Raw genomic sequence first — 56730 nt, forward strand, 5'->3', positions numbered from 1 at the left:
ACGGTGGTGCCGGCGAACGAGGTGCCGGTGGAGACGGCGGCGTAGACGTCCGCGTCGGCGTTGCAGGTGAACGTCACGATGTCGTCGCGGCCGTCACCGTTGATGTCCCCGACCCGGGGCTGTTCCGATCCGACGGCGAACAGGTCGTGCCACGTCTGCGGGGCCCCGAACGAACTGCCCGACGACAGGGCGACGATCACGTCCGACGCCGTGGCCGGCCCCTGCGTGAAGGTGATGATGTCGTCCCGGCCGTCCCCGTTGACATCGCCGAGGGCCGGGAACTCGCCGAACGGGCTGAAGTACTCGTGCCATTTCAGGCCGGGTCCGAACGAGGTGCCGGTGGAGAGGGCGACGTACACGTCGCCGGCGGGATTGTGGGTGAACGCGACGATGTCGTCCCGGCCGTCGCCGTTGACGTCGCCGACCGCGCCGATCTCCGCCCCCGGCGCGAACCAGTCGTGCCACTTCAGGCCGCCGCCGAACGAGGTGCCGGTGGACAGCGCGACATAGACGTCGCCGGTGTTGCTGTGGGCGAAGGTGACGATGTCGTCCCTGCCGTCGCCGTTGACGTCGCCGCTCGAGGCGGTCTCCCCACCGATGGAGAAGAAGTCGTTCCACTTCACGGAGGTGCCGGCGAAGGAGACACCGGTGGAGGCGCCGACGTAGACGTCGGCGAGAGTGTTCTGGGTGAAGGTGACGATGTCGTCGCGACCGTCGCCCGTGACGTCGGTGGCGGAACCGCCGGTGATGGCGTGGGTACGGGCCGCCTCGTCGAGCTGGGCCCGGGCGACGGCGGCCACCTGGTCGTACCGGTCGGGGAAGCCCGACCGTTGCACACACTGGGCGACCTGACCCGCGCTGTACCCCGGGTTGTTGCGGTCGCAGACGATCGCCCTGGTCACGTACTGGGTGCTGGCGTAGACCGGATCCATGATCTGCTCCGGCGTGCCCCACCCGTAGTCCCAGCGCTGCTGGAACACCCCGAGCGACGACTTGTCGCCACACGGCAGGTTGTTCATGTGCGACTCGACCCAGCCCGCCTCGAAGGCGGACAGCGTCACCTTGTCGTTGGCGTTGTGGGCGCGCGCGACCCGGTAGACCACCAGGGTCACGGCGGGGTCGCGGTAGGCGGGGATGGACGGGCAGGCCAGGGTGCCGATCGGTTCGGCGTGGGCCGGCGCCGCCGCGACCGTCGCCACGGCCGCGCCGAGGGCGACCAACAGGGCCAGGAGAGTACGTCTCACGGTGCTCCTCGCGAGGTCGGGGGGTCAGCTTGCTGGCTTCGCGTAGCTGTCACCGGCGCGGATATCGATTGCTGAGTGTGGCATCAGGACGACGACTTCTGTCAATGTCCGCTGAAGATTTTCTTCACAGTGCTGCCAGGAGTGGGCAGCCATTGACATCGACGGTCGTCGCAGGTTTACTCGCCGGTAATCGATGTCCAGCCGCTCTCCAGCAGGGGACCCCCATGGGTATGCGTCGCCGCACGTTCATCGGTCGCCTCGCCGCGGTCGGCGCCGCCAGCGCCCTCGGCAGCGCCGGAGCCGTCCTGACGGCGGCCGGACCGGCACAGGCAGCGGCGTGGAAGAAGCGGCTGACCGGCGCGGACCTCGACACCAACAGCCGGTGGCGGGTCGCCGGCACCGACCTGGGCATCCCCTACGTGCTGGAGAACGGGTCGATCGGCTACCTCTTCGGTGACACCTTCAACACGCCGTGGCCCGAGGGCCCACCGCTGCCGAACGACTGGCGGTCACCGGTCATGTTGCGCTCCGCCATCCACCCGGGCGCGCCGGGCGGAGTGGTCTTCGACAGCGCGGCACGAGTCGCGGGCAACGGTCGTGCCCCGGAGCTGATGCACAACGGCCACCACGGCATCGGCATCGACGGCCTTCCGGAGGTGACCGTCATCCCCAACGACGGCATCAGCTTCCCCGAGACCGGCCGGCAGCTCATCTCGTACATGAGCATCGAGAACTGGAACTCCGCCGGCCCCGCGGGGCCGCACTGGAGGTCGCGCTACGCGGGGCTGGCCTACTCCGACAACGGCAACGACTTCGTTCGTACGCCGCTGAAGTGGTGGAACAGCCCGGACAACCGGGACCCGTTCCAAATGTGGACCATGCAGAGGGCTGGCGATCACGTCTACGTCTTCTCCGTACGAGCAGGCCGCCAGAACGGCCCGATGATGCTGCGTCGCGTCCGGTGGGACCGCCTCTTCTACCCGGAATCGTATGAGGGGTGGGGCTGGAACGGCGCGAACTGGGGTTGGGGACGGCCCTGCACCGCCATCCTCACCGGCCGCTTCGGCGAGCCGTCCGTACGCCGCCTGGCTGACGGCACCTGGGTGATGTCGTACCTGAACTGCCAGAACGGGTGTGTGGTCACCCGGACCGCGTCCGGGCCGGACCAGGCGTGGACGGCGGAGAAGATCCAGGTGACGAGTTGGCAGGAGCCCGGCCTCTACGGTGGATTCATCCACCCCTGGTCCAGCCGCGACGCCAACGACCTGCACCTGATGGTGTCGAAGTGGACCCGCACACCGGACGGCCGCAGCACCGCCTACCACGTCAGCCAGTTCGTCGGCTCGGTGTAATCGCGCCGGCGATCGGGCCAGCGTCACCTGCTGTCGCGGGTGTCGTTTCCCGGTTATGAGGGAAATGCGGCGACCTGTTCTTTTCACCGCCCATCGTGGTCGGCGCGATCGGGTCCGTCCCTGTTCGACCGGCTGCGGCGTCCTGGCCGGCCATGACCGACACGGCGTTCACCTTCGGGTTTCCGACGCACCGATGCGACCTCCCCAGCTGGGCTGACTCGGGCAAGGACCGGCTCGCAACTTGCATCCGGCTCGGATTGACCCGTCCGTTGCACCACGCAATTATGACGTCCAATAAATAGACGTCGACCAATCTTGACTTGTGCAGCTGGTCAGCGCACCGTGAAGAGCAAGAGGCAGATGAGCGCCATTATCGGCCCGGCTGAAGCGGTTCGTTGAATGGGGGCGCTGCCGATTTCACGCCGCGCGCAACAGGAGGCGTCACATGCGGTTGAATCCGTTCACCGGAGCCTATCTCACCGATCCGGCCAGCGTGTGGCGACGCATTCTCGACGATCCCGCCGGGGTGCACCACGCCGAAGATCTGGGCCTGTGGTTGATCAGCAGGCACGAGCACGTCCGGCGCGCTCTCGCCGATGCCGGGACGTTCGCCAACGCCCTCACCCTCGCTCCGGTCTACGAGGTCTGCCCGGAGGCGATGAGCGTGATCATGCAGATCGACGCGCCGCCCACCACCGCCGCCGCGGATCCACCCGTACACCCCCGCACCCGCCGGGCCCTTCGCGCGACCTTCGCGAACACCCCCGACCGGGTCGAGGCCGATTACGGCCAGATCGTGCGTCGCCGCGTCGACCAGCTGGTGTCCCGGCTCGTCGCGCGCCAGGGCGAACAGGTCGATCTGATCCGGGAGTTCGCCACCGAGCTTCCCCTGCTGGTCGTCCTGGACATCCTCGGGGTGCCCGACGCCGACATCGCACGGATCCGGCGCTGGGCGGACGGCCAGATCGCCCTCATCTGGGGGCAGCCCGACCCTGAGGAACAGGTACGCCTGGCGCGGGGTCTGCTGGAGTTCTGGCACTACTGCCAGGAACTGGTCCGCCAGCGGGCCGACAGTGGACACCTCGGCGACGACTTCATCAGCCGGTCCCTGATGTACCGCGACGACGATGACGCCGTGCTGACGGAGAACGAGGTGGCGAGCCTCGCGTTCAACCTCCTGGTCGCCGGCCACGAGACCACCGCCGGGCTGCTCGCCCACGCCCTCGACCAGGCGCTGTCCAGCCCGCAGCGGTGGCGGGCGATCGCCGCCGACCCGCGGTCCGTCCCCGCGTTCGTGGCCGAGACACTGCGGTTCGCGCCCGCCATCGACGGCTGGCTCCGGGTGACCCGCAGAGAGGTCACCCTGGGGGAGGTCACCATCCCGGCGGGGGCACGCTGCCTGCTGCTGATCGGCGCCGCGAACCGGGACCCCGCGGTGTTCGCCCACCCGGACCGGTTCGACCCGCACCGCTCGGACGGCAGAGATCACCTGTCCTTCGGCCACGGACCACATTTCTGCATCGGCGCGGCATTGGCGCGACTGGAGGCCGGGGTCGCACTCAGCCGACTCGCGGCCGCCATTCCTGGCCTACGGCTAACACCGGAGCAACGTCGTTCCTACAAACCCAATGTTGCATTTCGCGCACACCACACACTGGTCGCAACAATCGATATCGTCGGGCCGGCCGACGACCCGACGGTGCTGGGTGCGACGGGCGCCGGGATGCACGTCGCCTGACCAGGACGGCGATCCGTCCGCATGCGAGCGGGGTTGACCTGCGGACGGATCGGGTATGGGGCGATCGGGCCCACCCCGCGCGGCGGCGTCCCGGAGCGAGTCCGTCGCACCCTGGTCGCGCTTTCCTCGACGATCCATGTCGGCCAACGTCTTCACACCCATACCATCCTGGGTTAAGAATTGCCCCCTATGAATGTTCGACCCGTCGGCTAATCTCGATCGGACGCCCACTGTCGATTTGCTGGTGCCATGAAGGTGAGCGCATGGAACACACGTCCCCGTCGAGCGCTGCTCACTCCGCCGCCAGTGCGCGGTTCCGATGGGAGCTCCGCAGCTGCCGGGTCAGACGGGGCCTGACGCAGCGTGCGCTGGCGGATCTGGTGCGGTTCAGCCGGGAGACGGTCGCGGCGGTGGAGTCGGGTCGCCGCTTCGGCAGTCACGAGTTCGCGGTCCGCTGCGACGACGTCCTCGACACCGGCGGCCGACTGGCGGCGCTGTGGCCACAGGTCGCGGCCGAGCAACTGGCGGCCGATGGCCGCCGCGGCCCCCGCTCCCCGGACCCGGTGCGACCGGATCCACCGGTGCCGCACCAGCGTGGTCGGCGCGACGCGCGCGACCCGGGCGCGGTGGTGGACGCCATCGACGAGTTGCGTGAGCTGATCGGCCAGGTGCTCAACGGCCAGCCCGACCCGGACGACGGTGCGCGGCCCCGGACGGCCGGCCCCCACGACGACCAGCGCTGACCCTCGCGACCCCGGGTCGCCCCCGGCGCGTCACCGGCCGCTGACTCTGGGTACAGATGCTGGTACGGGCAGTTTGTACCACGGTCAGGTCTGGTCTCCGGCCGCGCGTTCCGGCCGAATGGGACTTGCATTCAGCAAGGTGCGTATAGACCGTCATCGACGAGTCGTGGGAGTCAATCTTGGCGTCGAGCACGAGGTCCCACGCGGCCCGACCCTACCCGACCCGGCGACGCGGTTGGAAGATTGCGGGGCGGATGCGCCTCATCGTCGCGGCGCCCTTGGTCGCCGTGATCGGGTTCGCCGGCCTGGCACTGACCGAGAGCGCGCGTCAGACGACCCGCGCCAGCGACCTGGAGGTGCTGGCGCGTCTCGGCGCCGAGGCCGGCGACCTGGCCTACCGGCTGCAACGCGAGCGCATCGCCGCCGCCGACCTGCTCACCTACGCCGCCACCGAACAGCAGGACGCCTTCGGCACGGAGATGGCCGCCACCGACGACGCCGTCGCTCGCTACCGCCGCCAGCGCGACCGGGTGCCCGCCGACGCCGATGCCAACCGGGCCCTCCTGCGCCGCATCGACGCCGCCCTGGACGGCCTCGCTCCGCTGCGGACCCAGGTGCGCACGGCGGCGCACGCCTCGGTGTCGGCGATGACCTTCAGCTACCGCATCGCGATCGCCGACCTGATCAATTTCCGGGAGAACGTCTCGCACGGAGTGGTCAACGCTCAGCTCGCCGACGGTATCCGGGCCTCGGCAGCACTGTCGAAGACGGCTGAGGCGATCGGCCAGCAGCAGGTCGCCGTGCTCCGCGCGGCCGCGGCCGGCGAGCTGACGCCCGCCATGCAGCAGGACATCACCGCCGCCCGGACCAGTTACACCGAATCCAGCCTGTCCTTCCTCGCCCTGGCGCCACCCGACTGGAGCCTCTGGTGGGACCAGGTCGGCACCGGCAAGGAGGCGCTCGTCCTGCAACGGATGCAGGACGAGGTGTCCCGAGCTCAGCCGGGGGCGCGACTGCAACTAGCGACCGACTCCTGGGTGTCCACGACGCAGGACCGCGCCGCCCGCCTGTCCGAGCTGCGGGGCCGGGTCGACGACGCGGTGCTCGACGACGTCCGGGCCGCGCACACCGACCAGCGCCGCCGGGCGGTGGCCGAGGCTGTCGGCGTCCTCCTGGCGCTGCTGCTGACCGCGTTGGTGACCTGGGCGGTCGCCCGGCAGATCACCCGGCGGCTGCGTCGCCTGCGCGACGCGGCCAACGCCGTCGCGTTCGAACAGCTCCCGGCCGTGGTGGCCCGGCTCCAGCAGCCCGGCAGCGCCGCCGTCGACCCGCACGAGCTGGCCCGCCAGCAGTCCAGCGCCGCCCTCGAACCATCCAGCGACGACGAGATCGGCGAGCTGGGCCAGGCGTTCAGCGCCGTGCACCGGGCCGCGGTGCGGACCGCCGCCGAACAGGCGGTCATGCGCGCCAACACCGCCGACATCTTCATCCACCTGAGCCGCCGTGAGCAGCGGCTGGTCGACGCCGTCCTGGCCCAGGTGGACCTGGTCGAGCGGGACGAGACCGACCCCGACCGCCTCCACCAGCTCTACACACTGGACAACCTGGCCACCCGGATGGGACGGATCAACGCCAGCCTGCTGGTGCTCGGCGGCGTCGGCGTGGGCCGGGTACGCCAGCACGACGTGCCGCTGCAACAGGTGCTCCAGGCGGCGCTGTCCCAGATCGAGCACTACGCGCGGATCCGGCTCGGCATGGTCGACGGGGACGTCGCCGTGGCGGCCAAGTCCGTCGACGAGGTCGTGCACCTGCTCGCCGAACTCATGGACAACGCGACGACGTACTCGCCGCCGGGGAGCGAGGCATGGGTCACCGGCCGGAGCCTCGGGGACCGGGTCATCGTCCAGATCAGCGACGAGGGCGTGGGGTTGTCCCCGCACCGGCTGCAACAGCTCAACGAACTACTGGCCCGGCCGCCGGCCATCGACGTCGCCGCCGTACGGGCGATGGGCCTGGTCGTCGTGGGCCAGCTCGCGGCCCGGCTGGGGGCGAGCGTCCAACTGCGACGCGGCCCCCGACGCGGCACCCTCGCCGAGGCGACCCTGCCCGCGGCGATGATCCGGTCTCTGCCACCGGAGGAGTACCTGCTCGCACCCGGCCGGTTGTCCCGCCGGGCGGCCCGTACGACCAACCCTCCACCGCCGTACCAGCCGCGTCCGCAGCCCACCGCCGGGCACCCGCCGGTCGAGCGGACCCTGCCGGCGGCGCCGGTGTTCCGACCCGCCCCCGCGCCCACGAGCCGGGGTGAGGCGCCGACCGAGGAGCTGCTCATCTTCGAACAGGTCAACCACTGGTTCCACACCGACGTCGTCGACGGGCACGACGGCCGGGAGTGGTCCAGCCCGGCCGACGACGCCTGGCGTACCGCCGCCGAGGCACACACTCCCGAGGTCGCCACGACCACGACGTCCGGCCTGCCCAAACGACAGCCGCAACGGCATCTCGTGCCCGGTGGCGTGACCGTGCCCCAGCAGCAGCAACGGTCGGAATACCGCGACCCGGCCCAGGTGGCCACGGCGATGGCCGCGTACGCACGCGGAGTGGCGACCCGACGACGTACCCCGATCAACCTCGGCAACAAATGACGCGACAGGAGAGCACGTGAGCGACCAACAGGACCTCGGCTGGCTGCTGGACAACTTCGCCGCGCGCGCGACCGAGGTCAGCCATGCGATCGCCATCTCCAGCGACGGTCTGATGGTGGCCGCCACCCGCGACCTGCCGCCGGACCGCGCCGACCAGCTCGCCGCGACGGGCAGCGGGCTGGTCAGCCTGCTGCGGGGCGCGGCGGCCTTCTTCGACGCCGGCGCGGTGATCTCCAACGTCACACAGCTCGAAGGCGGGTTCATGTTCTCGATGGCCTTCAACGACGGCGCCTCGCTGCTGGTGCTCGCCGCGCCGGAGTGTGACGTCGGCAAGGTCTCGTACGAGATGACCGAGCTGGCCAACCGGATCGGGGACGCGCTGACCCCCGCGGCCCGAGCCGCCCTGGCCCGCAGCCGCTGACACCCGGCGCCCCCACGCCGGACATTCCCCTCCCTTCCCCTGGAGAAGACATGTCTCTCACCACCCCTCGGCGCAGCCGTGCCGTCACCGCCTCGTTGCTCGCGCTCGTGCTGTCCGTCGGCACGGCCTGCGGCGACGACGGGCCCGGCACGAGTGCCAGCGGCTCGATAAAGATCGGCCTGCTCGCGTCGCTGTCCGGGACGTACCAGGCCGTCGGTAAGGAGATCCGCGACGGCTTCGAGCTCTACCTGGCCACCCACGACGGCAAACTCGGCGGCCGTCAGGTCGACCTCGTCGTCGCCGACGAGGGCAACGGCGCCGCGACCGCGGTGCCGGCGGCGACCAAACTGCTCAAGCAGGACCGCGTGGTCGCGCTCACCGGCATCGTCGGTGGCGGCTCGGTCGCCGGTGTCTACCCCCTGCTCAACGAGACCAAGGTGCCGCTCGTCGGCTCCAACGGCCGGCCCGAGCTCAAGGAGGTCTCCCGGGTCTGGCACACCTCGTACCTCTCCGACGAGCCCGGGGCGGCGATCGCCCAGCACGTCCGGGACAACGTGAAGGGCTCCGTGTACGCGATCGGCCCGGACTACCAGGGCGGGTGGGACGAGCTGCGTGGTTTCACCGACGCGTTCGACAAGGCCGGCGGGAAGCTCGCCAACCCGGACGGCAAGACCACGTTCACGCCGTTCCCGGCCACGACGAACTTCACCCCGTACTTCGCCCGGATCAAGGCCTCCGGCGCCGCCGCCGTCTACACCTTCTACGCCGGCAGCGCCGCGGTGGACTTCGTGAAGCAGTACGCGCAGTCCGAGATCAAGGACGTCCCGCTGTACGCGGCCGGGTTCCTCACCGAGGGCGGTGTGCTCAACGCGCAGGGCGAAGCCGCCCGGGACATCTACTCGGTGCTCAACTACTCGCCCGACCTCGACAACGCCGAGAACCGCGCCTTCGTGGCGGCGTGGAAGGCGAAGCACGACGGCTCCCCCACGACGTACGCGTTGGCCTCCTACGACGCGGCGGCGGTGCTGGACCGGGCCATCGGGGCCGCCGGGAACGACCCGACGCCGGAGGCCATCAACAAGGCCATCGGTCAGCTCGGTCAGATCGCCAGCCCGCGCGGCACCTGGCAGTTCTCCACCACCACGCACTCCCCGGTGCAGAAGTGGTACCTGCGGCAGGTCCGCCAGGACGGTCGGGCACTGTCCAACACCGTCGTGGGTGACCTCGCGACCATCGGCCGGTGATCGCGGTGGCGGCCGGCACGAACCGGATCGACCCGTACCTGATCCCTGCGCTGGACGGGGTCGCCTACGGGCTGCTCGTCTTCGTCGCGGCGTCGGGTCTGGTCTTCTGTTTCGGCGTCGCCAACATCCTCAACCTGGCGCACGGCATGCTCTACGCGATCGGCGGGTACACCGCCGCCGCCCTGCTCGACGGCGGTTGGGCGAGCCTGGCGTTGGCGCTGGGGGTCGGTGTGCTGGCCGCCGCCGCGGCGGGTGTGCTGCTGGCCGGCCTGCTCACACCCGTGGCCACCGGCAACCACCTCACCCAGGCGCTGTTGACCTTCGGGGTGGCACTGGCCGGCGGCAGCCTGCTCGTCGCCGGCTTCGGGCCGGACGATCCGCAGGTCCAGGTGCCCGCCGCCCTGGACGGGTCGGTTGTCGTCGCCGGCCACCGTTACGCCGCGTACCGGCTGGTCTTCATCGTCGTCGCCGCGGTGATCGCCGCCGGGCTCTACCTCGCGGTGCGACGGACCCGGGCCGGGATGCTGATCCGGGCCGCCGTCGACGACGCGGAGATGGTCGCCTGCATGGGGGTCAGTCCCGCGCGGATCCGGGCCGGTGTGCTCGCCGCCGCCGGCGCGCTGGCCGGCGCCGCCGGGGTCCTGGGCGCGCCCATCATCGGCCCCGGTACGGACACCGCCGACACGGTGCTGTTGCTGTCCCTGGTGGTCGTCGTCCTCGGTGGCCTCGGGTCGATGGCGGGCACGCTGCTCGCCGCGCTCGCGATCGGGGAGATCCAGACCCTGGGCGTGGCGCTGCTGCCGTCCGCCGCGCCGTTTCTGCTGTTCGCGGCCATGGCAGCCGTCCTCGCCGTGCGAGCGCGTGGCTTCGCCACCAGCCGGAGGGTGACATGAGGGACGAGCTGATCCGCCGGGCGCGTGGCGCCGTCGCGGCGCTCGTGCTGGCCGGCCTGGTCGTGGCGCCCTGGGTGGTCGACGACTACACCGCGGCGATCCTCGCCCGGACGCTGGCGCTGGGCCTGGTCGGGGTGAGCGTGGCGCTGCTCACCGGCGTCGCCGGCATGCCCACCCTCGGCCAGACCGCACCGTACGCGGCCGGCGCCTACGCCTGCGCGGTGCTCGGCAGCCAGATCTCCGACGTCGGCGTCGTGCAGGTCGCCGTCGCGGCGGGCGCCGGGGCGGTGCTGGCCGCGGTGACCGTGCCGCTCGTCGTCCCCGCCCGAGGGGTGATCGTCCTGATGATCACTCTGGCCATCGGCGAACTCGTCGTGACCGTCCTCGGCCGCTGGCGGTCGGTGACCGGTGGCACGGACGGGTTGGCCGGCATCACCCCGGTCCGCCCGTTCTGGGGGCTGCCGGTGCTCGCCACCGACCAGGCGCGCTACCTGTACACGCTGGTCGTCGTCGCGACGCTGGTCGGCGCGGTGCTGTTGCTGCTGCGTACCCGGTTCGGGCTGCTGCTGCGTGCCGGCCGGGACGACGAGACCCGGCTGCGGGCCAGTGGGCACCGGGTGCCGCTGCACCTGTCCGGCGCGCACATCACCGCGGGGGCGATAGCCGGTGCCGCCGGCTCACTGCTGGTCGTCGCCCAGCAGTACATCTCGCCCGCCGATTTCGGCTTCGACACCTCCGCGCTGCTGCTGCTCGGTGTCGTCATCGGCGGTACGGCCTCGGTTGGTGGCGCCCTGGTGGGCGCGGCGCTCGTCATCGCCGTCCGGGACTGGCTGTTCGGGGTGCTGCCCGGTCACGCGCCGCTGGTGCTGGGCGCGCTGTTCGTGGCGACGGTCTACCTGCTGCCCACCGGCGTCAACCGGGTCCGGGGCCCTCGCGGCAGGCTGCGCCCGCCGGCCGCCCCGCCGAGCCGGCCCGACGCGCCGGCGGCCCGCGACCACGTGACGGTGCCGGAGCTACGCGCATGACCTGCCTGCTCAGCGCCCAGGACGTCAGCGTTCGCTACGGCTCGCTGGCCGCGCTCGCCGGCGTCGACCTGTGCGTCCACGACGGTCAGCGGCACGCACTCATCGGCCCCAACGGCGCCGGCAAGACGACCCTGCTCAACGTGATCGGCGGGTCGACGAAGCCGCACCGCGGCACCGTGCGCTTCAACGGACGGGACGTCAGCCGGCTCGGCCCGGCGGCGCGGGCCCGCCGCGGCATCAACCGGATACACCAACGGCCCGCGGTCTTTGCGACGCTCACCGCGACCGACAACGTCGTGGTCGCCGCGCTGCCCCGGGTCACCCGGCGCCGCGGGTGGTGGCCCGGCGGACGTCGACGTGCCGCCCAGCACCGGGCGGGCCCGCTGCTGGACCAGATGGGCCTGACCGACGTCGCGGCGGTGCCCGCCGGCCACCTCGCACACGGGCAACGACGTCAGTTGGAGATCGCCATGGCCCTTGCCGGTCGTCCCCGCCTGCTGCTGCTCGACGAACCGGCGGCCGGGCTGTCCGCCACCGAGGTCGGCCGGCTGGCCGAGCTGCTCCGGGCGCTGCCCAGGGAGGTCGCCGTGTTGCTGGTCGAACACCGGCTGGACCTGGTGTACGCCCTGTCCGACACGGTCACCGTGCTGCGCGACGGCCGGACGTTGGCCGCCGGGGCGCCGGACGAGATCCGTACCTCGCCGCTGGTGCGGCAGGCCTACGCCGACGGGATGTCCTGATGCTGTGTGTGGAGCGTCTCTGCGCCGGCTACGCCGGCGGAATCGTGCTGCACGAGGTGAGCCTGCGGGTGCCTCCGGGCGGCATCCAGGCCGTGGTCGGTCGCAACGGCGCGGGCAAGAGCACCCTCGTGCACACGATCGCCGGCCTCGTTCGAGCCTCCAGCGGTCGCATCGAGATCGGCGGCGTGCGGGTGGCCGGCCGGCAACCCCACCGCATCGCCCAGTCCGGGGTCGGTCTCGTCCCGCAGGGCCGACGGGTCTTCTCCCGGTTGACTGTGGCCGAGCACCTCGTCCTGGCGGCCGCGCCGTGGCGGGCCGCGACTCCCGGCGGTGAGGGCTGGACGGTGGCGCGGATCCTTGAGCTGCTGCCCCGGCTGGCGGTGCGGCTGCGGCACCGCGGCTGCGAGCTGTCCGGCGGCGAGCAGCAGATGCTGGCGATAGCCCGAGCGCTGCTCGGTCAACCACGGGTGCTGCTGCTCGACGAACCGTGTGAGGGGCTCGCCCCCGACCTGGCCGCGCGGGTGCGTGAGCTGATCAGCGGCCTGGCCGCCGACGGGTTGACCGTGCTGCTCGTCGAGCAGCAGCTCCAGCACGCGATCGAGATCGCGGACCGGGTGGCGGTGCTGGAGTACGGCCAGGTGGTCTACGACCGACCGACGGCCGAGGCCCGCGCCGACCCGGCCCCGCTGGCCGCGATGTTGAGCGTCGCCGCCGTTCCGCCGTCCCCGGCCACCCGACCGACCCCTCGGCTCTGGGCCGACACCCCATAGGTCACCCGACCCCTCTCGGAGAGGTAGACACCGATGGCAACCGCCACCACCGATGGTGCGTACACCTTTGACAACGGCGCACCGGACGCCGTCCCACAGATGCAGGCGCTGGAGTCGTTCCTGGATCCCATCACGATGCGTCGCCTGGCCCGCCCGGTGCTGCGCCTGGGTACGCGGTGCTGGGAGGTCGGAGCCGGTGGGGGTTCGATGGCCCGGCGCATCGCCCGAGCGGTCGGCGAGGACGGTCAGGTGCTGGCCACGGACATCGACCCCACGCACCTGGTGGCCGACGGCAACCTGCGCGTACGCCAGCACGACGTCCGCACCGAACCGCCACCCGGGGACGCGTTCGACCTGATCCACGCGCGGCTGGTGCTGCTGCACCTGCCCGATCGGCGACGGGTCCTGCGCACGCTCGCCGGCGCGCTGGCTCCCGGCGGGTGGCTGGTGGTCGAGGAGTTCGACTGCACCGCGCCACTGCGGGTGCTGACCGCACCGAGCGACGACGCGGCGAAGCTCTTCGCGCAGGTGATGGACACCATGATGGGCGTCCTTCAGGAGCACGGCGCCGACCTGGGGTGGGCGCAGGACGTGCACACCGAGATGGCCCTCGCCGGTCTGACCGACCTCGACACCATCACCCACTCGCAGAGCTGGGTGGGCGGTTCGACCGGAACGTCGCTCTACGAGACGAACTCCCGGCAGTTGGAGCCGGACCTGCTCGCGGCGGGGCTGTCGCCCAACCAACTGAACGCGTTCCGACGGCTGGTCCGCGACCCCGCGTTCGCCGTCATGTCGTACCACTTCGTCTCCACGCGAGGGCGTCTACCGGGCTGAGAGGCCGGTGGACCACCGCGCGGAGAACGGTCGCGCCGTCCGTACCCTTCCCGCCCCAGCACGCCCCCCGCTGAGCCGGACAGCACTATGGAGGCGCCGACCGAACCGGCCGGGCTCCCCGCCAGGGAGCCCGGCCGGACCGCGTCTCAGTGGTGGCGGCCCTCCCACACCCGGTAGGTGCGCAGGTTCGGGTCCGCCTTGATCTGCGCCTCGGTGTACTTGATCGTGTCCCAGCCCTTGCCGGAGTAGAGCGCGGTCTGGTCGGCGTACCAGGGTGAGTTCGGGTTGGTCGACTGGGAGTAGGTCAGGATCTGCCGCCCGGACGGTCCGTTGCGGCCCAGCTCGACGGCCATCACGAACGACGATCCGTGCACCACCTTCGGGTAGCCGACGCCCGGCACCCGGTTGTTGATGATCATGTTGAAGATGCCGGCCTCGGCGCGTCCACCGTGGATCGGGATCCGCCGGTCGCCGCGCGGCTCGGTCTGGATGTCGCCCAGACGGGCGTCGAGCGGAATGCCGGCGAGGCGCTGCACGGCGTCGGCGAGCGCGGTGCGCACGGCGGGGTTGGCGGTGTCGAGCCGGCGGGGCGTGCGCACCGGGTCGGTTGCGGCGAAGGTGTCGGCGAAGCGCAGCCCGTTGGCCAGGACGAACTCGGTGAACAGGTGCGCGCCGCGGCTGCCCAGGTCGGCGTGCAGGTCCCAGCGGGCCAGCGCGGTGCAGGCGGCCCGCAGGTCGACCGTCGCGCCGTTCGAGGCGGTGGCGGTGGGCTGGGCGGTGCAGAGCGCGACCAGGTCGTCGCGAACCAGTTCACCGCCGTACACCCGGTTGCCGAAGACCGTCCGCCACAGCCGGTCGGCGGTGAACCCGCGCCCCGGCAGCCCGTCGGTGCCGGCCAGGCGCTGCTGCACCTGGTCGAGGCCGAGACGGGTACGCAGGCTGCGCGGGGTGCGTTCGTCGCCGAGGATCCGCGCGTAGCCCTCCAGCGGGGCCTGCGGGTTCGCCAGCCAGTAGCTGTCGTTGGAGTTGGTGACGTAGTCGGTGCGGAAGCGCACCGGCAGGTTCGCCGGGCCGAGGATGCCGGGCACGGCGGCGTCCCGGTCGGCGCCGAGCGCGCAGGCCGACCGGGAACCGTCCAGGACGGCCTGGCCGCTGCTGGCGTAGAGCGGCTGGAACGGCGCCGGGATGCAGGCGGCGGCGAGGGCGTCGGTCACCCGGGGCACCACCGAGTGGTCGGCGTAGAGCGCCTCACCGCGCGCGTCGGCGGCGATCACGTTGACCCAGGGCAGGAACTGGTAGCGGTCGAGCACCCGCTTCAGGTCGCGGACCGTCTCGGCGCGGCCCATCTGCAACCAGCCGTCGAAGGCCCGGTTGTTGGTGGCGTTGATGTCGGTGATGGCGTACGCGGTGTCGGCGGTCCAGTCGAAGGTGCCGGGCACCACGACGACCGGCCCGAAGTGGGTGTCGTGGAAGGTGCGGCTGACCGGCGCCGTGCCGCCGTTCGGGGCGGGCACCTGCACGGTGACCGTGCGGGTCGTCATCCTTCGCGGCTTACCGTCCACGTAGTACGAGGTGGGGTCGCCGGGCACCAGCGCGAGGCGGTGCCACACGAACCGGCGGGCCGTCGAGACGGTGTGGCTCCACGCGAGGGTGCGGTTGTGCCCGATCTCGACGATCGGGTCGCCGATCAGCGCGGCGCCCTCGACGTCGTAGCGGCCCGGAACCTTGAGGTGCATCCGGTAGAAGCGTTCCGCGCCGTCCCACGGGAAGTGCGGGTTGGCCAGCACCATGCCGCCCCGGTTGGCGGTGGCCGCCTCGCCCAGCCCGTACGCGTTGCTGCCCACCCCGGCGGGGGCGCCGTCGCTGGCGGCGAGCACCGCGGCCGCGCCGGGAGCGTCCTGGACGGCGGCCGGGCCGGTGGCGGTGGGCGGCGCGGCGGCGACGATCCCGTCGAGCATCGCCCGCGAGCCGGCCCGGATCATGCTGGCCCAGGTGGTACGCCAGATGTCCAGCTCGGTCAGTGGCCGCACCCACGGCTTGGCCCGGCACGCCGGATCGGTGAGCCGCGCCGCGCCGGTGCGGCGCAGGTAGGAGTTGTAGCCGGCGACGAAGCCGCGGATCTGGTCGCGGACGTCGTTGGACGGCGAGTGCACGCCGTCACGTCGGCCGTCGAGCAGCCGCTCGACCGCCCGGTCGTCGATCGCCTTGCGGAAGAACAGGTCGCTGCGCACGTTCGCGTCGGTCGGGCCGGTCGCGCCGAGGTATCGGGAGCGCTCGCCGTTGACCGTCACCACCTTCTCGGCGATCACGCAGAGGTTGTCCTCCGCCTGCACGTACCCGACCCCGAAGCCGAGGTTGGCGTAGCTCGTGGCGGTGATGTGCGGGACGCCGTAGGACGCGCGGCGGATCTCGGCCGAGTAGCCCCGGTCGCGCTGGTGTGCGCCGGCCGGGGGCACGCTCAGCCCGGCCAGGACCAGGCCCAGGACCACCCCCGCCGCGCCGAGGCGTTGTGCTGCTGTCACCGCGTCCTCCCCCCGTCGCGTCCCCCAGACGTCGCTGCCCGAGGGACATTCACGTTGGTCGGCATTCTCGTCGCTGCCGTGCCGCCCCGTACACCCCCGGCGCGCCGACCGCGCGCCGTGGTGCGGTCAGCGGCAGCCCACCGGCGTGCAACGGCGAAGCCGCCACGGCCCCGGCGATGTGTCGGTGGCGGTGTCGGTGGCGTGTCGGCGCCGGTGTCGGTGGCGTGTCAGGGCCGTGTCAGGCGGCCCGCGCAGGCTGTACGGCATGACAGCTGACCTGGTGATCGAGGCCGAGGGCCTCGTCAAGACCTTCGGGAAAACGAGGGCGCTTCAGGGCGTGGACCTCGCCGTTCCCCGCGGAACGGTGCTCGGGGTGCTCGGCCCCAACGGCGCCGGCAAGACCACCGCCGTGCGCATCCTCTCCACCCTCCTGGCCCCGGACGGCGGCACCGCCCGGATCGGTGGTTTCGACGTCGTACGCGACGCCGAGCGGGTCCGGCAGACCATCGGCCTCACCGGCCAGTACGCCTCGGTGGACGAGGACCTGACCGGGCGGCAGAACCTGGAGCTGTTCGGCACGCTGCTGGAACTGGGGCGCAACGGCTCCCGGCGGCGGGCCGCCGAACTGCTCGAATGGTTCGACCTGACCGCCGCCGCCGACCGGCCGGCGAAGACCTACTCCGGTGGTATGCGGCGGCGCCTCGACCTGGCCGCCAGCCTGGTCGGCTCGCCGAACGTGATCTTCCTGGACGAACCGACCACCGGCCTCGACCCGGCCAAACGCGAGGACATGTGGGACGTGGTCCGGTCGCTGGTCACGAACGGCTCGACCGTGCTGCTCACCACGCAGTACCTGGAGGAGGCCGACGCCCTCGCGGACGCGATCACGGTGATCGACCACGGCCGGGTCATCGCGTACGACACACCCGAAGGGCTCAAGCGGGTGGTCGGCGGCCAGACACTCGAGGTCCGGCCGTCCGACCCCGCGCACCTGGGGCGGGTCGCGGCGATCCTGTCCGAGGTCGGCTCCGGCGCGCAGGCCGACGAGATCCGCAAGGGCGTGCTCGCGGTGCCGGTCACCGACGACGAGGCCCTCACCGAGAGCGTCGCGCGGCTCGCCGCCGCCGGCATCGCGGTCACCGAACTGTCCCTGCACCTGCCGAGCCTCGACGAGGTGTTCTTCACCCTCACCGGTCGTACGGCGGCCGAGGACGACACCACCGGCCTGAAGGAGATCGCGGCATGAGCACCCTGGTCAGCACACCACCCACGACGCGCACCGTGCTCTCCACGGCCGTGCCGAACCCACGACCGTTGCGGCTCGTGCGGCACTCCCTGGCGCTCGCCAAGCGCAGCCTCATCAAGACCTGGCGTACGCCCGAGGCGCTGATCGACGTCACACTGCAACCGGTGCTGTTCCTCGTCATCTTCGTGTACGTCTTCGGCGGCGCGGTCACCGGATCCACCCACGACTACCTGCAGTTCCTGCTGCCCGGAATCCTGGCGCAGACCATCGCCACCGGCGCCATCGCGATCGGCGTCAACCTCAACACCGACATCGCCAAGGGCATCTTCGACCGGTTCCGGTCGCTGCCCATCCCCCGTTCCGCGCCACTGGTCGGCGCGGTCCTGGGTGACGTCGTCCGGTACGTGATCGTCACGGTCTCGACCCTCGCGATCGGCTACCTGATGGGTTTCCGGATCGACACCGACCCGCTGCGGGCGATCGCCGGCTGCCTGCTCGCGGTGCTGTTCGCGCTCTGCCTGAGCTGGCTGCCGGTCTACGTGTCGATGAAGGTGCGTACCCCGGGCGCCGTGCAGGGCCTGATGTTCGCGCTGATCATGCCGCTGACCTTCGCGTCGAACGTGTTCGTCAGCGCCGACACCCTGCCGGGCTGGATGCAGGCGTTCGTGGACGTCAACCCGATGACCCACCTGGTGGCGGCGGTGCGGGGGCTGTTCGTCGGCACACCGCTCGGCTCGCACGTCTGGTGGACCCTGGCCTGGTGCGCCGGCTTCGTGGCGGTGTTCATGCCGCTGGCGCTGCGCGCGTACCGAAAGAAGATCTAGGCCAGCAGGCCGGCCAGGGGCTTTGACACAGGCACTAGGCCAGCAGGTCGTCCATCAGCTCGCGGATCCGGGCGACGGTGGCGGCGACCGGCCGATCGCGCCACGCGGCCAGCAACGGCTCACGCTGCTCCTCGTCCCCGAGGGCGGCGATGAGCCGTTCGCCGCTTCCGGGCGGGAAGAGGATGCCGGCGTTGGTGCCGATCCGCTGCCCGAGCACGGACAGCTCCCGAGCGGTCGCCACCTCGTCCCGGTGCGCCGCGAGTTCGGCGCCGCCCAGCGCCCACGCCCCGATCACCGGCAGGTCCTTCGAGGACAGCGCCTCGTCCCGGGCGAGCGTCAGCATCGTGACCGCGCGGGCGTCGGCGTCCCGCACCGAGGTCGGGCGCGCCTGCTCCACCCGCAGGTAGAGGACGGACACCGCGACCCGCAGCACGACGCGCGCCTGTGGCGGCGGCCCGACCCACCCGGCCAGGGTCCGGACCACCCCGTCGGCGTAGGCGAGCGCCTCCTCGTACCGCTCGCGCTGCCAGGCGAGGTGGGCCAGCCCGAGGCGCGCCTGCGCGGTGTCCACCTCCTCGGCCTGTCCGGGTACCGCCATCTCGCCCAACCGCCGTTCCGCTTCGGCGTCACCGGCCAGGGCGAGCTGCACGTCCAGCAGCACCCGGATCGATCGGGCGTCCTGCGCGGCGCCGATCAGGTCCATGTGGCGGACGCTGCGCGCCAGCCACTCGGCGGAGCGGGCATCCCCGCGCAGGCTGAAGAACTGACCGGCGCCGCCCGCCGCCATCGCCATGCCCCAGTGGTCACCGACCACCTCGAAGCGTCGGTACGCCTGCTCGGCGTCGGCGATGGACTCCGCCGGCATGCCGCCGTTCTCCCGTACCGCCGCGCGGGCGAAGAGACCGAGACCCTGCACGTACGGGTCCGGGTGCGCGATCATCTCGCCGGCGGCCTTCATGCTCTGCTCCGGGTCGGACGCGTCGAAGCCCGGCAACGCCGACGCGAGCGCGGTCAGCCGGGGCGACACCTCGTCGGGTCGCTCGGCGAGGACCGTCCGCAGGGCCCGCCGGGAGAGGGCGGCGAGCCGCATCTCGCCGCCGATCCCGGCGTTGACGCCGATCACCAGGCAGGTCCAGGCGAGTCGGTCGGCGTCGGGCAGTGGCCGGCCGGTGGCCCGGCCGTGCAGGATCGCCGAGCGTCGCCGCTGCTCGGGGTCCTCGGCGTGCAACAGGCCGCGTGCCCACCCGACGACCTCAAGGTGCAGGCCGCGCACCGTCCAGACGTGCAGCAGCGCGGTCGCGACGTCGACCGCGGCCGGCTCGTCGTCGTGCCCGTGCGCCCAGCGCAGGCCGGCGACCAGGTTGTCCTGCTCGTCGACGCACTGGGCGAACGCCTCGACCTGTCCGGGGCCGACGAATCGGGCGGCGAGCGCGGCGGCCTTGTCCCGGGCCCACCCGACCAGGCCGGCCATGGCGGCATCCCGGTCACCGGCGGTGTCGAGGCGGGCTTCGCCGTACTCCCGGACGGTTTCGAGCATCCGGTAGCGGGGCGGGTCGTCGCCCTCGGCCAGGGTCAGCAGGGACTGTTCGACGAGCGTCGCCAGGCCCCGGCGTACGTCCGGGGTCCCTGCCACCGCGGCGGCGAGGTCCGCGGTGAACGGCCCGGGGATGACGGCGAGCCGTTGGAGCAGCTCGCGATCGTCGGGCGTGAGCAGTTCCCGGCTCCAGTCGACCATCGCCCACAGGCTCGCGTGCCGTTCCGGCAGGCCGCGTAACGCGGCGTCGAGCAGCGCGAACCGGTCGGTCAGCCCGGCGAGCACGTCGTCGATCGGCATGTGCCGCAGTCGCGCGGCAGCCAGTTCGAGAGCCAGCGGCAGGTTGTCGAGCCGGTGGCACAGCGCGAGCGCCCGAGTGGTGTCCCAGGTCGGCACGGCGCCGCCGGCCCTCGCCCGGGAGTCGAGCAGCCCGAGCGCGTCGGCGTCGGGCAGGACGGTCAGCCGGTGGACCAGCTCGCCGGCCAGGCCCAGCGGTGCCCGGCTCGTCGCGAGGACCGCGACCTCCGGCGACGCCACCGCGATCAGGTCCGCGACGACGGTGGCCACCGCGTCGAGCACGTGCTCGCAGTTGTCCAGCACGACCAGCCCGTCGAGGTCCGGCGCCACGGCGCGCAACCGCTCCTCGGGGCTGAGGACCCGTCGTTCGAGGCCCAGGTTGCCGCCGGTCGCCGCGGTGTCCGCCCCGCCGAGGGCCGCGAGCACGGTCGGCAGGACCTCGTCGGGCGAGCGCAGGCCGGCCAGTTCGACGACGCGGACCGGTCGCTTGGCCGTCGTGGCGCGCCGCGCCACCTCGGCGGCGAGCCGGGTCTTGCCCGCGCCCCCGGTCGCCACGATCGTGACCAGGGGCGCCTCGGCGAGCGCCCGACCCACGGTCTCGACGTCGCGCTCCCGACCGACGAGGGCGGTCAGCGGCCGGCGCCACGCGGCGGGCAGTGCGATCCCCGCCGGTGGCCGGGGCGGCGCCACGACGGCCGGCGTGGTGAGCTCGCCGCGCAGCAGCGCCAGATGGACCTGGGTGATCACCGGCGACGGGTCGGTGCCGTACCGGTCGGCCAGGTCGGCGCGCAGTCGCTCGACGACCTCCAGCGCGTCCGCGTCCCGGCCCTGGGCGGCGAGCACCCGGACGAGCAGGGCGGCCGATGGTTCGTCCGGCGGCGTACGCGCCACGAGTCGGCGCAGATCCGCCTCGTCGAACGGCCCGGCGCCGGCGAGTGCGGCCTGGGCGCGCAGCGCGGCGACGTCCGCGAACAGGCGCGTCTCCTCCGCGGTGACGAGTTCGGGGACCTCGGGGAACAGCGCACGCGCCTGATCGGCCAGGGTGCGGGCGGACGGCTCGTCGCCGGTCCGGAGTACGGCTCGCCCCCGCTCGACGAGCGCCCGTGCCTCGACCGCGTCGACGGAGATCTCCTCGGCGGGCAGGCGGTATCCGCCCGGCACCGCGACCACGGGCAGCCCGAGACGGCGTACCCGGGACACGAGCGCCTGGACGGCGCCGGTCGCGTCGTCGGGCGGCGTGCCGTCCCAGACGGCGTCCACGAGCAGGGCGGTGGAGACCGCTCGACCGCGCGCGTCGACGAGTGTGCGGACCACCGCCGCGAGCCGCTCTCCCCGGACCGGCCGGCCGTCGACGGCGAGCGGGCCGAGGATCGTGATCTGCACGGACCCAGCATCCCCCACCCGCGCATCGGCCTGCCGGCAACCCGCTCGTGGTCGCTGCCAGCCCTACGGGGTGCGCGTCGGGGTGGCGCCCGAGCGGCCCCGGAACAGGCCGAGCCGGAGTGCCCGCAGCAGGGTGCCGGGCCGGCTCAGCGTCGCCGGATGGTCGAGCATGGTGGTGACCCGGCCCAGCCGGGCGTTGAGCACCGGATCGGCCAGCGAGGTCCGGAAGAGCAGGTCACCGAACCACTTGGTGACCTTGTACGCGGGTGGGTACGGGCCGTCGACGTGTGGCAGCTCGATGTCGGCCGAGGTGGAGATCTGCCAGGCGGCGTCGACGACCACCCGGACCTGCTCGAAGTACGCCCGCGCCGGCTCCTCGTGCAGCTTCGGATCGGAGCGCAGGTACGCCGACAGGCAGGAGGCGTGCAGCGTGGCGGAGGTCATGCCCTGGCCGTACACCGGGTTGAAGGACGCGATCGCGTCTCCGGCCGCGACCAGTCCGGCGGGCAAGCGGTCGAGCTTGTGGAAGTCCCGGCGTCGGCTGTCCGCCTGGTGGTACGTGACCACCCCGCCGAGCATCTCGCCATGTTCGGCGATGTCGCCGAACATTTTCGGATAGTGCTGGCGGCAGCGGGCGGTGAAGTCGGCGACGTCGCGGCTGGGCCGGTCCTCGTCGTAGCCGGCGACCAGCATGATCCAGCGGTTTCCCTCGACCGAGTTGATGCCGCCGATGCGGGCGGACCGGCCCTTGCCGGCCATGGTGTGGTAGACGACCACCCAGGTGTCGCTGACCGCCGGGTCCTGCTTGTAGAGCGCGGTCGCGTAGTTCAGCTTGATCGGCATCCGTTGCATCGGCGGGCGCGGCCAACCGTTGTCGGCCAGCCAGTCGCTGAGCCGACTGGACCGGCCCATCGCGTCGACCACGAGGTCCGCCGGTTCGACGATCGGCTCGGTGCCGCCGTCCGGCACGTACCGGGCGCCGGTGACGCGCCGGTCGGCGAAGAGCAGGCCGTCCGCGCGGCCGTACACCATCCGGATGTTGTCGATCGCGAGGGTCCGCCGCCGCACCAGCGCCTCCAGGAACGGACGCGTGGTGATCAGCGCCGGACCGGTGCCGGTCGGTGCGGGCGGCAGCCCCAGCACGCCGTTCACGAAGATCTTCGCCGTGCCCGGGTCGCTCGGCGGCGGTGGGGCGCCGAGCGCGAGCGCCTCGTCGACGATCCCGGGAAACCAGCGTTCCAGCTGGATCTGGCCGGAGGGCAGCAGCGCGTGCACCTGGCTGCCCTGCGGAACACCGGGCCGGGGCCCGGAGTCCACGTCGGACGGATCTCGTTCGATGACGAGCACCTCGTCGGCGTGGTCACTCAGGACCCGCGCCGCCATGAGGCCGGCGATGCTGCCACCGAGCACCACCGCCCGCCGCATGACGACCCTGGTCTCGGCCGGGCGTTCAGCTGTCGCTATCTCCGAGAAGAGCCGGGACGGCGAGGGGGGCATGCGGTCACTCCTCGGGTGGTCGGGAAACCTCGGCATCCACGACCGTAGCCACCGGAGCCGCCGCAGTCAGTCCGTCATTTTCTCGTGGGCATGCGGCGGGTCGCCATTCGGGCATCGAATCGGGCCGCGTTCAAGGATGTCGATGTCGGCAGGTCGCGGGAATCCGCAGGTGAGGACCGTCTTGACAGATCGTCCAGGGGTTAGGTTAGCCTAACCTCATGCATGAGCAGCTGGTGTCGATCACCGGGGAACACAGCCTGTCGGGCGTCGACCTCCGCCTCGGTTACCACGGCGTCACCGTGGTGCACGGCGCGGCGATCGGCCTCCGCCGGGGTGCGGTGACCGCACTCGTCGGCCCCAACGGCAGCGGCAAGTCCACGCTGCTGCGCGCCCTGGCCCGGCTGCACCCGATCGAGGCCGGCACGGTCCACCTCGCCGACGGCGGCCCTGCGACCAATCTGCCGGCCAGGGAGTTCGCCCGTCGGGTCACCCTGCTCGCCCAGAGCCGGCCGGTGCCCAGCGGGGTCACCGTCCGCGACGTGGTGGGGTACGGCCGCCACCCCTACCGGGGACGCTGGCGGGCGGACGACCCGCACGGTCCCGTCGCCATCGCCCGCGCCATGGACGTCACCGGCGTGACCGCGATGGCGGACCGTCCGGTCGACGAACTCTCCGGCGGCGAGCTGCAGCGGGTGTGGCTGGCCACCTGCCTGGCCCAGGACACCCCGGTCCTGCTCCTCGACGAGCCCACCACCTTCCTCGACCTGCGCTACCAGGTGGAGATCCTCGACCTGGTCCGTGACCTCGCCGACGACCACGGCGTCGCCGTCGGCGTCGTGCTGCACGACCTCAACCAGGCAGCCGCCGTGGCCGACGAGGTGGTCCTGCTGCACAACGGCCGGGTCCGCGCCACCGGCACCCCGGCCGAGGTGTTCACCGAGAACGCCCTGACCGAGACCTACGGAATCCGGATCGAGGTGAGCACCGATCCGCTCAGCGGACTGGTCACCACCCGCCCCGTGGGACGACACCTCACCCGCACCCTGATCTGAACGACCCCCCGATCCGTACCAGAGAAAGATCGTCATGACCCGTACCCGTTTCACCGCCCTCATCGCCGTGGTGGCCGCGCTGTCACTCAGCGCCTGCGGCACCACCGAGAACGCCGCGACGCCCGAGGCCTCCGCCTCGGCAGCCGGCGGGCCGGTCACCGTCACCGACAGCCGCGGCAAGGACGTCACCCTCAAGGCCCCGGCGACCAAGGTCGTCGGCCTGGAGTGGGGCGAGGTCGAGATGCTGGTCAGCCTGGGCGTCATGCCCGTCGGCGTCGCCGACCCCAAGGGCTACGGCACCTGGGTCACCGCCGCCAAGCTCGACCCGGGCGTCAAGGACGTCGGCACGCGCGGCGAGCCGAGCGTCGACTCGATCGTCGCCCTGCAGCCCGACCTGGTGGTGATGGAGGACGACCGGGGTGGCACCCTGGTCAGCCAGCTCGAGAAGTACGTCCCCGTCGTGGTCGCCAAGGGCAGCGACGCCAAGGACAACCTCGGCCGGATGCGCACCGAGCTCACCATGATCGCCAAGGCGGTCGGCAAGACCACCGAGGCGCAGAAGCTGCTCGCCGACTTCGACGCGGCCATCGCGGACGGCAAGAAGAAGATCGCCGACGCGGGCGCCGCCGGCCGCCCGTTCGCCATCGCCGACGGTTGGAAGGAGGGCAGCACCGTCAGCATCCGGATGTTCGGCCAGGGTGCGCTCGTCTCCCAGATCGGCATCCAGCTCGGCCTCACCAACGCCTGGACCGGCAAGACCGACGAGGTCTGGGGCCTCGGCCAGACCGACGTCGAGGGCATGAGCGTCCTCAAGGACCCGAACCTGCACCTCTTCTACAACGCCTCCGACGGCGTCGACGTGTTCGCTGACGGTCTCGCCGGCAACGCCATCTGGAAGTCGCTGCCCTTCGTGCAGCAGGGCAACCTGCACAAGATGCCCGACGGTGTCTGGACCTTCGGCGGCCCGCTGTCCGGCAAGCAGTACATCGACCAGCTCGTCAAGACGTACACGGTGTGAGCGTGCTGATCGCACCCCCGCGCCCGGAGCCGGCCACCCGGCCGGCTCCGGGCGGGCGCCTGGCGGTGCCCCGCGTCGTCGGTGTCTTCCTCGCCGCGATCCTGCTGCTGCTCGTGGTCGGCGCGGTGCACCTCACCCAGGGCACCTCCAGCGTCGGCGCCCTCGACCTGCTGCGGCTCGCCACCGGCGCCGACGACGAGGCGGCCCGCGTCCTGGTCGCCTCCCGGCTGCCCCGCCTGCTCGCCGGGCTGGCCATCGGCGTCGCGCTCGGTGTCGCCGGAGCCGCGTTGCAGTCGATCGCCCGAAACCCACTCGCCTCCCCCGACACCCTGGCCGTCAACGCGGGCGCCCACCTGGCGATCGTCTCCGTCGCCGCGTTCGGCATCTCGCTGCCCGCGCTGCCGGCCGGCGCACTCGCCTTCGTCGGAGGACTGGCCGCCGCCGGCCTGGTGATGGCGATGTCCGCCGGTGGACAGGCGGGCACCACCCGACTCATCCTCGCCGGTTCGGCGACCGCGCTGGCGCTCAGCTCGGTGACCACCCTGCTGCTGCTCCTGTTCGAGCAGGCCACCATCGGTATGTTCGCCTGGGGAAACGGTTCGCTGGTGCAGAGCGACCTGGTCGCGCTGACCCAGCTCGCCCCGGTGATCGTCGGCGCGCTCATCGTGCTGGTGCTGCTCGGGCACCGCCTGGACATCCTCGCCCTCGGCGACGACACCGCCACCGTGCTCGGCCTCGACGTGCGACGTACGCGACTCACCGTCACCCTGCTCGCGGTGCTGCTGTCCGCGGCGGCGGTGACCCTCACCGGCCCGGTCGGCTTCGTCGGCCTGTGCGCCCCGGTGATCGTCCGGCTGCTCGCCCCCGTGGTGCCCGGGGTGCACCGGCACCGCATCCTGCTGCCGCTGTCCGGCATCGCCGGGGTCGTCATCGTGCTCGGTTCCGACGTGCTGCTGCGGGCCATCATGGGTGGGCAGGCCGGGGTGGAGGTTCCCACCGGCGTCGTCACCACCCTGCTCGGCGCGGCGATCCTCATCTGGTTGGCCCGCCGGCACCGCGACGCCGGCCCCACCCGCCGCCCGCCCGGCGGGCACGCGGCCGTCCGCTCCCCGGCCTTCCACCGCACCGTCGTCGCCGTCAGCGCCGTGGTCACCGTCGCCGCCGTGACGGTCGGCATGCTCGCCGGCGACACCTGGGTGCTCCTCGGTGACCTCGTCAACTGGGTCAACGGCACCACCGGACCGGCGTACACCTTCGTGCTGGACCAGCGGTGGCCGCGCGTCGCCGCGGCGGTCCTGGCCGGCGCGGCGCTCGCGGTCGCCGGCACCACCGTGCAGGCGGTCTGCCGCAATCCGCTCGCCGAACCCGGCATCCTCGGCATCACCGCCGGCGCCGGACTCGGCGCGGTGGCGCTGCTCACCTTCGTGCCGCTGGCCGGCGTGTGGGCCGTCTCCGGCGTCGCCGGGCTCGGCGCGATGCTGGCGTTCACCCTGGTCTACGGCCTTGCCTGGCGGGGCGGCGGGCTCAGCTCCGACCGGCTGGTGCTGATCGGCTTCGGCGCCTGGCAGGGCGGCACCGCGTTGATCACGTACCTGATCGTCGCCTTCGACCCGTGGAACACCGGAAAGGCGTTGACCTGGCTGTCCGGCTCCACCTACGGCCGCACGTCCACACAGGTGCTCCCGGTGCTGATCGCATTGCTGGTGCTCACCCCGGCTGTGGTCGCCGCCCGGCGCGAACTCGACCTGATGACGCTGGACGACGACACCCCCCGCGTGCTGGGCGTCCGACTGGAGCGCACCCGGCTGGTCGCGCTCGGCGCGGCGGCGCTGCTCACGTCCACCGCGGTCTCCGCCGTCGGGGTCATCGGCTTCGTCGGCCTGGTCGCCCCGCACGCCGCCCGAGCGCTCGTGGGCGGCCGGCACTCCCGGGTGCTTCCGGTGGCCGCCCTGCTCGGCGCGGCGCTGGTCAGCATCGCCGACACCCTCGGACGGACGTTCATCGCTCCGGCCCAGATCCCCGCCGGCCTGGTCACCGCCATGATCGGCACCCCGTACTTCGTCTGGCTGCTGTGGCGCTCCCGCGCCGTGGCGAACCACCCCCGGTAGCAGGCCGGACCGAGCACCAGAGAGGCACCATGACCGAGACCATGCCCATCGCACCGTGGCGCCTGTTCACCGTCGAGGTCCGCGCGGTACGCCGGCTGAGCCCGTCGTTCGTCCGGGTGACCTTCACCGGAGCAGACCTCGACCGCTTCGCCGACAACGGTTACGACCAGCGGATCAAGTTGGCCCTGCCGCTGCCCGGTCAGCGCGAGGTACGCCTGCCGGACGGACCGGACTGGTACGCGAAGTGGCGGGCCCTGCCCGAACACCTGCGCAATCCGGTGCGCACCTACACCGTACGGACGGTCCGGTCCCACCTGGCCGAGGTCGACGTCGACCTGGTGCTGCACGGCGACGGCGGCCCGGCGACCCGCTGGGCCCGGCGGGTGAGCGTCGGCGACGAGATCGCCATCCTCGGGCCGGACGCCGGCTACGACGGTGACCACGGGGGCATCGAGTTCCGGCCGTCATCGGCGGCACGGCTGCTGCTGGCCGGGGACGAGACGGCCGTACCGGCCATCAGCGGCATCTGCGAACGGCTTCCCCGCGACGCCCGCGGCACCGTCCTGCTGGAGGTGCCCGACGTCGACGACGTGCTGCCGCTGGTCGCTCCCCCGGGAATCGAGGTCCGCTGGCTGGCCCGAGGCGCGAACGGGCACGGCAGCCGGCTGGTGCCGGCCGTCGCCGCCGCGGCCGGTGAACTGCTGGCCGGGGACGCGACGGGGGCCGCCCAGCCCGTCGCGGACGTGGACGTCGACACCGAGATCCTGTGGGAGGTTCCCGAGGAGGTGCCGCCGGTTCCGCTGTACGCGTGGCTCGCCGGGGAGGCCGGCGTCATCCGGACCCTGCGCCGGCACCTGGTCGCCGAGCGGGGTCTCGACCGACGGGCGGTGGCCTTCATGGGCTACTGGCGGCTCGGCCGCGCCGACCCGGCCTGAGTCGTCGCCGTGCCCACCGCCGAAGCGTCCCCCGCCCGCTGTGACGTCGGCCTCGGCGCGGCGGGCAGGGCGCGTGGGGTGCATCGGAGGCCGGGTGGTGCGTACAGTTCCGGGTCGGACTTGGGGTGGGCCGGGCTGGAACCGGCGCAGGGAACGGGACGAGACAGAGACGCATGACGGTGGACAACGGTACGGAAATCGGTCAGCACGGGATCGACCGGAGCCAGCTGGAGACCTGTCTCAGCGTCTTCGAGGCGTTGGAAGCTCTGCCGTCCGACCACCCCGACGTGGTGCGGGTGCAGCGGGCCACCGCGAAGCTCTACAAGGTGATCAAGCAGCGGCGGCGCGAGGAGCGGCGCGACGCGATCATGACCGCTGACCGCGCGGTGACGGCGGCCACCGCCACCGGCGCCCCCGGCCGGATCGACGATGAGACGCAGGGCATCCCCCTCGCCTCTCCCACCGCCGGCGCCACGGCCGGCGTCCTGCACAACCCGCGCGGCTGCTACGTCTGCAAGCAGCGCTACCGCGAGGTGGATGCGTTCTACCACCAGCTCTGCCCGTCCTGCGCCGCGCTCAACCGGGAGCGCCGGGACGCGCGTACCGACCTGACGGGCCGGCGCGCGCTGCTCACCGGCGGCCGGGCGAAGATCGGCATGTACATCGCGCTGCGGCTGCTACGGGACGGCGCGCACACCACCGTGACCACACGGTTCCCGCACGACGCGGTCCGCCGGTTCGCCGCGATGCCGGACAGCGCGGACTGGCTGCACCGCCTGCGGATCGTCGGGATCGACCTGCGCGACCCGGCGCAGGTGATCGCCCTGGCCGACTCGGTCGCCGAGCAGGGCCCTCTCGACATCCTGATCAACAACGCGGCGCAGACCGTCCGCCGCTCGCCCGGGGCGTACGCGCAGCTCGTGGCGGCGGAGGCCGCCGCCCTGCCGGAGGGCCCGCTGCCGGAGCTGATCACCTTCGCCAAGCCGGACGGCCACGGCACCCGGGCGGGCAGCCTGACGGCCGGACCGCAGTCGACGGCGCTCACCCCGCACGCGTTGACCGCGCTGGCGCTGACCAGCGGCTCCGCATCGCCGGAACGGATCGCGGCGTCCACGGCCATCGACGCCGGCGGCCTGGTGCCGGACCTCGACTCGGTCAACAGCTGGGTCCAGCGGGTGCACGAGGTGGACCCGGTCGAGCTTCTCGAAGTGCAGCTGTGCAACGTGACCGCGCCGTTCGTGCTGGTCAGCCGGCTGCGACCGGCGATGGCCGCCGCGAAGGCCCGCCGCAAGTACGTGGTGAACGTGTCGGCGATGGAGGGCCAGTTCGGCCGCGGCTACAAGGGGCCGGGGCACCCGCACACCAACATGGCCAAGGCCGCGCTGAACATGCTGACCCGGACCAGCGCCCAGGAGATGTTGACCGACGGCATTCTGATGACCAGCGTCGACACCGGCTGGATCACCGACGAGCGGCCCCACCCGACGAAGATGCGACTGGCGGACGAGGGCTTCCACGCTCCACTGGACCTGGTCGACGGCGCGGCCCGGGTGTACGACCCGATCGTCCGCGGCGAACAGGGCGAGGACCTGTACGGCTGCTTCCTGAAGGACTACGCCCCCTGCGCCTGGTGACCGCCACGCCGGTCCGCTCCGCCGCGGCGAAGCCACGACCAGCGGGTTTGCGACAATCAACAGGTACGCCCACTCGACGAGGAGACGGTACGCATGCCATCTGACCAGGACCCGTGGCCCACGCTGGACGAGCTGCTGCGCGAGGAGAGCGAGCTGGAGCTCGCGGGCCTGTCGGAGACGGACGCGTACCAGTTGGGGACGCTGGCCGTCGCCGCCGCCAGCGAGCAGCGGCTCCCGATCGCGGTGGGCGTGTGGCGGGCCGGGCGCCAGCTGTTCCACTCCGGCCTGCCCGGCTCCACGGCGGACAACGACGTGTGGCTGCGCCGCAAGGGGCGCGTGGTGACGCGGTTCGAGCACTCGTCGCTGTACGTGGCCCGGCTCTGCCAGGAGAAGCAGACGACGCTTGCGGAGAAGTACGGCCTGCCGGCCTCCCGCTACGCGGCTGCCGGGGGCGCGGTGCCACTGCGTGTCCGCGGTACGGGCGTGGTCGGCTGGATGGGCGTGTCCGGCCTTCCGCAGTTGGACGACCACCGCTTCGTCGTCGACATCCTGCGCAAGATCCAGCACTAGCCGCGCGCCACGGCGGACCGGTCAGCGCGCCCGCCGGTTGGCGCGCAGGGCGCCCAGGAGCACGCGGGGTGTGGCCAGCGAACGCGGGTGCTCCCGCATCGAGACGACCTCATTGAACCGTCGCGCGGTCGCCACGTCCGTGACGGTCGCCGTGACGATCTGCCGGCTGGCCCAGCTGGAGAACCGGTAGCCACGCGGGTAGGGGCCGTCGACGTTCGGCAACGCCAGGTCGGCGGAGGTCGACGTCGACCAGGCGGCGTCGACCACGACCTTCTGCAGGTCGAGGTATCTGCGGGCGGGCACGCTCAGATCCGGGCCCGACCGTAGGTACAGCGACAGACAGGCCGCGTGCAGAGCCGCCGCCGTCATCCCCTGCCCGTACACCGGGTTGAACGAGGCGACGGCGTCACCGACGCTGACCAGCCCCGCCGGGAAGCGCTTCAGCGCGTGGAAATCCCGCCGGCGACTGTCGGAATGGCGGTAGGTCTGAACGTCGCCCAGCATCTCGTTCGCGGCGACCTCGCCGAACTCCGGCGGGAACTGCTCCCGCAGCCGACGGACGAAGTCCTCCGCCGTGCGGCCCGGGCGGTTGTCCCCGTAGCCGGCCATCATGGCCATCCACCGGCCGCCCTCGACCGCGAAGAACGCGGCGCCGGCCACGTCCAGCGACGTCCCCGGCGTGTGCAGGGCCATCACGACCGCCAGAGCCGGGTCCACCTCGGGACGTCGGAACAGGGCCGTCGCGTAGTTCAGGTGCACGGTCAGCCGCCGTGTGGTGGGTCGGTCCCAACCGGCCTGCTCCAGCCAGTCGGAGAGCCTGCTCGACCGTCCCATCGCGTCCACCAGGAGGTCACCGCACTCGACTCCCCGAACCCCGCCGACGTCGCAGCGCACACCGGCGGCCACGGCACCGTCGAACACGAGACCCGTGGCGCGGGCGGTGACCGTCTTGACGTTCGGCAGTCGGAGCACCTGCTGGCGGATCAGCCCCTCCAGGAGAGGCCGACTGCCCGCCAGGCTGTCGGCATCATCGGGGACGATCACCTTGAGGCGGCCGTCGAGGTAGCTTCGCCTCGCCGCGGGCGGCGCCTCGACCGCTCCCTGGGCCAGGGCCTGCTCGCGGAATCCCGGGAACAGGCGCTCGAACTGGAGGAAGCCCCCGGGCAGCAGCGCGTGCAGCTGCGTCCCCTGTGGCACGCCGGGCCGCTCACCTGTCACCTCCAGGTCGTCCCGGTCGATGATGACGACGCTCTCCGCGTAGTCGGACAACACCCGGGCGGCCAGCAGTCCGGCGATGCTGCCGCCGAGCACGACGGCCTTGCCCAGGACCGGGCACGCCTGGTCGGGGGGCAGCACAGCGTTGAGCGCGGCGAAGACCCGAGGCGGGGAGAGGGGCATCGTGCTCTCCAAGGGGTACGAGGTGTGGCGCCCTCCCCCGTGTCCGGCCGCGACGGCGCGCGGACAGACCGGCGGGGTGGGCCGTTCGACGTGACGCCCGTCGATCGTTGCACAGCCGTCGGACGTTACCCGCGCAGGTTCGCCGCGCGGGATCTGTCGTGAATCAGCTCTTGACCTGGTTCTGGTCGCGGAGGCGTTCGAGCCCGTCCAGGAGCAGGTTGAGGGTGAACTCGAATTCGAGCTGGCTGTCACACCAGCCGAGGGTGGGGTCGGCGCCGTCGTGCATCTCCATCGCCACCATGGCCGTCAGATTCGGCAGGGCCCCGGCCATCGCGGCGAGGTCCGCTTCCGCCACGTCGGCCTCCATGCTCCCGCCCGCCGCCGCCGGGCTGAAGACCTCCTGCGCGAAGCCGAGCGGCAGACTGCCGAACGCGTGCACCGCGCGGTGCGCGAGGTGGTGCGAGAACCCGGCCCCGAGAAGGGTCCCCACGATCCCGTCGTAGTACGCGTACAGGCCGACGGGGATGGCGCGGCGGGTGCCCAACAGCGCGGGCATCCACGGGTGACGCACCATGATCTGACGTGCCGCGAGGAACTGCCCGCGCAGCCGCGTACGCCAGTCTTCGCCGTCACCGTTCGTCGTGAGGCGGCCGACCGCGGCGTCGATCTCCGCGATCACGGTTTCAACGACGCCGTCGAGGAGTGCCTCCTTGGCGGGCAGGTGGTGGTAGAGCGACATGGCCTCGACGCCGAGGTCGCCGGCGAGGCGGCGCATCGTCAGGGCCTGGATTCCCTCCGCGTCCGCCACTGCGACCGCTGCCGCCAGTACTCGCTCACGGCTGAGCGGCTGCCGAGACGCCTTCGCTGTCACCTGTCTCCCCCTCTTGCCAGCACCTTACATCGTATGGTTCCCTTACGTTGTAAGGCTCTTGGATCGCGACCACCTCACGGCCTCCCCGAGGAGCCACCATGCCCACGCTGATCCGCACCGCCCGCACGACCGGAATCCTCTACCTCGGCCTCGCCATCGCCGGCGCACTCGGCTTTCTGCTCATCCGGCCGCGCCTCTTCGCGGCCGACGACCCCAGCGCGACGCTCGCCAACCTGGTCCAGCACCAGTCGCTAGCCCGGGCCGGCGTCGCCTTCGAACTGCTCATCGTCGTCACCCAGGCCCTCGCGGCCGTCTGGTTCCACCGGCTGTTCCGCGCCGCCGACGCGCGCGCCGCCAGCGCCATCGCCGCGTTCGGGCTCATCAACGCGGTCGTGATCCTCGTCAGCGCGGCCCTGCTCGCCACGGCACTCGACATCGCGTTGGACCCCGTCGGCGACGCGGCGGCCACCGTCCAAGTCCTCTACCTGGCCAGCGGAAACCTGTGGGGCGTCGGAGGTCTGTTCTTCGGCCTGTGGCTCATCCCCATGGGCACCTGCGTGCTGCGCTCAAACTGGATGCCCCGCCCGCTCGGCTACCTCCTCGTCGGTGGCGGCATCGGCTACCTGCTCAGCGCATTCATCGGATACCTCGCCCCCGGCGCCCAGGCTGTCGCCGACGCCCTCGTCCTACCGGCGACGGTCGGCGAGTTCTGGATGATCGGCTACCTGCTGACGCGCGGCGTCCGCGGCCACGCGCTCGACCAGACACCGCCAGACCAGCAGCCGGAGGCTACGCCACAGACCATCGGGTCGGCCGCCGACTGACCCCGCGATCAGTGCGCTTCACGCTCGGTGCGTGAGCTGGACCGATCAATACAGGTCTCGGTACTGACCCGGCGATGAGCCGCTACCGGGGCGCCACTCTCGGCATGATCCTTTGTTCACCGGTGGCGGCCATTCAAAGTGACATCAGGGCTGAGGGCGGCGACCGCACCGGCGGCGTCACGTGCCTCGCCGGCGGCCCGCCACGCGGCGACGGCGTCGAACGGCTGATCCACGGATGCTCCCATGTCCGCTGTGGTCACCAGGGGGCTCTGCTTGTGCGGCCCGTCACTCGTACCGGTACTTCAGCGACTCCATCTCCGCCCGCTCGATGTCGGCGATCGTCAGCCCCGGCATCCGCAGCTGGGCCAGCGTCACCTCGGCCGAGGTCGGCTGGGCGTCCGCGGGCAGCCACTGCTCCGGCTTCCAGGCCCCGCCGCGCAGCAGCGCCTTGGGGCAGTGCGGGTAGACCTCCTCGATCCCGAGCACCAGCGCGCTGGCCGGCGGCTTACCCACCGCGGTCAGCTGCGACAGCAGCTCGGGGCGAGTGGAGACGCAGGCCCGGCCGTTCACCCTGAGCGTCGTGGTACGCCCCGGGATGACGAACAGCAGCCCGGCCCGCCCGGTGGCGACGACGTTCTGCATTGTGTCCAGACGCTTGTTGCCAGTCGCGTCCGGTACCGCCACCGTCCGCGCGTCCAGGACGGCGACGAACCCGGCGGGACCGCCCCGCGGAGAGACGTCACAGTTGCCCTCGGCGTCCACACTCGCGACCAGTACCAGCGACGAGCAGCCGATCAACCGCTGGGTCTGCTCGGTGAGTTCGGTCATCTGCTTCCGCACGGCCGCGTCGCTCGGAAGATCGTAGGCCCGGCGCAGCGCCTCCTGGTCCGACACGGCATCAAGGCGCAACGAGTCGAAGGCACTGCCGGCAAGGGCTCGCGTCATGCTGCCGACCCTAATGGACCGACCTGGCCGGAGCTACGGCGTAGCTCGAGCCCTCTCGCGGGGTGGCCCCGGGAGTTGAGCTCCAATCGGGCGGTGCTTGAGCGTAGGCGGGTGGTAGGTGAGGCCAGCTCAGCGGGCGGCCGTCGAGTTGACCTGGTGGGCTGATCGCGCTCCACCCGTTTCCGAGTGCTGTTCGGTAACTGTCGGCTTGGCGCTTCGGGTCATCGCCCGCGCTCTGCCTGGTTGGCGTGATGCCCCGGTCGAGCAGCCATCGTGCCGTCCTGGCGAGGGATACAGAGACGTGGGTGGCATCGCCGGTGCGGACGCGTCGACCCAATGCGGCCAGTGCACCAGCAGCGATGAGGTAGCCGGTGGCGTGGTCGAGCAACTGACAGGGCAGCGCGCCGGGTTGGATCCCGTCGGTGCTTGTAGCCCAGCCGACGCCGGTGGCGATCTGCACCAGGCTGTCGAACCCGCGCCGTGTGCCCCAAGCTCCGTCCGTTCCCCACGCCGAGAGCGTGACGACGATGGTGCCGGGGTGCTGGTCCGCTACCTGCTCAGGGTCCAGACCGAGACGGCGCAGCGCTCCGGGCCGGTAGCCGGTCACGAGAACGTCGGCTTGGTCGACGAGGCGATGCAGAGCTTGACGGCCGTTCTCCGTGCTGGCATCCAGGGTTGCGCTTGCCTTACCGATCACTCCGTCCACGGCATGCAGCGCCAACTCCGGGCGATGCGGATCGTCGACTCGTAGCACGTCGGCACCGAGCGCGCCCAGCATCCGGGTACCAACGGGGCCGGCGATGACTCGCGTCAAGTCGAGCACCTTCACCCCCGACGCCGGAAGCGGGCCCGGTTCGGCTGGCGGCAGCGAGCCACGGCTGAGCGGCACCATGCCCACGAGCGGCGACGTCACCACCGTGCTGCATCCGCTGTCGGCTTGCCACTGGGCCTGCCTGCGAGCCGCCACGGCCAACCCTCCCGCGGCATACACAACACGCTCGACCTCCGACGCCGGGCGCGCGGCTATGGCGTCAGCCACCAACGCCTGAACTTCGGTGTCCCGACCGTCCGAAACACCGAGGGACGCCAGCAGAGCCGTCCGATGCCACGGATAGTTCGCGTGGGTGCGCACCCAACCGTCCGCAGCCCGCCACAACCGAGACAGTGGAGCGAAGCCGTCGATCCCCCGCCCGTCTGCGTCGCGGAGCCAGACCTCGCTGCGCATCGCCGCCGCCACATGCGCCGTGTCGAGCGCAATGTCAGGCCGCCGACCGGTGCGCGCAGAAGCCAGATCAGCGGCAGCCGCGAGACTGGCGGCCACGGACGCGATTGCGCACTCGGCGACCGCGAGCGGTGACGACAGCACCGCCGGCTGTGGATCTCCGGCCAGCCGGGGCCCGGCGATATCCACCAACCCCAGGTCTGCCAGTACGCCGTCCAACAGAGTCACCATCCGGACATCCTTTCCGACTCCTGCTGGCCCGGATTGACCTGCTGGGGGTGCCGTTGCTCACCCGCCGGCGGGAGCAGAGGAGCGCCCTTCAAAGAACGCCGCTCCTGTTGGCGTCTTGACACAGAGGGAGCCATGAGCGTGCACCAGCTGCGGTGGTCGCCGTTGCGGATGTCGCGGCGCTCCTTCTCGACCTATGCCCAGGAGCACACATGGCCGGCGGCGACCCGGCCTGGCCGCTCGACCGTGGCGAAAACCCCGAAGGTCAGCTCGTGGTACTCAGCGAGGGTCTTGAGCAGATCGTTCCGCTCGCCCGCCCGATCCTGTGCCATGTCGATCATCACGCACCGAGTGAGCGGCCGGACCGGCCGCAGGACGACGTCCGGGCCAACCTGCAGCCGTCGCCCCGGCCAGCCGTCCTCCGGGAAGCCGCTGCCGGGAATGTTCATCAGAAGGTTGGCCCGGAACCGCAGCGGATCGACGTCCATGCCGCCAGGTTCGCCGCCGCTGAGCTCCGTCAGCCCGGCGCAGCGCAGCCGTCGTGATGAGGCTGACCGGCCCCTCATCGTGGTGCAAGACCGTTTCCTCCGGGGCGAGCGTCACTGTCCGGCCGAGCACCTCACTGACGGCGCGGTGCCCGACCGGATCGTCAGCCGCGAAGCGACGACCGTCGGGCAACTCCACGATCGTCCGCCGCGTACGCCTGAAGCCGGAACAGGCCCGGCATCCGCCGGAACCTGCGGGTGTTCTTGCCGCTGCCGAGCTTGCCGTCCAGGTCGCGCACCGCCCACAGTCGGTCGCCGGCCAAGCCTCGCTCGCCTACTTCGGCAAGCGGCACCGCCTCACCGAGCATCGACTTGATCGGGTACCGGCGGATCTCGGCGACTCTCACACGCCGAGAGTAGGTCCCGGGAGTTCCGACGTATGAGCTCGTCCGACTCGGACAGCCGGATCGTTGACCAACTGCTCTTGCGCCACGTTCCCACTCGTTCCCGGCGGCAACTCTGGCGACCAACTCGACCTTGTCCGTACCGATCTCCGCTTGGGCCTGCGGGTGAGCGAGCAGGTTGTCGTACCAGTCGGGACTGGTGGGCGCACCTCGCATCCCGTTGACAACATCGCTCGCCTCTCAATACGCTTAACATAGTGGTTAAGTGAAGGGAGCTTCCGGTGGCTGGCACCGATCAGCTCAGCGCGGTGTTCTCGGCGCTGTCCGACCCGACTCGACGGGCGATCATCGCCGAGCTGGCCGCACGCGACGCCACGGTCACCGAGCTCACCGCTCCTCTGTCGATCTCGATGCCGGCGGTGTCACGGCACCTGAAAGTGCTCGAGCGCGCCGCGCTCATCTCGCGGTCACGGTCGGGCAAGTGGCGCGCGAGCCACCTCGAAGCTGCCCCGCTGCGCGAGGCGGCCGACTGGATCGAGCGCTACCGGCGGTTCTGGGACTCGTCTCTCACCCGCCTCGATGCCCACCTCGCCGCGGTGCAGGCCGCCGAACGGGCAACGGACCGGATGACCGACGACCCCAGGGAACTCGAATGAACACCGACACTCCGCAGCTCGTCATCTCTCGCGTGTTCGACGCGCCGCGGGAGCTCGTCTACCGAGCCTTCACCGATCCCGACCACCTGGCGGCGTGGTGGGGCCCGATCGGCAACTCACTGCCGCGCGACGAGATCGAGTTCGACGTACGGCCTGGCGGCTTTCAACGGTGGACGGAGGTCAACGCAGCCGAACCGGAGCTTCGCGTGCACATCCACGTCGACCTCATCGACGTCGCCGACGGCGAACTGCTCGAAGGCATCATGCACGTCGGTGGCCGGCTGCAGGAGGGCATCGAGCCGTTCGAGACGAGACTCCGAATCGAGTTCCACGACGAAGTCGACGGGCGGACGCGACTGGAAATCCGCCAGTGGCTCCCCGAACATCTGGCGCACCCCAGCGAGGAGGGTTGGCGCCAAGCGTTCACCAAGCTCGGCGCCACCCTGACGAATGTCCAGGCTGTTGCAGCTAATCACCGAGAGGTAGAGGCATGGCAAAGCTGATTTACGTGACCAACGTGTCGCTTGACGGCTACATCGAGGACGAACGCGGCGCGTTCGACTGGTTCCCAATCGGCGACGAGGTCTTCGCGTTCCACACCGACCTCCTGCGGTCCGTGGGCACGTTACTCTACGGGCGGCGCCTGTACGAGGCGATGGCCGTCTGGGAGACCGACGCCGCTCTGGCCGCGCAGTCCGACCTCACGGCCGACTTCGCGAGCGCCTGGCAGGCGGCGAGCAAAGTCGTCTATTCCACGACCCTCGCCGCGGTGTCAACTGAAGACACCCGACTCGAACGCCGTTTCGACCCCGCCGCAGTACGAGAACTGAAGGCCACGGCCAGCAGCGATCTCACCGTAGGAGGTGCCGACCTCGCGGCGCAGGCTTTGAAGGCCGGGCTGGTCGACGAGTGCCAGCTGTTGATCCTGCCCGTTGTCGTCGGCGGGGGGAAGCCAGGGCTGCCGACCGGCATGCGCGCCGACCTCGAACTCCTCGATGAGCGCCGATTCCGAAACGGCATCGTACACCTCCGCTACCGACCCCGCGGGCAGTGAACGACAGCCCTGTCCGATCGCCGGCGCTTGCCTGACACGCGGAGCGCTGACGACCGATTGGCCGGTTGAGGCCGCCCATCACGAACTTGGGTTGCGTCAAGTCGCAGTACGCCCGGGCGTCAACCACCGCCGGCCGCACCGACCACTGTGACGATGCAGAGCGCCCGGATCGCGGCAAGAGCGTGCACCGTGTGCTGAGCGCGGACGGCCGCCGAGCGAAGCGGCACCTACGCCGAAGCAGCGTCACGCATGAGTGAGCGTGGCGAGCCACTTTCTCGGGTATGGCTTTTGAGTCGACAGGTTCCGGACCAACGTCGCCAGTGTTTCCGGGCGTCGGCCGTAGGCCACCAAGGCGACGGCCTCTGCCAAGGCATATCGCACGCGGCTGTCGCGTCGGATTCCGACCCCCTCGCGAAGGCTCGGACCGAAGCTCGCTGTCAGCTTCTCCTGCCGCTCTGCCAGATAGGAATATAGCGACGGATCCATCGACACGTTGCTGACCGCGCCGGACGGCAAGTCCGCGGTCCAGCCTGCGCGCTGCTGCCACCGTCGCGTTTTCGGACTCGTCTTACCACGGGCGACGACCCCGATGAAACGAATCTTTCGGCGGACGACGTCCCACGGCTCCCGCTGCTCCTCGACCCAGTCGCGGAGCAGCGAATACAGGCTCTCGAAGGTCCTACCGGTGGACACGATGTCGACGAACGAGACAGGATCGCCGGTGCGGGCCAGGCGGAACGGCGTCACGCCACATCGAGTCAGGATGAGGCGAGCCTCTTCGCGCCACTCATCACGCGGCACCCAAGCCTCCGAAAGGCTGCTGAATGGCAACCGCATCAACCTCGGCTCATCGGCCAGCACTCCAGTGAGCAGATCGTACATCGAATCCATCGAGCGTCCGACGAAATACAACGCGCCGCCACCGGAACGGGCTAACACCCTGGCCGAGCAATCCACCAACTCTTCCGCAAACCACAGATCGGGGTGGCAATCCCCGTCCAAGAACGAACCCAGTCGATCCGGTGTCACCAAGTTCCAGCGGAACGGCAAGGTCATCCTCGGGTCGTCGGCCCACATGGCGAACGATAATGCCATGGCCTTCCCCCCTGCTGCAGGGAATTACGGACCACCCGAGTGAGCCCCGACGGCAATGGATGGACGGCGCGCCGAGGATCAGCACACGCTGTTCCGGATCCGGTCGCGAGCCCTTCGGTACTGGGTGAGCCCGCTCGGCCAGCCAGACGGCAAGGGCGTCCCGTTCAGGGTGCTGCTGCTGTGCGACCGCGACGAGGAGGCGGCGCTGTCGCGGCAGGAGATCGCCTGGCAGTCCGTAACATGCGGTGAAAATCGTCGATACTCGCGACCGCCGCCTGCCATCCGCTGATCGGCAGCGTTGGGCGCTGTCGTTGGCCGCCACGTAACGTGAGGCTCGGTAGGCGGCCATGAGCGTCCGCCCCTATCTGGGGCTGCCCTCGGCCGGCTCCGGCCCGGCGACGTTCGGCAGGACCAACGCTTGAGCGGCGATGACGCGTTCCCCGTTGAAGGTCAGCGCCGGTGAGCCGTGAAGCCGGTAGCCCTGGTCGAGGAGGCCGCTGACGCGGGCGCAGAAGTCAGCGTCATCGGGCCCGGTGATGAGCCGGTAGCCGAGCGGCTCAGAATGATCTGACACCGTCGCATTGTGCCGCCCGGTCGTGCCTGAGCAACAGTCGTCGCCACCAGCCCGTCGTGCTCGCGCGCGACCAGCGGCAGATCCGGTTGTGTGATTTCGGGCTAATGCCGCTGTTCGATGGTGGAGTGCAGGCTCGCGGGCGTTCACCTCGAAGTCGACCTAGGGGTGGCGGCGCAGGATGGTCTCGGTTTGCTGGTCGGCTTCATGACCCCCGGGATCCACTCTGCGGCACGTCCGGCCGCCCGAGCGGCAGGCGGCAACCGTCAGTGACGCGCGGTTGGCGGCATGAGCGGTGCTTCGCCACGCCGATCACCGTTGGCCGCGGCTACGCGGGGAACCGCTTCCAGTGCCCCTCGGAGACGACCTCGACGGTGCCGTCGGTCACCTTGATGGCCGTCTGGTCGTCGATTGCGTACGCCGGACCCGCGATCTCGGCCGCCCATTTCTCGGCACCAGCCATGGTGTTGTCTGGCTCGAGACCCAGGTGCGGGAAGATCGAGAAGTCGACGACCCCCAGTGTGCGGTCGTCGGGCGCGGACTGCCACTCGACGAAGTCCGCGCCGATCCGGGGGGTCAGCACCATGCTCCCAGCACTCAACCCCACCCAGACGGTGTCCCGCAGCGACGGCAGGAGGTCCGCCAGCCCGGACTGCCGCATCCAGTGGCACAGGTACGTCGCATCGCCGCCGGCCACGAGGATGACGTCAACCTCCCGGACCCAGGGGACCCACCGCTGCTCGCCGATGCTGGGCAGCGCTGTCAGCTCGAGGACGCCCAGCGACTTCCAGCCCAGGCCGCACATGGGTAGCGGCGTCTGACCGGTGATGAAGCGCCAGACCGATGCTGGCCCGCCCATGGGGTGGGCCGCCGTGGGGATGCACAGGGCACTGGATTCGGCGATCGGCTTGCCCAGCAGGTCGACCAGCGCATCGCGGATGCTCGGGTTCTGGACGCCCGCGGACGTGAGAAGAAGCTTCACGCTTGCCTCCTGTACGTAGCGCTCATGACGCTCTCCTTGAGAGTCGGGAGATCGGGTGTACAGGAATACAGACTGGACGCCGCTACGAAACTCATCGCCGTTGCGACCCCTCAAGCCCCCACAGGCACATCGACAGTTCCGCGCATCTCACCTCGGTTCACGCGGTGACAGTCTGGAGGGCGGATCTCTGCCGAGGGCCCTCGACCGGGCTCGGGCTGCTTCGCGCGGTGAGCGGTCAGGGTGTGGACGCCCGCCGAACCTGCTCGAAGTGGAACTCGCGAATGAAGCAGTCTCGTGGCTGGCCGACCGCGAAAAGCGCGCAGTCGACGACCGATCGCGCGGTGAGGTCGCTGTTTGCCTGTCGGGGCCCGTCCTGAACGAAGTCCGGCGGAAACAGTGAGATCACCCGGATCCCTTCTGGCCGGAGCCGGTGCGACAGGATCTCAGCGAGTCCGGCGTGGGCATGCTTAGCGGCGTAGAACGCCGGATGTGCACCCGAGCGGCGGTGCCCCACCTCGCCGCATGCGGAGATCATGTTGACGATGTCGGGCCGCAGAGATGCCCGTAGCAGTGGCAGTAGATGTTTGGTCACCAACATGGTGCCGGTCCCGCCCGCAGCCATCACGCTTTCGATCTTGTCGTCCGAGACGTCTCCCAGGTCGTCACCGTCGATGTATGGGGCACCATTGTTGATCAGCACATCGAGGTGCTTCGTCCGATCGGACACGGCAGCGGCGAACGCGCGCACCGACTCCGGTACGGCGAGGTCGCAGTAAAATGCATCAGCCCGACCTGGCCCCCGCTGGCTGATCGCATCCGCAACATGCTCGGCCGCAGCCAGGTCGCGGGCCGAGAGGAAGATCTGTGCGCCGCGCTCGGCGAAAGCTTCGGCCAGTAGTCGCCCGGTGTCACGTGCGGCACCGGTGATGGCGACGCGCAGGCCGTCAAGATTCATGGCCGAAGTGAAGCATCTGAACTCTGGTTGAGTTCAACCGACCGGGACCCGCCGGGTCCCAGTGTCGTGGGCCAGGTGGTCGGGCACTAGATCACACGGCGCCGCACCCGCCATACCACCACACCGATCAGGACCGCCGCGACGGCGACGAACAGGGCCGCCTCGATGAGCTGGAACGTCCAGAACCGGTCGGCCGGGTGGTAGACCCCGAACTGCTGGATGCCCCGCGCGTGCAGGAACTGGTTGAGATTGGTGCCGGCCCGGTTGGCGGCGTCCTCCAGCTCGTAGTACTCGGTCGAGCTCAGCCTGCGCCCGGTGGCGTCTGCGTAGCCGTGTTCGATCATCCAGTCGGCGAAGCCGGCCACGGGCCGGTGCCCCGCCTGGTCCTCCGAGCCGCCGACGGGGACCGGCTCCATGGTGGTGAGCGGGGTGGCGTACGCGGGACGGGCCAACAGCGCCACCGACATCCGGGCGGCGAGGAACGCCCCGAACGCGACACCGAACGCGGGCAGGCTGCGCCGCAGGATCGCCCCGGCGGCGGTGGCGACGCCGAACGCGAACAGCGCGTACGCCACCGGAACGAGTCCCTCCAGGTCGAAGGCGTCGTACTGGAACCGCCCTTCCCACGCGTCGAATGGCTGACGGAACCAGGTGAGCACCGCGGTGAACAGCGCGGTGAGCGTGACGGTGACGCCGGCGAGTGCCGCGAGCTTGGCGGCCAGCCAGCGCATCCGCGGCACGGCCTGCGTCCAGGCGAGCTGCCAGGTGCCGCCCTCCAGTTCACGCGCGAGCAGCGGCGCACCGAGGAACGCACCGATGACGACGGGGACCAGATAGAAGCCCGCCAGGAGGTTCTCGACGTACCCGTACTCCTCGTCGAGCCGACGGAAGGAGGCCGCGCAGCCCTCGTTGATACCGGCCTCTCCCGCACACCGGGCGGGACCGCCGGGGAACAGGTCGTGAGCCTGCGTCCCGAGCACGAGCAGGGCACTGCCGAACATGCCGACAAGCAGACCCAGGACGCAGACCTCGGCCCGGTGCTGGCGCCAGATCAACCAGGTCATGCCGCCACCCCCGACGCGACCGGGGCGCTCGGCTCGGACGGCCGGCGCAGGTACGCCAGCACCAGGTCCTCCAGCGCGACCGGCTGGGCCTGCCAGCCGGGCGCGGCCGGGATCCCGCCGTCGCGTACCAGCAGGGTCGTGTGCCGGTCGCTGTGGACGGCCTCCACGACAGTGCCGGCCCGGTCGAGGTCGGTGGCCGTGCGAGGGCCGACGAGCAGCCGGTGCTCGGCGAGGAGGGTGTCGATGTCACCGGTGAGCGTGACCCGGCCGTGGTTGAGCACGATCAGGTGGTCGCAGACGCGCTCCAGCTCGTGCACGAGGTGGGAGGAGAACAGGACGGTCACCCCGCCTTCGGCGACCGCGCCCATGAGGACCTGGAGGAACTCGTGCCGGGCCAGCGGATCGAGGCTGGCCACCGGCTCGTCGAGGACGAGCAGGTCCGGTCGCTTCGCCAGGGCCAGGGCCAACGCGACCTGGGCCTGCTGCCCGCCGGAGAGCGTACCGGTTCTGCGGTCGAGTGGGATGCCCAGCTTCGCCAGCCGGCGTTCGGCCAGCCCCTGGTCGAACCGCAGGTTGCAGGCCCGGCCGAAGCGGAGCATCTCGGCGACGGTGAAGCGCTTGTACAGCGGGTGGTCCTGGGCCAGGAACCCGACCCGGGACAGAGTGTGCGGGGTGCTGACCGTGACGTCATGGCCGAGGACCTCCACGGTGCCGGTGCTCGGTGCCAGCAACCCGACGACCAGGCGCAGCAGCGTGGTCTTGCCCGCGCCGTTCGGTCCGACCAGGGCGATCACGCCGCCCGCAGGCAGGGCCAGGGTGCAGTCGCGCAGCGCCCAGCCCTTCCGGTATCGCTTGCCCACACCGTCGGTGCGCAGCGCGAACTCGGTCTCTGTCACGCCACGTCCTCATTCCTGGTCTGCTGGTGGACGGAAGCAAAAAGCGCGTTGACCGCCTGCTCGTCGAGGCCGGCGGCGTAGGCGCGGCGCAGCCAGGTCGCCAGGCCGCGGCCCAGCGACGTGTACGTCGATGCCGACATCGCGGCCGACTGCTGTTCATTGACGAACGTGCCCTGACCGGGCCGGCCGCTGACCAGGTTCTCGTGCTCCATCTGCCGGTACGCCTTGGCGACGGTGTTCGGATTGATCGCCAGGTCCTCGACCACCTCGCGGATGAGCGGGAGGCGGTCGCCGGGTTGGAGGAAGCCCAGCAGCACTGCCTGGCGGACCTGCTGGACGAGTTGCAGGTACGGCGGCACGCCGGAGTGGGTGTCGAGCCGGAAGACGAACACGGTAGCCCCTTACTGCTTTACTAGTGGCATAGTAAAGCAGCACGTTGGCGGTCAAGACAGCCGGCGCGCCCGCACGACCGCGGCACCACGATCAGCGGTGGTGGCGGATGCGTTCCCAGGTGCTCGGCGGTTCCATCGCCGCCCCGGTGCGTAGCGCCGTGGCGACCGGCTCGCCGTCACCAACCGTGGCGGTGAGCTGGCCGTGTTCCGCGCCGGCGGCGATCCGCGACGACAGCGCGGGGATCTGCGCGTCGAGCCGTACCGGCAGGCCCGGCCAGCCGACGACCTCGATCTTCCCGGCGGCGTTGATGGTGCTGCCGGAGTCGAGCGGGCCGCGCACGGTGGCAACCTGCTCGCCGGCCTCGACGAGCGTGTGGACGGTGAGCGCGGCCGCTGTCGAGCGCAGCAACGACCGGGTCGCCGCGAAGACCCGATCCAGCTGGACCGGGGTGTTCGCGCCGGGCTGGCCCAGGACGGCGCCGACGATGCTGACCGTGCGGCCGCCCACGGTGACCACCGCCGCGAAGACGAGACAGCCGCCGGCCTCGTCGGTGGAGCCGGTCTTGATTCCCACCACCCCGTCGCGGCCGACCAGCTCGTTGTAGTTCTGCACCGTGCCGGCCACCGGTATGGTCGCCTGCTTCTGCTTGACGATCTCGGCGAATGCCGGCAAAGCCATCGCCCTGCTCGCCAGAATCACCTGGTCGCGCGCCGTGCTCATGGTGTCGGGGTCGAGGCCGGACGGGTCCGTGTAGTGGGTGTCGGACATGCCGAGGTTGTCCGCGACAGCGTTCATCTTCTCGACGAAGGCGGCGACGCTGCCGGAGTCCCAGGCCGCGAGGATGCGCGCCATGTTGTTCGCCGAGGGCAGGAGCACCGCCTGCAACGCCTGCCGTTCGGTGATCACCTCGCCGGCCCGCACCTCGACGAGCGACTCGCCGCGTGCCTGCTCCGCCGGGTACGCGGCCGCCTGCTCGGCGCTGACCGTCAGCTCCGGCCCCTGCTCGCCGACGTCCAGCGGGTGCTCGGTGAGGATGACGTAGGCCGTCATCACCTTCGTCACGCTCGCGATCGGCACGGGCTCCGACCCGCCGAAGGCGCCGAGCGTCCCCAGCCCGTCCACCGAGATCATCGCCTGACCCGAACGCGGCCAGGGCAGTCGCGGCGCCGTGCCGGGGATGGTCATCGACGCCGGCAGGGTCAGCTCGACCGTCGGGGCCGGCAGCGGGTTGCGCAGCGGCGCGACGGCGTACAGCCCGCCGCCGATGAGCAGCAGCAGGACCAGTAGGCCACCCAGCACCCACGGCGAACGACGCCGGGCTGGCGACGCCGGTGGCAGCTGCCCGAGATCCTCGGTCGGCGATGTCGTCGGACCATCCATCGTGTTACCTCCCCCGAGATGGAATCCCGGAGGTTAACAGTCCTGGTCATGGCCGAGGCGGGCCGTGTCCGGGAGTCACCCGTGCGGGTGGCTGCCTTTGTCGCCGGCTCCTCAGCGCGTGGCGCCGCCCGGTCGACCCGGGCCGGTCCCGGAGCGCCGATGACCGACGCGGGGAGCCCGTACCACCGAGGAGTTGCCGGCTCCCGGGCGGAAACTGCGCGCCGCGCTGGCCACCGTGTCGTCGGGGTCACGCCCGAGGGCCTCCCGGATCCGCGACGGGATGATCTCGGATTTCGCCATCGCCAGTCGGACCTGCGCCGAACGGTCGTCAACCAGGCGCTCCAGATCCGCCTCGTCCAGCTCGACCGCCCGAACGAGCGCGGCGCGGACGTCGACCACGGGATCCTGGGCGAGGACGCTGCGCTGCGCCGCGGTGGTCCGCGGATTGCGGGCAACCCCCTTGCGTACGCGCGCGGTGCGATCGGCCATCAGGGCGGTGATCACGTCCGGGTCGTGGGTGGCGGTGGCGAGTCGTTCCCGTACCTCGGGTGAGACGTCGTTGATCAGCCTGGCGGCCAGCTCCGGCTCCAACTCCTGCGTCTCCGCGAGCAGGCCGCGAAGCTCCTTGTCGGGCGCCGCCGCCATCACCTGGCGAACCGACTCGTCACAGGCCGGGTTGCCGGCGACCGCCCAGCGGACCCACCGGTCGGCGTCCTTGACGAGCCGCAGGAGATTGCCGACCGAGGTCGAGGAGTTTCTCGCCACGGCCTCCCGGACCTGACGGTCCGGGTCGCGGGTCAGCGTTCGCAACGCCTGCGCGGGTGCGTCGGTGCGGGACGCGACCGCCTTACGAACCACCGTCGACGGGTCGGACGCCAGGTCGATGAGGGTCATCTGTGACGTTGTGGGGTCCTGCGCGAGGGCGAGCCGTGCGTCCGCGCCGACCTCGCCCGCAGGGTGGTTGGTGGTGCCTGACCCGCTCTGACGGTCGGGCCCGCCGACGTCCTGCTGCTTCCCCATGAGCGCAATCATGTCACGGGCCGACTGGGGGCAGCGCGAGCGTGACCAGCCGTCGATGACGGATCACCGCCGCCGGCGCCGGACCGCGACGACACCCGCCAACCCGGCGCCGACCAGCACGCCGAGGGGTGCCAGGACGGAGGCGGCCAGCCCCGCCAGTGCCTTCGAACGCGGGTCGTGGAAACGGGGAGGATCACCGATCGACAGCGACACGGTCCCCTGCCCGCTCGAAGCCGTGCAGGTCACCGTGTACGTGCCGGTCGGCCTGGCGGCAATCGTCAGCACCGCGCGCCAGCGTTCGCCGTCTGCGTCCAGAGAGAGATCGTCGAGGCGCGCCGACACCGCGTGCCACTCCCCAAGCCCCTGGTCCTCCGCCCGTGACGGTGCGCAGTCCACACCTGGTGCGTCCGGGCCGCTGACCTTGGCCCACACCATCTTTCCGCCCTCGGGAAGGTGCATCGTGACCGGTTGCCCGGACGTGACCCGCTGCCCGAGGTCACCTCCGAACGGAACCAGCAACAGCACCGCGGCGGCGGCGAGCACACCGCCGGCGGCGATCAGCGCCGCGACGGCGTACCAGATTCGACGGGGCCGGAGCGGATCGACGGAGACGACGCCCGGAGCAGGATTCATGGAGGCATGATCGCCGGTTGCCGATGGCCGTGCCATCCCCCTCGCGGGCGGGCAGCGCCGGCACCAGCCCGGGTTCCTGCCCGCTGTGTGCCTTGACTCGCGAATTGGTAAGTCGTAGCTTACCGTTCGTGGCTACTTACCGAGCTGGTGATGGTTGGGACGCGCTGGGAGACCCCACCAGGCGCGCCATCGTCGCGTGCCTGGCCGAACGGCCCCGGGCCGTCGGCGAGCTCGCCGACGAGTTGCCGATCAGCCGACCGGCGGTGTCCCAGCATCTGAAGGTGCTCAAGGACGCCGGACTGGTCACCGACCGCGCGGCGGGCGCGCGGCGGGTCTATCGGCTCAATCCGGCGGGCGTGGCCGCGCTGCGAGATCAGCTGGAGACGTTCTGGAATCGGGCACTGGACAGCTATCAGGACGTCGTCGAAGAACCGACCGAGGAGGAGCAATGACCCAGGCAACCGACGTGGTGATCCGACAGATCGTCGTCGAGGCGTCGATCGCGCGAGCCTTCGCCGTGTTCACCGAGCGGTTCGGCGACTTCAAACCGCCCGAGCACAATCTGCTCGGCGCACCGATCGCCGAGACCGTGTTCGAACCGAAGGTCGGCGGCCACATCTACGACCGGGCCGCCGACGGCAGCGAATGCCGCTGGGCGCGCGTGCTCGCCTACGAACCGCCGAACCGGGTCGTGTTCAGCTGGGACATCAGCCCGCAGTGGCAGGTCGAGACCGAGCCGGACAACACCAGCGAGGTCGAGGTCCGGTTCGTCGCCGAGACCCCGCAGCGCACCAGGGTCGAACTTGAGCACCGCCACATCGACCGGCACGGCCCCGGGTGGCAGGCCGTCAGCGACGGCGTCTCCCACGACGAAGGGTGGCCGCTGTACCTCGCGCGCTACGCCGCGCTGGTCACGCAGGACAGCTGAGCGGGCCGGATGATCCGTAGCCGGCCGCCGTCGCCGAGGCGCGGCTGAGTCTCGCAGGAGCGGACCGACTGGCCGGTTGTCGCCGCGATCCCGGCCGAACCGGCCAGTCGGCTCCGTACCGCCCATCGCGGCGCTCGAAAGCCGGATTCGCGCACCCGCCAGTCGCGGCGAACGTGGCGGGATGACTTGCGTGTGACCGGGAACCCGGTGCGCTGACATCAGGCGTCGGTCAACGGCCGCGGGCAGCGGCCGCGGCCGGCACGCATCGACAACCTGAGGAGGTGTGGGTGACCGCGACATCACGGCGGCCGACGCCTGCGGATCCCCGGCCGGACATGTCCGTGGGACACGGGGTGTCCAGCGGCGCCTCTCGAGACCTGCCTCCCGAGTTGGGACCCGACGCGGTCGGTGTGCTGGAAGGCCGGACGTTCATGTTCTCCGACGCCGCGGGGAACGTGCCGAAGGGCTCGATCGGCGGTCTCGTCCATGACGACACCCGGTTCCTCAACCAGTGGGTGCTGACCATCGACGACGCCCCACTGCTGGTGCTCTCCTCCGGGACCGTCGACGCCTACTCGGCGGCGTTCTTCCTGGCGAACGGTGACCTGCCCCACCTGCCCGCGAATCGGGTCGGCGTGCGCCGGCAGCGCTTCGTCGGCGACGGCCTCTACGAGCGCGTCGAACTGCGCTACTTCGGCACCGAGCCGACCTCGATCCAACTGCGCCTGGCCGTCGGGACCGACTTCGCCGACCTGTTCGAGATCAAGGAGTCCGGCCGCGACCGCACCCCGGACATCATCCGCCAGGACGGGCCGGACGGCTCGGCACTCGGATTCCACTACCGCAACGGCAGCTACGCCGCCTCGGTGAGCGTCGAGGCCGACCCACCGGCCGACCTCATCGACGGCGATGCCCTGGTGTGGAACCTGCGCCTCGAACGGGGACAGCAGTGGGGCTGTGAGTTGAGTGTGCCGCTGCGGTGCGGCGGTGAGGACCGCCGGCCCGTGGTACGCGGGTTCGGCGAGGCCTTCGATCATGGGCCGGAGGACCCGTCGACGCGATGGGGCACGGAGAAGCCGCGTCTGCACGCGGAGACGGATCTGCTGCGCGACGTCTACCACCGGTCGGCGATCGATCTGGTGTCCATGCGGCTCGAGAAGACCATCGCCGGCGAACCCGTTGTCCTCCTGTCCGCGGGTCTGCCGTGGTTTCTGACCGCCTTCGGCCGCGACACGCTGATCACCGCCTACCAGACCATGACCTGCGGCTCGGAGGTTGCCCGGGGAGCGCTGATCGTGCTGGCCCGGCATCAGGCCACCGTGTTCGACGACTTCACCGACCAGGAGCCGGGCAAGATCTTCCACGAGTACCGCTCGGGCGAGCTCAGCCGGCTCGGTATCAAGCCCTACCGTCCCTACTACGGCGGCGCCGACACCACGGCGCTCTGGCTGATCCTGCTGTCCGAGTACTGGCGCTGGACGCGGGACGCCACGCTGGTGCGCCGGTTGCGCGGCAACGCCGAGGCCGCGCTGCGGTGGATCGACCACCACGGCGACCGCGACGGCGACGGCTACGTCGAGTACGCCACCCGCTCCACCCAGGGCCTGGGCAACCAGTGCTGGCGGGACTCACCCGACGGTGTGCAGTACGCCGACGGGACGATTCCGGTTCTGCCGATCGCGACCTGCGAGACGCAGGGCTACACCTACGACGCGAAACTGCGCGTGGCGGAACTCGCCGACGGGCCGTGGGACGACCCGGCGCTGGCCCGGCGCCTCCGCGCCGAGGCCGCGCAGCTGCGCGAGAGGTTCAACCGGGACTACTGGATCCCGGAGCGGGGCGGCTACTACGCCATCGGCCTGGACGGCGACAAGCGGCCCATCGACTCGATGACCTCCAACATGGGTCACCTGCTGTGGAGCGGCATCGTCCCCGACGATCGCGCCGGTCAGCTCGCGCGACACCTCATGTCTCCGGAGATGTTCTCGGGATGGGGCGTCCGCACCCTGTCGACTCTCGACGTCGGCTACAACCCGATCGGCTATCACGTCGGCACGGTCTGGCCGCACGACAACTCCATCATCGCGGCGGGGCTGGCCCGTTACGGCTACCGGGAGGAAGCGAACCGAATCGCGATGGCGATGCTGGAGGCCTCGCAGCACTCCGACCACCGGCTGCCCGAAGCGTTCTCCGGCTACGACCGGTCCTTCGGTCGCCAGCCCGTGCCGTACCCCACCGCCTGCAACCCGCAGGCCTGGGCCAGCGGGGCACCGTTGCTGTTCCTGCGCACCATGCTCGGACTCGAACCGGGCGAGGACCGCCTCCTGGCCGACGCCCACGTCCCCGTCGAACTCGGACGGGTCGGCCTGCACGGCGTGCCGGTGGCCGGCCGGCGGTGGAGTGTCGACGCCACCGGTTCCGATTTCCGCATCTCGTTCGTCGACTAGGCCGCAAACCGCAGCACGGAATACGCCAGGATCGACACCGCCGCCACCACCGAGAGAGTGCGCTGCCCGCCGGCCGCAAAATCCGACGACATCGGCGGCCGTCCCCGCCAGGATGGCCGGTATGGAGGAGGTGGAAGTCGTCGTCGCCCACAGCCAGCGCGCGACGCTGCGCGTCGGCGACGTGTTCCTGAAGGTCGACGGCGACCCGGCGCACGCCGACGTCGAGGTGCGGGCGATGGCCATGGCGCCGATACCGACCCCGGCGATCCTCTGGCGCGAGCCGCCCGTGCTCGCGATCGCCGCCGTGCCCGGCAGGGCGCTCGGCCTCCTCGGCGAACCGTCGGCCGCGTCGCCAGCGGCGTGGGCTGCGGCGGGTGCCGCCATACGGAGGCTGCACGATGCGCCGTTGCCGCCGTGGCCGGGGCCCAGCCTCGACGACGTGGCAGCGGAGCTCGACAGCGAGTGCGCGTGGCTGCTCGCCCACGCCGTTCTGCCCGCCGAGGTGATCCGGCGCAACCGGGAGATCGCCGAGGCCGCGCTCCGGCCGTGGAAACCGGTGTTCATCCACGGCGACCTGCAGATCACCCACGTGTTCGTCGACGGCGACGAGGTCACCGGCGTCATCGACTGGTCCGAGGCCGCCCCCGGCGACGCCATGTTCGACCTCGCCACCTTGACGATCGGGCACGAGGAACGCCTGGACGACCTGCTTGCCGGCTACGGCGGGGGAGCGGACCGGGACGTGATCCGCGCCTGGTGGTCGCTGCGCAGCCTGGTGGCGTCGCACTGGCTGATCGAGCACGGCTTCGATCCGGACGCGCCGGGGTGCGAATTCGACGTGCTCAGATCCCGGATGCAGGAACCCTAGGCAGACTTTGGAGCCGTTGGACCGGTCCACCTCGGACCGTGAAACCGTGACGCCCCGGGCACGGCTCCGCGACGTGGCCAACGTCCCGTCGGCCCACTCGCCTCGCCGGATCGGTAGTCGGGACCGTTACGGGGTAACCGAGCGACATGAGCATTCCCCGCGCGGTGGTGATCGGCCAGCTGGCCCGCGATCTCGTCCTTCAGGTCGACCAGTGGCCGGAGGTCGGTCACGCGGCCGACGTCCGGGGGCGGCGCGAGATGCTGGGCGGCAAGGGCGCCAACCAGGCGGTGGCGCTCGCTCAGCTCGGCGTGACGGTGGCGCTGGTCGCCGCGGCCGGCGATGACGACGTCGGCGACAGCCTGCTCGCGCAGGCCAGCCGGGACGGGGTGGACGTCACACAGGTGGCCCGCCGCCGGGACACCCCCACCGGGCTGATCGTGGAGGCGCTCGACGGGGACGGGCGGTGGCGGTACCTGCAACACCTGCCCACCGAGGTGCTGCTCACCGTCGCCGACGTCGACGCCTCCGCCGAGCTGCTCCGCGCCGCGGACGTCGTACTCGTGCAGTTGCAGCAGCCACCCGCGACGGCCCTCGCCGCCGCGCGCCTGGCCCACGACGCTGGTCGGCTCGTGGTTCTGGACGGTGCGCCGGCCAGCGAGAGCGACCGTCCGGCGTTGCTCGCCGCGGCGGACGTCGTCCGCGCCGACGCCCACGAAACACGCTTGTGGACCGCGGCGCCCACCGACGACATCGACCGGGTGCTGACCGCGGCCGGTGACATCCTGGCGGCCGGGCCGGGGCTGCTCGCCTTCGGCGTGGACGCCGGGAACCTCTTCGTCTGGCGCGACCAGCGGTGGGGCGACGGCCATCTGCTCGTCCCCCTGACCGATCAGACGGTGGTGGACACCACGGGAGCCGGCGATGCCCTGGTCGCCGCTCTGACCGCGGCGCTCCTGCGCGGCGACCCGCCTCCAGCCGCCGCCCGATACGCCGTCGCCGCGGCCGGGGCGACCGTCGGACATCCCGGCGGCCGGCCGAACCTGAACGCGGACGCGTTGCGCGCCCGGCGGGGCGACCGTGCGCCGGGGCCCGCATCGACAAGCCGGTGAGATCGCGGAACCCACGCGGCCGGTTGCATCTCGGTGAGCAGGCGATACGGCCCAGCCCGGTGACCTATGGTGAAAACCCGGCGCGCCCACTGTCGTCCGATGTTGGTACGACGCCGGCATCCAGATCAGGATCTCAGACCTTTCCCGTTGGCCAGCCGAAGGACGGACCGATGACCGAGAGAACGTCGCGGTGCCGCGTGCCGACGGCTCGGATCCACCGTTGAGATGGACTGGGCCGGATGGGCGTTGTTCGGGTTGGTCGCCACCGCGGTGCTGACCGCGGTGCTGATCACCGCTCAACTGGCCGGCCTCACCCGCCTCGACTTTCCCCTGGTACTCGGGACCCTCGTCACCGAGGATCCCGACCGGGCCCGGGTCGTCGGGTTCCTCATCCATCTCTGCGCCGGTCAGGGCTTCGCCCTCGGCTACGCGGCCACGTTCGCCCTGCTGCACCGCGCCACCTGGTGGATCGGGGCGCTGCTGGGGACCATCCACGTCGGGATCGCGCTGACGGTGCTCCTGCCCCTGCTTCCGGGTGTCCACCCGCGCATGGCCTCCCAGCGGGCGGGCCCGGCCAGCACGGCCGTGCTGGAGCCGCCGGGCCTGTTCGCCGTCAACTACGGCATCCAGACTCCCGCGGTCGTGACTGTCGTCCACGTCCTCTACGGGGTGGTCCTCGGGCTGCTCCTGCAAGCCGACTGAGCCGCGTCAGACGTCTGGTGAGGAGCGATCCCCATGACCGGTGGGCACGACACGCCAGCGGCGATCAGCGACTACGGGCTGCTGGGTGACACCCGCACCGCCGCCCTCGTCGCCGGTGACGGGGGGATCGACTGGCTCTGCGTGCCCCGCTTCGACGGCGAACCGCTCTTCGGCCGGCTGGTCGGGGGCCTCGAAGCGGGAACGTTCCGGGTCGGCCCGGCCGGACCCGCCACGGTCGTCCAACGGCGCTACCGGCAGCACACCGCCACCCTGGAGACGACGTGGGCGGTAGGCGACAGTCGACTCACCCTCACCGAGGGGATGGTGGCCGAGGTCAGCGGCCGCCTGCTGCCCACGACACTGATCGTGCGGCGTCTGTCGACCGATGACGCGGCGGTCGACGCCGTCGTCGAGTTCGACCCCCGCTTCGGCGTACGGCACCGTCGGCCCCGGATCCAGCATCGGCGCGAGGCCCTGGTGTGCGAGTGGGGGTCCCTCGCGGTCTCGCTGGGCAGTGCGCCCACCGTCAGCGTCGAACCAGGTCGGCCTGCCTTGATCACGGTCAGCCCGGGCCGTCCGGTCATCCTCGTGCTGGCCGTGGCGCACCGCGAACCGCTGATTCACGTCGACCCGGCCGCGGCCTGGGACCTGCTGACCGAGGACGAGGACCGCTGGCGGGCCTGGACCGCCGAGATCGACCGCGCACTGCCCTTCCGGGAACACGTCGTACGAAGTCTGTTGACCATGCGGCTGCTGACGTACTCGCCCTCGGGAGCCCCGGTGGCCGCACCCACAACGTCTCTGCCCGAGGATCCCGGCGGGATACGGAACTGGGACTACCGCTATGTCTGGCCCCGGGACGCCAGCATCGGCGTCAGTGCCTTCCTCAGCGTGGGCAAACCCGACGAGGCGCACGGTTTCCTTGCGTGGCTGCTGCACGCCAGCCGGCTGGAGCGGCCACGCCTGCCGGCGGTGCTCACCCTGCACGGGCGCCACGTGCCGGCGGAACGGGACCTGGCCGGCTGGCCCGGCTACCTCGGCAGCGTCCCGGTACGGATCGGCAACGGCGCCGCCGGGCAACACCAGCTCGACGGTTACGGCTGGGTGATCGACGCCACCTGGGCGTTCGCACAGGCAGGGCAGAGGCTCTCCAGCGAGACGTGGCGGGCGGTGCGCGGCTTCGCCGACGTGGTGGCCCGTTGCTGGCAGGAGCCCGACGCCGGCATCTGGGAGGTCCGCGAACCTGCCCAACACGTCCATTCCAAGCTCATGGGCTGGCTCGCGCTGGACCGCGCGCTGTGCATCGCCGACACGCACGCCCTGCCGGGCCGCCAGCGTCGACGCTGGCAGAAGGCACGAAACGCCATCGCCGCCGAGGTCCGGGCATCCGGCTTCGACCCCACGGCGGGCAGCTACATGCGCAGATACGGCTCGGAGGACCTCGACGCGGCCCTGCTCGTCCTGCCGCTGCTCAACATGGACAGCGTCGAGTCACCCCTCGTGCGGGGCACCATCGACGCCATTCGGGACCAGCTCTCCGCCGGCGGCCCGCTGCTCTACCGCTATCCGCCGGGGTCTGACGGCTTTCCGGGCACCGAAGGCGCGTTCCTGCCCTGCTCGTTCTGGCTGGTTCAAGCCCTCGCCCGCACCGGGCGCCGCACCGAGGCGGTCGAGTTGTTCGAGACCATGCTCGATTACGCCAGCCCACTCGGCCTCTACCCCGAAGAGCTGGACCCCACGACCGGCGCACACCTCGGCAACTACCCCCAGACGCTGACCCACGCCGCGCTCGTCCAGGCCGCGCTCGCCATTCGCGACGCCCCCACGGCGCTTTGAAGGTTCGCCGTCACTTCCCTGCTGAAATCAGCGGTAAGTTTGCATCGGTGGTTCAACGATACGGTTTATGGCATGACTGCTGGTATCACCGACGCCGCATACGTCATCGACGCTCCTACCGTCCTCGGCCTGCTCCCGACCCGGCCACGGCTGCTCGCCCTGGGTGAGCCGACCCACGGCGAGGGCGATCTGCTCGAACTGCGGAACGATCTTTTCCGGCAGCTCGTCGAGCAGGAGGGCTACCGGACGATCGCCATCGAGAGCGACTGCCTGATGGGCCTGGTCGTGGACGACTACGTCACCTCGGGTGTGGGCACCCTCGACGAGGCCATGGAGCGCGGCTTCAGCCACGAGTGGGGCGCCTTCGCGGGCAACCGAGAGCTGGTGCGCTGGATGCGCGCGTACAACGAGTGCCGGTCACCGGCGGAGCGGCTGCGCTTCGCCGGTTTCGACGGCCCGCTGGAGATCACCGGCGCCGCGAGCCCCCGGCAGGCCCTCGCCGCACTCCACGCCTACCTCGCCGCCTGGGTCGACGCCGACCTTCTTCCCTGCGCCGCGGAGACGCTGGATCGCCTGCTCGGCGCCGACGACCGGTGGACCAACCCCGCAGCGATGATGGACCCGTCCCAGTCCGTGGGGCGGACGCCCGCGGCCGCCCAGCTGCGGCTGCTCGCCGACGACCTCGTCGCCCTGCTCGACGCGCAGACACCACACCTGGTCGCGGCGACCGGCCGGGAGGACTGGCACCGGGCACGCCTGTACGGGCGCACCGCAGTCGGCCTGCTGCGCTACCACGCCGCGATGGCCGATCCGTCCTCCAGCCGCATGGCGAGGCTGCTCGCCGTACGGGATTCGATGATGGCCGGCAACCTGCTCGCCATCGCGGAGCGGGGCCCGGCGCTGGTGAACGCCCACAACGGCCACCTCCAGCGGGACAGGAGCAGCATGCGGATGGGCGGCCTGCCGGTCCAATGGTGGAGCGCCGGCGCGATCGTCAGCGCGCACCTGGGCCAGGAGTACGCCTTCCTGGCCACAGCCCTCGGCACGATCCGTCACCATGGCGTGGACGCGCCACCTCCGGACAGCATCGAGGGGCTGCTGTACGCGCTCGGGCAGGAGCGGTACATCGTCGACCCCCGCCGTCTGGCCAGCGCGCTCGCCACCGTGACGCCCGCCGCCCGGGTCTCCCCCTGGTTCGGTTACTCCCCGCTCGATCCGGCCCACGTCAGCAGCACCGACGGCGTCGTCTTCGTCAAGGACGCCCGACGGAACCCGGCTCCCCCGGCGGTCGACTGACCAGGGCCGGTCCGGTCGACCTCGGTCGACTGGCCGACCCCGCCGTGCCGCTGGACGAGTTGCCGCCGCCCGCGTCGCCACCCGGGGCTCCGATCGGGTAGCCGGCGGCACGCCGCGCGGAGCCGGCCGACACCCACCGGAGCCGGCCGGCTCCGACTGGGCCGCCCCTCGACCACCCGCGCTAGTTGCCCCGGTC

53 protein-coding genes and 1 pseudogene (1 of these 54 only partly in view) are annotated in these 56730 nt (G+C 71.3%); 32 read left to right on the forward strand and 22 right to left on the reverse strand.

Annotated features, from left to right (window positions below; genetic code table 11):
• A partial coding sequence (locus tag EAD98_RS17135; protein ID WP_147457413.1) for a VCBS repeat-containing protein occupies window positions 1-1244 on the reverse strand: 1244 nt, incomplete at its 3' end.
• A gap of 224 nt (window positions 1245-1468) precedes the next feature.
• On the opposite strand from EAD98_RS17135, the gene EAD98_RS17140 reads away from it, so the two are divergent.
• The 11 genes from EAD98_RS17140 (at window position 1469) to EAD98_RS17185 (ending at window position 13652) form a co-directional block, all read left to right on the forward strand.
• Complete coding sequence (locus EAD98_RS17140) at window positions 1469-2596, forward strand: DUF4185 domain-containing protein (protein WP_121655061.1); 1128 nt, start codon at window positions 1469-1471, stop codon at window positions 2594-2596.
• 445 nt (window positions 2597-3041) lie between these two features.
• A complete protein-coding gene (locus EAD98_RS17145) occupies window positions 3042-4334 on the forward strand; it encodes a cytochrome P450 (protein WP_121655062.1) in 1293 nt (430 codons plus the stop codon).
• Window positions 4335-4597: 263 nt separating this feature from the next.
• Complete coding sequence (locus EAD98_RS17150) at window positions 4598-5077, forward strand: helix-turn-helix transcriptional regulator (RefSeq protein WP_121655063.1); 480 nt, start codon at window positions 4598-4600, stop codon at window positions 5075-5077.
• A 254-nt stretch (window positions 5078-5331) separates the two neighbouring features.
• Complete coding sequence (locus EAD98_RS17155; protein WP_121655064.1) at window positions 5332-7722, forward strand: nitrate- and nitrite sensing domain-containing protein; 2391 nt, start codon at window positions 5332-5334, stop codon at window positions 7720-7722.
• A gap of 16 nt (window positions 7723-7738) precedes the next feature.
• Window positions 7739-8143, forward strand: coding sequence for a roadblock/LC7 domain-containing protein (locus EAD98_RS17160; protein ID WP_089021419.1), 405 nt, complete (start codon window positions 7739-7741; stop codon window positions 8141-8143).
• Window positions 8144-8193: 50 nt separating this feature from the next.
• On the forward strand, window positions 8194-9387 hold the full coding sequence (locus tag EAD98_RS17165; protein ID WP_121655065.1) for an ABC transporter substrate-binding protein: 1194 nt from the start codon (window positions 8194-8196) through the stop codon (window positions 9385-9387).
• A complete protein-coding gene (locus EAD98_RS31275; RefSeq protein WP_199723441.1) occupies window positions 9384-10280 on the forward strand; it encodes a branched-chain amino acid ABC transporter permease in 897 nt (298 codons plus the stop codon). The genes EAD98_RS17165 and EAD98_RS31275 overlap by 4 nt, the downstream gene beginning before the upstream one ends.
• Window positions 10277-11305: a branched-chain amino acid ABC transporter permease gene (locus EAD98_RS31280; RefSeq protein WP_199723442.1), complete on the forward strand. Its 1029-nt coding sequence runs from the start codon at window positions 10277-10279 to the stop codon at window positions 11303-11305. Before EAD98_RS31275 ends, EAD98_RS31280 begins: the two co-directional genes overlap by 4 nt.
• The gene (locus EAD98_RS17175) at window positions 11302-12045 is read left to right on the forward strand and encodes an ABC transporter ATP-binding protein (protein WP_121655066.1); all 744 of its coding nucleotides are present in this window, start codon (window positions 11302-11304) and stop codon (window positions 12043-12045) included. The genes EAD98_RS31280 and EAD98_RS17175 overlap by 4 nt, the downstream gene beginning before the upstream one ends.
• On the forward strand, window positions 12045-12815 hold the full coding sequence (locus EAD98_RS17180; protein WP_121655067.1) for an ABC transporter ATP-binding protein: 771 nt from the start codon (window positions 12045-12047) through the stop codon (window positions 12813-12815). The genes EAD98_RS17175 and EAD98_RS17180 overlap by 1 nt, the downstream gene beginning before the upstream one ends.
• A gap of 33 nt (window positions 12816-12848) precedes the next feature.
• Window positions 12849-13652 carry a bifunctional 2-polyprenyl-6-hydroxyphenol methylase/3-demethylubiquinol 3-O-methyltransferase UbiG gene (locus EAD98_RS17185; protein WP_121655068.1) on the forward strand — a complete coding sequence of 268 codons (804 nt, stop codon included), beginning with the start codon at window positions 12849-12851 and terminating at the stop codon, window positions 13650-13652.
• 146 nt (window positions 13653-13798) lie between these two features.
• On the opposite strand, the gene EAD98_RS17190 is transcribed toward EAD98_RS17185, so the two are convergent.
• Window positions 13799-16174 carry an acylase gene (locus tag EAD98_RS17190; protein ID WP_121655069.1) on the reverse strand — a complete coding sequence of 792 codons (2376 nt, stop codon included), beginning with the start codon at window positions 16172-16174 and terminating at the stop codon, window positions 13799-13801.
• A 265-nt stretch (window positions 16175-16439) separates the two neighbouring features.
• On the opposite strand from EAD98_RS17190, the gene EAD98_RS17195 reads away from it, so the two are divergent.
• Window positions 16440-17420 (forward strand): ATP-binding cassette domain-containing protein, encoded by a 981-nt coding sequence (locus EAD98_RS17195; RefSeq protein ID WP_121655070.1) that lies wholly within the window; start codon window positions 16440-16442, stop codon window positions 17418-17420.
• On the forward strand, window positions 17417-18244 hold the full coding sequence (locus EAD98_RS17200; RefSeq protein WP_121655071.1) for an ABC transporter permease: 828 nt from the start codon (window positions 17417-17419) through the stop codon (window positions 18242-18244). The genes EAD98_RS17195 and EAD98_RS17200 overlap by 4 nt, the downstream gene beginning before the upstream one ends.
• 34 nt (window positions 18245-18278) lie before the next feature.
• On the opposite strand, the gene EAD98_RS17205 is transcribed toward EAD98_RS17200, so the two are convergent.
• Window positions 18279-21458, reverse strand: a complete 3180-nt coding sequence (locus tag EAD98_RS17205; RefSeq protein WP_121655072.1) for a BTAD domain-containing putative transcriptional regulator — start codon at window positions 21456-21458, stop codon at window positions 18279-18281.
• Between the two features lie 63 nt (window positions 21459-21521).
• Window positions 21522-22955 carry an NAD(P)/FAD-dependent oxidoreductase gene (locus EAD98_RS17210; protein ID WP_199723443.1) on the reverse strand — a complete coding sequence of 478 codons (1434 nt, stop codon included), beginning with the start codon at window positions 22953-22955 and terminating at the stop codon, window positions 21522-21524.
• A 218-nt stretch (window positions 22956-23173) separates the two neighbouring features.
• Between EAD98_RS17210 and EAD98_RS17215 the strand changes: the two genes are divergently transcribed.
• From EAD98_RS17215 to EAD98_RS17240, 6 genes are all read left to right on the forward strand, one after another.
• Window positions 23174-24007 carry an ABC transporter ATP-binding protein gene (locus EAD98_RS17215; protein WP_121655074.1) on the forward strand — a complete coding sequence of 278 codons (834 nt, stop codon included), beginning with the start codon at window positions 23174-23176 and terminating at the stop codon, window positions 24005-24007.
• Window positions 24008-24041: 34 nt separating this feature from the next.
• The gene (locus tag EAD98_RS17220) at window positions 24042-25025 is read left to right on the forward strand and encodes an ABC transporter substrate-binding protein (RefSeq protein ID WP_121655075.1); all 984 of its coding nucleotides are present in this window, start codon (window positions 24042-24044) and stop codon (window positions 25023-25025) included.
• Window positions 25026-25030: 5 nt separating this feature from the next.
• Window positions 25031-27133, forward strand: a complete 2103-nt coding sequence (locus tag EAD98_RS17225; RefSeq protein ID WP_121655193.1) for an iron ABC transporter permease — start codon at window positions 25031-25033, stop codon at window positions 27131-27133.
• Between the two features lie 29 nt (window positions 27134-27162).
• Window positions 27163-28068 carry a siderophore-interacting protein gene (locus EAD98_RS17230; protein WP_121655076.1) on the forward strand — a complete coding sequence of 302 codons (906 nt, stop codon included), beginning with the start codon at window positions 27163-27165 and terminating at the stop codon, window positions 28066-28068.
• A 173-nt stretch (window positions 28069-28241) separates the two neighbouring features.
• On the forward strand, window positions 28242-29702 hold the full coding sequence (locus EAD98_RS17235; protein WP_121655077.1) for an SDR family oxidoreductase: 1461 nt from the start codon (window positions 28242-28244) through the stop codon (window positions 29700-29702).
• 93 nt (window positions 29703-29795) lie between these two features.
• The gene (locus EAD98_RS17240) at window positions 29796-30272 is read left to right on the forward strand and encodes a heme-degrading domain-containing protein (protein WP_121655078.1); all 477 of its coding nucleotides are present in this window, start codon (window positions 29796-29798) and stop codon (window positions 30270-30272) included.
• 21 nt (window positions 30273-30293) lie between these two features.
• On the opposite strand, the gene EAD98_RS17245 is transcribed toward EAD98_RS17240, so the two are convergent.
• Window positions 30294-31670: an NAD(P)/FAD-dependent oxidoreductase gene (locus EAD98_RS17245; protein WP_199723444.1), complete on the reverse strand. Its 1377-nt coding sequence runs from the start codon at window positions 31668-31670 to the stop codon at window positions 30294-30296.
• 163 nt (window positions 31671-31833) lie between these two features.
• Window positions 31834-32541: a TetR/AcrR family transcriptional regulator gene (locus EAD98_RS17250; protein ID WP_121655079.1), complete on the reverse strand. Its 708-nt coding sequence runs from the start codon at window positions 32539-32541 to the stop codon at window positions 31834-31836.
• 98 nt (window positions 32542-32639) lie between these two features.
• On the opposite strand from EAD98_RS17250, the gene EAD98_RS17255 reads away from it, so the two are divergent.
• Complete coding sequence (locus EAD98_RS17255; RefSeq protein WP_121655080.1) at window positions 32640-33365, forward strand: DUF4386 domain-containing protein; 726 nt, start codon at window positions 32640-32642, stop codon at window positions 33363-33365.
• A gap of 285 nt (window positions 33366-33650) precedes the next feature.
• Here the strand turns inward: EAD98_RS17255 and EAD98_RS17260 are convergent, their stop codons facing one another.
• The 5 genes and pseudogenes from EAD98_RS17260 to EAD98_RS17275 form a co-directional block, all read right to left on the reverse strand.
• Window positions 33651-34310 carry an MSMEG_1061 family FMN-dependent PPOX-type flavoprotein gene (locus EAD98_RS17260; RefSeq protein ID WP_121655081.1) on the reverse strand — a complete coding sequence of 220 codons (660 nt, stop codon included), beginning with the start codon at window positions 34308-34310 and terminating at the stop codon, window positions 33651-33653.
• 10 nt (window positions 34311-34320) lie between these two features.
• Window positions 34321-35763, reverse strand: a complete 1443-nt coding sequence (locus EAD98_RS17265; protein WP_121655082.1) for a CoA transferase — start codon at window positions 35761-35763, stop codon at window positions 34321-34323.
• A gap of 191 nt (window positions 35764-35954) precedes the next feature.
• Window positions 35955-36248 (reverse strand): MOSC domain-containing protein, encoded by a 294-nt coding sequence (locus EAD98_RS31590; protein WP_233583861.1) that lies wholly within the window; start codon window positions 36246-36248, stop codon window positions 35955-35957.
• A gap of 161 nt (window positions 36249-36409) precedes the next feature.
• Complete coding sequence (locus tag EAD98_RS31595; protein ID WP_233583870.1) at window positions 36410-36652, reverse strand: MOSC N-terminal beta barrel domain-containing protein; 243 nt, start codon at window positions 36650-36652, stop codon at window positions 36410-36412.
• An 84-nt stretch (window positions 36653-36736) separates the two neighbouring features.
• Window positions 36737-36865, reverse strand: a pseudogene (locus tag EAD98_RS17275) (nitroreductase/quinone reductase family protein); the annotation flags it as partial.
• A 65-nt stretch (window positions 36866-36930) separates the two neighbouring features.
• Here EAD98_RS17275 and EAD98_RS17280 point away from each other — a divergent pair.
• From EAD98_RS17280 to EAD98_RS17290, 3 genes are read left to right on the forward strand one after another with little or no spacing between them, the layout of a single operon-like run.
• Complete coding sequence (locus EAD98_RS17280) at window positions 36931-37305, forward strand: helix-turn-helix transcriptional regulator (protein ID WP_121655083.1); 375 nt, start codon at window positions 36931-36933, stop codon at window positions 37303-37305.
• Window positions 37302-37808: an SRPBCC domain-containing protein gene (locus tag EAD98_RS17285; RefSeq protein WP_121655084.1), complete on the forward strand. Its 507-nt coding sequence runs from the start codon at window positions 37302-37304 to the stop codon at window positions 37806-37808. The genes EAD98_RS17280 and EAD98_RS17285 overlap by 4 nt, the downstream gene beginning before the upstream one ends.
• Window positions 37796-38359 carry a dihydrofolate reductase family protein gene (locus EAD98_RS17290; RefSeq protein ID WP_121655085.1) on the forward strand — a complete coding sequence of 188 codons (564 nt, stop codon included), beginning with the start codon at window positions 37796-37798 and terminating at the stop codon, window positions 38357-38359. The genes EAD98_RS17285 and EAD98_RS17290 overlap by 13 nt, the downstream gene beginning before the upstream one ends.
• A 243-nt stretch (window positions 38360-38602) precedes the next feature.
• Here the strand turns inward: EAD98_RS17290 and EAD98_RS17295 are convergent, their stop codons facing one another.
• The gene (locus EAD98_RS17295; RefSeq protein ID WP_158609811.1) at window positions 38603-39454 is read right to left on the reverse strand and encodes a hypothetical protein; all 852 of its coding nucleotides are present in this window, start codon (window positions 39452-39454) and stop codon (window positions 38603-38605) included.
• A 55-nt stretch (window positions 39455-39509) separates the two neighbouring features.
• Between EAD98_RS17295 and EAD98_RS17300 the strand changes: the two genes are divergently transcribed.
• Entirely contained in the window at window positions 39510-39743 is a 234-nt protein-coding gene (locus tag EAD98_RS17300; protein WP_121655087.1) for a hypothetical protein, read from the forward strand.
• A gap of 72 nt (window positions 39744-39815) precedes the next feature.
• On the opposite strand, the gene EAD98_RS17305 is transcribed toward EAD98_RS17300, so the two are convergent.
• The 9 genes from EAD98_RS17305 to EAD98_RS17345 all read right to left on the reverse strand — a co-directional run bounded on the left by EAD98_RS17305 (window position 39816) and on the right by EAD98_RS17345 (window position 47348).
• A complete protein-coding gene (locus tag EAD98_RS17305; RefSeq protein ID WP_121655088.1) occupies window positions 39816-40028 on the reverse strand; it encodes a DUF1737 domain-containing protein in 213 nt (70 codons plus the stop codon).
• A gap of 325 nt (window positions 40029-40353) precedes the next feature.
• Window positions 40354-41007: a Type 1 glutamine amidotransferase-like domain-containing protein gene (locus EAD98_RS17310; RefSeq protein WP_121655089.1), complete on the reverse strand. Its 654-nt coding sequence runs from the start codon at window positions 41005-41007 to the stop codon at window positions 40354-40356.
• A 235-nt stretch (window positions 41008-41242) separates the two neighbouring features.
• Entirely contained in the window at window positions 41243-41962 is a 720-nt protein-coding gene (locus EAD98_RS17315; protein WP_121655090.1) for an SDR family oxidoreductase, read from the reverse strand.
• A gap of 86 nt (window positions 41963-42048) precedes the next feature.
• Window positions 42049-43026, reverse strand: coding sequence for an ABC transporter permease subunit (locus tag EAD98_RS17320; RefSeq protein ID WP_121655091.1), 978 nt, complete (start codon window positions 43024-43026; stop codon window positions 42049-42051).
• Window positions 43023-43922 carry an ABC transporter ATP-binding protein gene (locus tag EAD98_RS17325; protein WP_121655092.1) on the reverse strand — a complete coding sequence of 300 codons (900 nt, stop codon included), beginning with the start codon at window positions 43920-43922 and terminating at the stop codon, window positions 43023-43025. Before EAD98_RS17325 ends, EAD98_RS17320 begins: the two co-directional genes overlap by 4 nt.
• Window positions 43919-44314 (reverse strand): GntR family transcriptional regulator, encoded by a 396-nt coding sequence (locus EAD98_RS17330; protein ID WP_121655093.1) that lies wholly within the window; start codon window positions 44312-44314, stop codon window positions 43919-43921. The genes EAD98_RS17325 and EAD98_RS17330 overlap by 4 nt, the downstream gene beginning before the upstream one ends.
• Window positions 44315-44405: 91 nt before the next feature.
• Window positions 44406-45695, reverse strand: a complete 1290-nt coding sequence (locus EAD98_RS17335) for a D-alanyl-D-alanine carboxypeptidase family protein (protein ID WP_147457415.1) — start codon at window positions 45693-45695, stop codon at window positions 44406-44408.
• Between the two features lie 111 nt (window positions 45696-45806).
• A complete protein-coding gene (locus tag EAD98_RS17340) occupies window positions 45807-46715 on the reverse strand; it encodes a hypothetical protein (RefSeq protein WP_158609812.1) in 909 nt (302 codons plus the stop codon).
• A 63-nt stretch (window positions 46716-46778) separates the two neighbouring features.
• Window positions 46779-47348 (reverse strand): hypothetical protein, encoded by a 570-nt coding sequence (locus EAD98_RS17345; RefSeq protein ID WP_121655096.1) that lies wholly within the window; start codon window positions 47346-47348, stop codon window positions 46779-46781.
• A gap of 128 nt (window positions 47349-47476) precedes the next feature.
• On the opposite strand from EAD98_RS17345, the gene EAD98_RS17350 reads away from it, so the two are divergent.
• From EAD98_RS17350 to EAD98_RS17385, 8 genes are all read left to right on the forward strand, one after another.
• Window positions 47477-47800: a helix-turn-helix transcriptional regulator gene (locus EAD98_RS17350; protein ID WP_199723445.1), complete on the forward strand. Its 324-nt coding sequence runs from the start codon at window positions 47477-47479 to the stop codon at window positions 47798-47800.
• Window positions 47797-48276: an SRPBCC family protein gene (locus EAD98_RS17355; RefSeq protein WP_121655097.1), complete on the forward strand. Its 480-nt coding sequence runs from the start codon at window positions 47797-47799 to the stop codon at window positions 48274-48276. Before EAD98_RS17350 ends, EAD98_RS17355 begins: the two co-directional genes overlap by 4 nt.
• A 389-nt stretch (window positions 48277-48665) precedes the next feature.
• Window positions 48666-50723, forward strand: coding sequence for a glycogen debranching N-terminal domain-containing protein (locus EAD98_RS17360; RefSeq protein ID WP_233583862.1), 2058 nt, complete (start codon window positions 48666-48668; stop codon window positions 50721-50723).
• A gap of 121 nt (window positions 50724-50844) precedes the next feature.
• On the forward strand, window positions 50845-51591 hold the full coding sequence (locus EAD98_RS17365) for a phosphotransferase family protein (protein WP_121655099.1): 747 nt from the start codon (window positions 50845-50847) through the stop codon (window positions 51589-51591).
• A 146-nt stretch (window positions 51592-51737) separates the two neighbouring features.
• A complete protein-coding gene (locus EAD98_RS17370) occupies window positions 51738-52700 on the forward strand; it encodes a PfkB family carbohydrate kinase (protein WP_121655100.1) in 963 nt (320 codons plus the stop codon).
• 225 nt (window positions 52701-52925) lie between these two features.
• Window positions 52926-53402, forward strand: coding sequence for a hypothetical protein (locus EAD98_RS17375; RefSeq protein ID WP_121655101.1), 477 nt, complete (start codon window positions 52926-52928; stop codon window positions 53400-53402).
• Window positions 53403-53435: 33 nt separating this feature from the next.
• On the forward strand, window positions 53436-55238 hold the full coding sequence (locus tag EAD98_RS17380; RefSeq protein ID WP_121655102.1) for a glycoside hydrolase family 15 protein: 1803 nt from the start codon (window positions 53436-53438) through the stop codon (window positions 55236-55238).
• A gap of 72 nt (window positions 55239-55310) precedes the next feature.
• Window positions 55311-56534: an erythromycin esterase family protein gene (locus EAD98_RS17385; protein ID WP_121655103.1), complete on the forward strand. Its 1224-nt coding sequence runs from the start codon at window positions 55311-55313 to the stop codon at window positions 56532-56534.
• 181 nt (window positions 56535-56715) lie between these two features.
• On the opposite strand, the gene EAD98_RS17390 is transcribed toward EAD98_RS17385, so the two are convergent.
• On the reverse strand, window positions 56716-56730 hold the end of the coding sequence (locus EAD98_RS17390) for a hypothetical protein (RefSeq protein WP_199723446.1). It continues 1341 nt past the right edge of the window; 15 of the gene's 1356 nt are visible here — the last part of the coding sequence; the start codon falls outside the window, past its right edge — the gene reads right to left on this strand; its stop codon occupies window positions 56716-56718.

The sequence above is a fragment of the Micromonospora sp. CV4 genome, assembly GCF_003667455.1.
In the GTDB taxonomy this organism is placed as follows: domain Bacteria; phylum Actinomycetota; class Actinomycetes; order Mycobacteriales; family Micromonosporaceae; genus Micromonospora.

Coding starts and splice junctions, on each gene's coding strand:
- EAD98_RS17140 (WP_121655061.1), top strand. CDS start 1,469: ATGGGTATGCGTCGCCGCACGTTCATCGGTCGCCTCGCCGCGGTCGGC.
- EAD98_RS17145 (WP_121655062.1), top strand. CDS start 3,042: ATGCGGTTGAATCCGTTCACCGGAGCCTATCTCACCGATCCGGCCAGC.
- EAD98_RS17150 (WP_121655063.1), top strand. CDS start 4,598: ATGGAACACACGTCCCCGTCGAGCGCTGCTCACTCCGCCGCCAGTGCG.
- EAD98_RS17155 (WP_121655064.1), top strand. CDS start 5,332: ATGCGCCTCATCGTCGCGGCGCCCTTGGTCGCCGTGATCGGGTTCGCC.
- EAD98_RS17165 (WP_121655065.1), top strand. CDS start 8,194: ATGTCTCTCACCACCCCTCGGCGCAGCCGTGCCGTCACCGCCTCGTTG.
- EAD98_RS31280 (WP_199723442.1), top strand. CDS start 10,277: ATGAGGGACGAGCTGATCCGCCGGGCGCGTGGCGCCGTCGCGGCGCTC.
- EAD98_RS17175 (WP_121655066.1), top strand. CDS start 11,302: ATGACCTGCCTGCTCAGCGCCCAGGACGTCAGCGTTCGCTACGGCTCG.
- EAD98_RS17180 (WP_121655067.1), top strand. CDS start 12,045: ATGCTGTGTGTGGAGCGTCTCTGCGCCGGCTACGCCGGCGGAATCGTG.
- EAD98_RS17185 (WP_121655068.1), top strand. CDS start 12,849: ATGGCAACCGCCACCACCGATGGTGCGTACACCTTTGACAACGGCGCA.
- EAD98_RS17195 (WP_121655070.1), top strand. CDS start 16,440: ATGACAGCTGACCTGGTGATCGAGGCCGAGGGCCTCGTCAAGACCTTC.
- EAD98_RS17200 (WP_121655071.1), top strand. CDS start 17,417: ATGAGCACCCTGGTCAGCACACCACCCACGACGCGCACCGTGCTCTCC.
- EAD98_RS17210 (WP_199723443.1), bottom strand. CDS start 22,955: ATGCCCCCCTCGCCGTCCCGGCTCTTCTCGGAGATAGCGACAGCTGAA.
- EAD98_RS17215 (WP_121655074.1), top strand. CDS start 23,174: ATGCATGAGCAGCTGGTGTCGATCACCGGGGAACACAGCCTGTCGGGC.
- EAD98_RS17220 (WP_121655075.1), top strand. CDS start 24,042: ATGACCCGTACCCGTTTCACCGCCCTCATCGCCGTGGTGGCCGCGCTG.
- EAD98_RS17230 (WP_121655076.1), top strand. CDS start 27,163: ATGACCGAGACCATGCCCATCGCACCGTGGCGCCTGTTCACCGTCGAG.
- EAD98_RS17235 (WP_121655077.1), top strand. CDS start 28,242: ATGACGGTGGACAACGGTACGGAAATCGGTCAGCACGGGATCGACCGG.
- EAD98_RS17240 (WP_121655078.1), top strand. CDS start 29,796: ATGCCATCTGACCAGGACCCGTGGCCCACGCTGGACGAGCTGCTGCGC.
- EAD98_RS17245 (WP_199723444.1), bottom strand. CDS start 31,670: ATGCCCCTCTCCCCGCCTCGGGTCTTCGCCGCGCTCAACGCTGTGCTG.
- EAD98_RS17255 (WP_121655080.1), top strand. CDS start 32,640: ATGCCCACGCTGATCCGCACCGCCCGCACGACCGGAATCCTCTACCTC.
- EAD98_RS17260 (WP_121655081.1), bottom strand. CDS start 34,310: ATGACGCGAGCCCTTGCCGGCAGTGCCTTCGACTCGTTGCGCCTTGAT.
- EAD98_RS17265 (WP_121655082.1), bottom strand. CDS start 35,763: ATGGTGACTCTGTTGGACGGCGTACTGGCAGACCTGGGGTTGGTGGAT.
- EAD98_RS31590 (WP_233583861.1), bottom strand. CDS start 36,248: ATGGACGTCGATCCGCTGCGGTTCCGGGCCAACCTTCTGATGAACATT.
- EAD98_RS17285 (WP_121655084.1), top strand. CDS start 37,302: ATGAACACCGACACTCCGCAGCTCGTCATCTCTCGCGTGTTCGACGCG.
- EAD98_RS17290 (WP_121655085.1), top strand. CDS start 37,796: ATGGCAAAGCTGATTTACGTGACCAACGTGTCGCTTGACGGCTACATC.
- EAD98_RS17295 (WP_158609811.1), bottom strand. CDS start 39,454: ATGGCATTATCGTTCGCCATGTGGGCCGACGACCCGAGGATGACCTTG.
- EAD98_RS17300 (WP_121655087.1), top strand. CDS start 39,510: ATGGATGGACGGCGCGCCGAGGATCAGCACACGCTGTTCCGGATCCGG.
- EAD98_RS17315 (WP_121655090.1), bottom strand. CDS start 41,962: ATGAATCTTGACGGCCTGCGCGTCGCCATCACCGGTGCCGCACGTGAC.
- EAD98_RS17320 (WP_121655091.1), bottom strand. CDS start 43,026: ATGACCTGGTTGATCTGGCGCCAGCACCGGGCCGAGGTCTGCGTCCTG.
- EAD98_RS17335 (WP_147457415.1), bottom strand. CDS start 45,695: ATGGATGGTCCGACGACATCGCCGACCGAGGATCTCGGGCAGCTGCCA.
- EAD98_RS17340 (WP_158609812.1), bottom strand. CDS start 46,715: ATGGGGAAGCAGCAGGACGTCGGCGGGCCCGACCGTCAGAGCGGGTCA.
- EAD98_RS17345 (WP_121655096.1), bottom strand. CDS start 47,348: ATGAATCCTGCTCCGGGCGTCGTCTCCGTCGATCCGCTCCGGCCCCGT.
- EAD98_RS17355 (WP_121655097.1), top strand. CDS start 47,797: ATGACCCAGGCAACCGACGTGGTGATCCGACAGATCGTCGTCGAGGCG.
- EAD98_RS17365 (WP_121655099.1), top strand. CDS start 50,845: ATGGAGGAGGTGGAAGTCGTCGTCGCCCACAGCCAGCGCGCGACGCTG.
- EAD98_RS17370 (WP_121655100.1), top strand. CDS start 51,738: ATGAGCATTCCCCGCGCGGTGGTGATCGGCCAGCTGGCCCGCGATCTC.
- EAD98_RS17375 (WP_121655101.1), top strand. CDS start 52,926: ATGGACTGGGCCGGATGGGCGTTGTTCGGGTTGGTCGCCACCGCGGTG.
- EAD98_RS17380 (WP_121655102.1), top strand. CDS start 53,436: ATGACCGGTGGGCACGACACGCCAGCGGCGATCAGCGACTACGGGCTG.
- EAD98_RS17385 (WP_121655103.1), top strand. CDS start 55,311: ATGACTGCTGGTATCACCGACGCCGCATACGTCATCGACGCTCCTACC.